Source organism: Schlesneria paludicola DSM 18645 (assembly GCF_000255655.1).
Classification (GTDB): Bacteria; Planctomycetota; Planctomycetia; order Planctomycetales; family Planctomycetaceae; genus Schlesneria; species Schlesneria paludicola.
Genome location: NZ_JH636435.1, coordinates 3,274,676 through 3,332,346, shown reverse-complemented (window position 1 = coordinate 3,332,346; position 57,671 = coordinate 3,274,676). Strand labels below are relative to the sequence as shown.

Genomic DNA, 57,671 nt, shown 5'->3' with positions numbered 1-57,671 from the left:
CAGAGGCATGGTGACCATCGCGAGGATCGTGATGGTGAAGATTGTGGTGGCAGCCGCTGTCAGGAAGAAGAAGGCTTTCGACAACCGCATGATATTCCGTATCCAATGGTTTTTTCGTGGCCAGAAGAACCGCGTTGGTTGTGAAATCCGGCGGCATTGTTTCTCACGATTGCGTTGTTCATCCACAGAATATCAACGTCGCCTGACACGATACATCCACTGCAACAATGTCGCGACGGCAAAGAAGCAAGCAGGCGCTGGCGAATCGGTTGGCTCGGCAGACGACGTTGTGAAGGATGTTTTTGTCCAATCTGTCGAGTGAAGTTGTCGATCAGTGGCGGAATCGCGCGCCAGGAAGTGAAATCACGGGGGCAGGCACCTTGCGGAGCCAGTCCCCGTGATTTCAAGAGGCCGCTAATGTCGACCCTGGTCGAGAAGGTGCGTCCGTGAAATGCCGAGGGCCCGTGCTTCGAGGTCGAGCATTCGCTCTTTCAGGTTTGTGCCTGATGGCGAACTGAAACCGCCGAGTTTTCCGCCGGCGGCGATCACGCGATGGCAGGGAATGACGATCGGGAACTGGTTTGTCGACATGACCGTGCCGACGGCTCGGGCGGCACCGGGGTGGCCAATGCGCTTTGCTAGTTCTCCATACGACGCGACTTCGCCGTAACGCAATCGACGTGTTGCCGCCACGATCTGCTGTCGAAATTTGGTCGTCGCGGGCAACTGGAGGGCGACGTGTGAGAAGTCGATGATTTCACCGTCGCAGTAAGCTTCGAGTTGTCCACGAAGTTTTGGCGCCCAATCGATTTGCTCGATGGACGAAGCCATCTGTGTGGCACGCTGGACGACCGATTTCTCGTTTGGGTGTCCGATGAATACGGAGGTCAATTGCTCGTCGATTCCCAGCAGTCCGAACCAGCCCAGTTCGGTCTGGAAGGTGGCGATTGCCATCTGTCTCGGCTCGAAATCCGGTGCTGCTGCGGCGGCTGGCCGTGGCTTTTGGGCCGAGGTGGGGCGGGCCCGTTTCGCAGCGTAGGGCATGATCTGGTTCCTTCCTCGAGTGGAATTGCTGGCGGAACGCGCGTGAGGTCGGGTATTCGTCACGACGTCAGGCGCGTCCTGTTCCCATGGTTTCAATGCGATTCCAAGCCTTTCCGAAAGTCGCAAGCGATTATTGCATCAGGAGATGAAATCAGGCCGATGAGGGCTTGGTCTCTTTGACCCCTGTTCCACCGACCTATACAATGCGTGCCGGTGTAGGGAAATGGTCGTAAATTCTCCCTCGTCGGACAACTCTCACGAAATGTTCGTTTGAACAACTGCTGGTGGCGTCACACGTCATTCGACGTGGATGTCTCGTCCTGGAACATTGAGTGGGTTTGTCGGTGACAGAATCCGAAGTACACGTCGTGTCGAATCGTTCAAGCTGTGACATCGTGTGGCGGTGGATCGCATTTCGAATGAATTTTGCGGATGTGTCTGCACGTTTGGCTTTTTGAGGAAGACGCTGATGACTGCCTACACCAGTCTTGCGGACGATTTTTACGTCAACATGAATCTGAATACCGAAATGGCACTGCCAGCCGGTCGCGATACGACGCTGAGCTTCTTCGAGCGAGTTCGCAAAAAATACTCGACCATGCGGAATTTCTACACACGTGAGAATGGCGATCACGTCCTGGAGGAAGACAAAGACCAGGGGCATCAACGCTGGGTGACACTTGAACCACGACGGATCTGCAGCGGCTTCATCAACCCGCCAGATATCGACGATGCCTTTGAGCAGCATAAGCTGGTGCTGGAACTGGTCCCTTACATGTTGTCGGTCAGTTCGCTCGACTGCGAAGCCCTCGACTACATGATGGGGTTTGACTTTAACTATCGCGGCAACCACGACGAGTTGGTGGCCGAGGCTTTGGGCGTCAGTTCAGCGCTGGACGGTCTGATGGACATTCCTGGTCGGCAGGTGCTGAACTACGAGCCGACGATGACGATCGCATTGGAAGAAACCTGTCGCCGGCAGGCACGCCTGATGATCGAAACGCGGACAAATGCTTATCAAGTGCGTCGCGGCGAATATCCCGAAGACCATATCAGCGTCTTCTTCACGGTACGCCAGTACGGTAGTCTTGAGTCGGACAGTTCCTACGAAGGGACTTTGGCGGAACTGAAGGTTCAGTGCGAATTTCTGCTTGAGAAATACGTGGTCGAGCAGGTGCTGCGACCATTGCAACTGGCGATTTCAACGAAGTAGCGGATCGGAATCGTCACGACGGGACCGAGTTCCCGGATGTCGTGTGGTGGCCAGCTTCGTCATTCGTTTTTCTTCAATCGATGTTCCTCATTCTTCTGGAAAGCGCGGTCTATGTCCGTTCAGCTCAGTGAGTTCGCGAAATCGTTGTCGGTGGAAACGGCGTTTAACGTGCTGGCAGTGGCCAAGGCACTCAAAGCAAAAGGGAAGGATGTTGTTGAGCTCGAGATTGGGGACAGCCCTTTCGACAGCACCGCATCGGCGAAGTCGTCTGGCGTTGAAGCAATTCAGCAGAACAAATCGCATTACTGTCCTTCGCCCGGTCTGCCCGAGTTTCGCGAAGCGGCGGCGGCGTTCGTGAAGCACGAATTCAAGATTCCGGCCGAAGCGGCGAATATCGTGGTCGCGCCCGGCGCGAAAGTGTTCGAACAATATTTTTGCGAAGCGTTCTTGAATCCCGGCGATGGCGTGCTGGTCTTCAGTCCCTTTTTTCCGACATATCTGCCGAACATTCTGCGACGCAATGCGCGTCCTGTATTGGCGCCGCTGAAACAGTCGAATGGCTTCCGTCCGGAAATGTCGGCGATCGAGAGCTTCTTGAAGAACGATCCGTCCCCCAAGGCGATCTTTTTTAACTCGCCGCACAATCCGACGGGTGGCGTGATGACACGTCAGGATTTGCGCGACGTGGCGGATCTGTTGAAGGGAACGAACGTCGCGGTCTTCAGCGATGAACCGTACTGTCATATGGTTTGGAAGGGTAAGCATGAATCGCTGCTGGCCGAACCGGGGATGCTGGAGCGGTCCGTGGCGGCTTATACCTTCAGCAAAAGCTACAGCATGAGCGGTTGGCGGCTGGGCTTCTCGGTTGCTTCGGTGGAAGTCTCTGACGCGATTGGAAAGATGATCAACACGACTCTTTCGTGTACGCCGCCGATCGTGCAGTTGGCCGGAAAGGCTGCACTAGAGCGGGATACGACAGAACGCGACGCCGTCATGCAGAAATTTCGGAAGAAAGTGGAGCTGCTCACGAACGGTTTGAATCGGCTCGACGGGTTCCGATCACTCGATCCTGCGGCCACGTTCTATGTCTTTCCGAACGTGGCTCCTGTTTGCAACCAGCTTGGCATCACCAGTCATGGTCTTGCCCTGTATCTCTTGGAAGGTGCGGACGAGAAGTTCGGTGTGGCCTGCCTGGGTGGGGAGTGCTTCGGGGATGCCGGGGGCGGCTTCCTGCGATTCAGCTGTGCCGAACCGGACGAGCGACTGCAGCAGGCACTCGACTTCCTGCCGGTTGCGATTTCGCGCAACGACAAGATTGCGGCGTATCTTGAGAAGAATCCGAAGTATCGCCTGTCTCAGCCTTACACGATTGGTTGAGCTGCAATCGAATTGACGAACGAGCGACACTCAACTCTTTATCGCTGTGCCGCCCGATTCGCCCCCGCACTCGGATCTTGCCATCGGATTCAAGACAATGCCGCGAGGGTGAGGGAGGCTCAGTAATCGAGGGAGGCAACAACGGCGAAGTTCAGGCCGCGTGAACATTCGCGCGGCCTGAATGGGTGTCGTCTTCGACTGAAAACCTTGATGTTGCCGATGCCCGATCCGAATTGGGATAGGTTCAGGGGACGTGGTGAGAAGTGCGATTTGATAACCGGGAAGACGTCGCATGTCGCTGCCAGTGGTTCCAGGATTCGAAATCACTGAATTGATTGGCCGCGGGGGAATGGGTCGCGTCTATCGAGGCCTCGACCGTCGTTTGGGCCGGGTCGTCGCGATCAAAGTTTTGATCGACCCCGAAGATCCGGAACTCGTGTCTCGGTTCGAATCGGAAGTGAAAGCGGTGGCGAGTCTGTCGCATCCGAACATTGCCCGGTTGTTCGAGTTTGCGAAAACGGAATTGGACCAGCCGTTCTGTGTCATGGAGTTTGTGAGCGGTGGGACGTTGGCGGATCGGCTGTCTGGCCGACCGGTGACGGGGAAGACCGCCGCAGAAATTCTGCTGACGCTCGCTCGCGCCGTTCATGTCGCACATCAGGGGGGGATTGTTCACCGCGACTTGAAGCCGGCCAATATTCTGATTGACGACGCTCCGATCGAACCGCAATCCCCGGTTTCGACAAAGGCGAATCACCTCGGTCATTCCATTTCAGTAGGGATGCGTACGACACAAATTGGCCGTGTGACCGATTTGAGTTCACAAGTTCCCATTGTGAATGCAGCAGCCCTACGAATTACGGATTTCGGCCTGGCGCGACGCATTGCGGCCGATAGTCGTCTGACGCGTACGGGACAAATCATGGGAACGCCTGCGTATATGGCCCCCGAACAGGCCTCGGGCATGGTGACGCGACCGGGGCCGGGTGTCGACATCTATTCACTTGGAGCAATTCTGTATGAGCTTCTGACCGGCCGCCCACCGTTCCTGGGGGCGGACAGTGTCGAAACGATCATGTTATTGCTTTCGGAAGATCCTCCTTCGCCGCGAACTTTGCAGCCGACGGTTCCCCACGATCTCGAGACGATTTGTTTGAAATGTCTTGAGAAGCGATCGTCACGGCGATACTTGTCTGCCGACGAGTTGGCCAACGATTTGGCTCGCTTCCTCGATGGACGTCCGATCCTTGCCAAGCCGGCGTCGACATGGCAACGACTCAAAAAATGGGCTGCTCGAAATCCCTGGAAAACAGCGGCAATCGCCGTGTTTGCGGCATCAGGAATTGCAGCCATGATCGGTTTGGTCCTCCTCGAATCGGCCTATCGTCAGGTTGCGCAAGGGAACCAGGAATTGTCGCAGGCGAATCAACGCTTAAGTGACGCCAATCGCGCGATCACCGATGCTCGTGATTTGACCAAGGAGTCGCTCGATCGGATCGTGAACCGCGTTCGCGACAATCTGTACGAGGTTCCGCAGGCGACGAAAGTCATGCTTGAAACCAGTCACGATTCGGTCGAGTTGAATCGTCGCCTGATCCAGATGCAACCAGACGATTTGGAGGTCGCGCATCGTTATGTCGATAGTCTCTATCAGCATCTGTTGCTGGAGTGGCTCCACGGAGATCGTGAACGCGTGGCTGCAATCTTCCAAGAGCTTCAATCGGCGCTCAAAACAGCGCTTGCGCGGTATCCCGATGATTTGAAGCTGAACATCACTCGCTTGAAATTGATGTTGGATCAGCGAAACCCGACCCGGCGTGATGTCTTCGCGCTCGATCAGAACGAGCCCGGCGATGGCGATGCGGATGTCACTCGCGCCGTGCAGACGTTGCTGGACCAGCATCCGGGCGAACCTGAGGTTCTGAAGCTGGCCAGTCTTTTCACGCAAGAGTCGATGAACGCCGCGATGCAGTCGAATGACCTGTCCGCGTATGTTGCCGCCGGACGAGAACGCGTTGAATTGGCCCGCCGTTACTGGCAATCAGAATCCAATCCGGGCCGCAAAGCCGATGCACGATTGTGGCTGGTTCAGGCGCAACGCGTCCTGGCGCAAGGGCTGGCCATGGTGAACGACATTCCAGCGGCGGAAACGATCTTGCAGGACGCACTTTCGCAGCTTGGTACAACCGAGACAGACGGTAATCGTCGGGCACTGCGATTTGAGCAGGCGCAGCTCGCGTTCGATGCGGCGCGGATTCGCGAAAAGCAGAACGATCCATCGACGGGGCTTGAGGGCTATGCCACGTCGCTGGGGTTGTTTGAAGGGCTGGTCCGTGACTTTCCGGACGATCTGACCTATCGATTGCCGCTGGCCGTGGGATTGATTCGGTCCGCGTCCCTGGCCCACTCGCTCGGACAGGTTGATGTTGCTGTCGAACGGCTGAAACGTGCCGATCTGCACGTGCAGGCCATGCTGCAGCTCAATCCTGAGCATGTGGAAGCCCTCACGATGCGGGACGCGATTCCCAGATTTCTCATGCAGATTGAAGCGACTCGGCCGAAGTCGGATTAGAATCAATCTCGTTGCCCTTTGAGATCATGGCGACTGGCTGCGTACAGATGCAAAGCCGCCATCAGGTCGTGAATGCAATGTGCCTGTTTGCCGGATTTCCGTTTTGACACGGCAAAAACTGTGAAAAGAACCTGTGAAGACCTTGCAAGTGGACTCTGCAGATGACGGAAGAGATCATCGAAGTCATTGAGACGCGGTGGAGCTTAATTCAGCACGCGCATTCCTCGGGGCAGCCCGAATCGGCGAGCGACGCCCGGCGGTTGCTCGTCTTGCGGTACTCGCCTGCGATTCGCAGGTATGTGGGTGGGATCGTGCGGAATGATGATTTGGCCGACGAGCTCTCTCAAGAACTCCTGTTGCGGCTGATGCGCGGTGACTTCGGAGGGGCCAATCCTTCCTTCGGGCGATTTCGCGACTTTTTAAAAATGGCGATTCGGAACCTGGCGCGAACCGCATGGCAGAAATCGCAACGAAGAAAAACGGTTGATGTCGAACTCGACCTGATCGGCTCGGATGCAGGAGATTCAGCGGATCGTGAATGGACAGATCAATGGCGGAAATCGGTACTCGATCATGCCTGGAATCGCTTTCTGATGGATCAAGGGGGGAAGTCAACTGCTGGATATCAGGCCCTGAAATTGAAAATGGAATTCCCCGATGCTGACTCTGACGAACTGGCCGAGCGACTGAGCCATCAGACGGGGACCGCGATTCGAGCCGACAATTTTCGTCAGATCCTCAAACGAGCTCGCACGCGGTTTGCAGCCCATCTGTTCGACGAAGTTCGTGCGGGATTGGAATCCGAGTCGATTGCGAGCCTTGAGGAGGAACTCTCCGCTCTGGGGTTGCTCGACTTTGTGCGTCACGATTTGCCTGCGTCTCAGGGGGAGTGACAGGTTGGCCTGCGTGATTGATCGACGCGAACCTGTCAGGGAACGAAAAGGGGTCGCGTACGTTCGTATGCGACCCATGTCAGTCCACGACAGACATCACTTTAAGTTACTGACGGTAAGTCAATGGCTGCCACCAGCCTTGACCGTTGCTCATCCAGTATTGGCCGTGGATGTCCATGCCGAAATAGTTCCCACTGGCACGGTCCTGGAAAATTTGGCCAGGTGTCGCATTCGTGGGCAGTTGATAGCTTGAGCCATCAGAACCACTGACATATGTCGCCTGTGCCGATAAGTTCTCACCGCGTTGGCGGGCCCACTTGTCTTGGACAGCATTGCGGTAGTCGTTCGTATCACGCTGAAGCTGCGCCGAGTATTGCAGGTAGGCGTTCATGTTCGCCTGATCGCGCTGATGAATCATTTGTTGTGATTGGATCGCTCGCGCCGTCCCTTCAGGTGTGAATCCGCCTGTTTCAGCATAGCGGAAGCAGTAGCTGGGGAAGTCGAGGCGTCCGCCTTGCTGCTGGTACTGAAGATACATCTGGCGAACGTAAGGATTGTTCATGTTCGATTGGACAATGTTGTTTGTCGTTGCCTGCATCTGACCATTCAAGCGGGCGTTGAACGCGGCGTTCATCGCATTCAAGTCTTGGCCAAATGTGTCTCCGGCAGTCATGGCGGTGCAAACGGCAGCGAGGGTCGAGACGATTTCTTTCAGCATGTTGGCGTTCCTTGGTCTTGAATCAGGTGTGGTTTGGCGAACTCGTTTTTTTGTGTCATGTTCGCCGGATGCCACCCATACTTCCGCATGACATGGCTGTGACACGGTTTGTCGGAAGTTTTTGAGATTTTGGTCTTCTTCGTCGTCGTTTAATCATCGTTCGGCGTTTTTTTGTTTGTGTAAGTTGTTTTTTTGTAATGAGTTGTGGTGTTGCTTTGTGGCGTGTTTCATGCGTATTTCCTTGTCGCGACGCAGGAACGTTTTCTCGTTTTTCTTTGTCACCAAGCTCCCGATTGGTGACGCCTCTGTCGATTTTCACCTCTGTCGAGTCGGAAAGTGGTCTGGGACGACATGCGCATTTTCGATGTGCCGGAAGCGTTGCCAAGTGGGAGCGTGGTAACGAGGAGTGCCGACGAATCTCGGGGCACGCCCAAATGAGTCGCGCGAAGAAAGCTGTCGTGGAAGCAAGAAACGTGAGCTTGTGATCCAGGTGAACGGTGACCAAATTGAGTGCTATGTTCGACTCTACGGGCTCACCTCATTGGGTTTCTTCCAAACCTCGCTGAATTGACGATAAGTACTGTTGAGTCAATCTCGACGGAACGAGGTAGGCCGCTTTCGATCGATTCACCGGACGACAGTTTGAGTCAAGCTTCCGGTGATCCGTGTCAGGCGAGTTCTGTCACTTTTCGCGGAATGACTGAGATGAACAGATACGTTGTCCTTCTGATGGCGCAGTGGGATCGAGCTCGTACACGACATTCGGCACGATCGCCGCGGCGGCACCCGGGACATGGACTGTTCCCCTACGCATCGGGCGCGATCGCGTTGGAAATTGAGCGGATTGAACCGCGTATTTTGATGTCGGCGGACGGTGTCCTCGCGAAACTGATCGCGACGCCGACGTATGAAGTCGTACCGAGTGCGGGGCCCGCCCAAGCGTACGCCTCGACCGGGCCTACCGGATATTCGCCCAGCCAGATTCAAGCAGCGTATGGCTTCAACAAGCTTTCGCTTTCGAGTGGGGCGAACGGAGCAGGGCAGACGATCGCGATTGTGGATGCTTACCATTCGCCGACGATGCTGGCCGACTTGCAAGCGTTCGACCGTGCATTCGGCCTTGCCGATCCCCCCAGTTTGACGATCGTGTCTCAGACAGGCAGCACGACCGGTTTGCCACAGACCGATCCGACCAAAGGGTGGGAACTCGAAGCGGCGTTGGACGTCGAATGGGCACATGCACTGGCTCCCGCCGCAAAGATTGTGCTGGTTGAGGCCAACAGCGCCAGCTATGCCGACCTGTTGGCGGCCGTGCATACAGCGGCCGGTATGCCCGGAGTGTCCGTGGTTTCGATGAGTTGGGGCGGCGGGGAATTCTCGTCCGAAGCCTCGTACGATTCGGTCTTCACCACACCGGCGGGACATCAGGGGGTGACCTTTGTTGCGTCGACGGGAGATAACGGTGCACCGGGTGGCTTTCCGGCTTACTCGCGGAATGTCATTGCGGTGGGCGGAACGACGCTGACGTTGGGATCATCGGCAGCCTACATTTCTGAATCTGGCTGGTCTGGTAGTGGTGGCGGGGTCAGCCAATACGAATCCCAGCCGACCTATCAGAACGGGATTGTGACTCAAACGACAACCAAACGATCCGCTCCCGATGTTTCATTCGATGCCGATCCGAATACGGGTGTCGCGGTCTATTCGTCCTTTTCAAATGGGTCAAGCAGTCCCTGGGCGCAAGTGGGCGGAACCAGTTTTTCGGCGCCGTCGTGGGGAGCGATCGTGGCGATCGTGGATCAGGCTCGCTCACAAAGCGGCTTGAGTTCGCTCGACGGCGCGACGCAGACGCTGCCCATGCTGTACAACCTCAGTAAGACAACGCCGTCCGCGTTCCATGATGTTACGAGTGGCAGCAACGGTTACACGGCCGGGGCCGGGTATGACTTGGTCACCGGACTGGGAAGTCCGGTTGTGAATGTCCTGGTCAACGCGTTGAGTGGCACGACCACTTCCACATCGAAACTCGTTTTCCAAAGTTCGCCTGTGACGGGTACGGCCGGTCAGGTGCTGTCACCGACCCTGAAGGTGCAGATTCAGAACGCGGACGGTCAAGTCGTGACGACCGACAATTCGATTGTCACGTTGTCAATCTCCAGTGGGCCGGGAAGTTTTACCAGCAGCAGCACGGTCAGCGTCCGCGCCGTAAATGGAGTGGCGACGTTCAATAATCTCGTGCTGAACACAGCCGGAACGTATAAGCTGAGTGCCAGCGACGGTAACATGGCCGCCGCCGTCTCGGGCAGCTTGACGGTCTCACCTGCGAGCGCCTCGAAAGTGGTCTTTTTGACGGGACCTGCCAATACGGTCACAGGCCAGACATTGGCACCGGTGACCGTTGCTGTCGAGGATTCGTTTGGAAACGTGGTGACGGCCGATCATTCAACGATCACAATTTCCGTCGCGAGCGGACCCGGGGCATTGGCCAATACGAGCACGGTCAGTGTGCAGGCGGTAAATGGGGTCGCGACGTTCAACAAGCTGATCCTCGCGACGACAGGAACCTACACGTTGCGGGCAAGCGACGGTGCGTTGATCTCGGCGGTTTCCAGCACATTCACGATCGGGGCGACCTTGGCGTCGCCTCAGAATGTGATCGTGGTGGCGTTGTCCACGACAGCGGCCAAACTGTCGTGGAATGCGGTGTCGGGAACCCAGGGGTATCGCATTTTCCAGGTGATCGGAACTCAGTCTTACTTGTTGGGGACGGTCAGTTCGTCCACGACAGCCGTTCAGGTGACCGGGATCACCGCCGGAAGCCGGGTCTCATTCAAGGTTGAAGCTTATAACAGTTCAACGGTCGCTGACTCGGCCGTCGTCAGTGTCACGATGCCATCGGTGACGCTGAACGCACCCACTGTCACCGTGCGTGCGACCTCAGCCAGCACTGCACTGCTAACGTGGACGGCCGTCGCGGGGACGCAAGGGTATCGGGTGTACTACTTGAGCGGAGGCGTCCGGACCTTGCTGGGCGCCGTTTCGGCGAACGTCACCAGTCTGAACATCACTGGGATGAGTGGGGGAACGGGCTATCAATTCCAGATCGAAGCTTACAGCGGCACCACCGTCAGCGATTCGGCTTGGGTTGCTGTGACGATGCCGTCGAACAAGGCGCGCGCGTCTGACGTTCTGCGTGAGGTTGTGCCAACGCCAAACAATTTCTTCGCGTCGCTGCGTCGCTCCAGCCCGGTTTAGTGGCATAGGCACTCTCAGTGCGGACAGGTTCGTGACCTCGTCGGCGGGCCCGTTGGCCGGCTGGCCACCAGTTCCTCGACGTGCCGATTCTGCAGAAATTCGATGCCGGGTGGTCTCCTGACCTGACTTTCAGGAGGGCGGCGTGTTGCGGTAAACCCTCGCCGATCACCGTTGCGTATCTTGTCGGTCTGATGCGAACGACGTATTCTTCCGTTGTCGACCGGCGGTGCGTTGCAGACATGCAGCGGTGTCGCGCCCTCGGCAGATCGATTTGATGGAAGGAAACACGATGATGGAATGGCGGCGGTTCGGGTTCCTGGTTTTCTCTGCAGTGATCTGGGGCAATCTGTTGGCCGGGTCTGCCCGGGCGGCCAGCGAGGACGAATACTTCGAGCTGATGAAGATCTTCGTCGATACCTTCGAACAGATCGATCGTAACTATGTGACGCAAGTTGATCGCCGGGAACTGGTCGAAGCGGCCATGCGCGGCATGATCAATAAGCTTGATCCGTATTCCTCGTACATCGACAACAAAGAAATCCGCAGTTTCAACGAGCATGTTGAGCAGGAGTTTGGCGGCATCGGAATCCAGGTTACGGTGGAAGACCGAACGCACCAGCTCATGGTGATGACGCCGCTACCCGGGACGCCCGCTTATCGTGCGGGTGTGCGTGCCGGTGATCGCATTCTCGAGATTGATGGCAAACCCACCTCGGAGTTTGTCGAAGGCCGCGAAATGGAATCGGCTGTGAATCTGATGCGCGGCAAGCCTGGGGCTCCAGTCACCATCAAGATTCAGCACATCGGTTCCGAAACACCCGAAACGATCGAAATCACTCGCGCCGTCATTAAGACTCCTACGGTTCAAGGTGACCACTACGATTCCAACGGTCAGTGGTCGTTCTGGGCCGACGAGAAAGAAAAGATTGCTTACCTTCGATTGACGAGTTTCGGTCGGAACAGTGCCGAAGAGATGCATGACGCACTGAAGAAGTTACAGAAGGACGGAATGCGGGCGCTGATTCTTGATATGCGATTTAACCCTGGTGGGCTTCTGACCGCCGCTACGACGATCGCCGACTACTTTATTTCGAGCGGCGTGATCGTCAGCACAAAAGGCCGTAACACCGAGGAACACGTGGTGAAGGCACTGAAGGCCGGAACTTTTGGCGGCTTCCCGATGGTCGTGCTGGTGAACCGCTACAGCGCCTCGGCCAGTGAAATTGTGAGTGCGTGCCTGCAGGATCACAAACGCGCCATTATCGTCGGCGAACGAACCTGGGGCAAAGGCAGCGTCCAAAACGTGATCGACCTGGAAGACGGCAAGAGTGCCCTGAAATTGACGACGGCGACGTACCATCGTCCAAGCGGCAAGAACATTCACCGGTTTCCGAAAGCGACGGAAGCCGATGAATGGGGCGTGATGCCGGACGAAGGCTTTAATTTGCGAATGACTGACATGGAAATGAAAGAGCTCTTCACGTCCCGGGCAGATCGCGAAGTGATTCGTACGGATGGATCGGCACCCAAGTCGGATTTCGTGGATCGACAAATGGACGCGGGGCTCGACATTCTCAAGAAGCAATTGGCTGAAGGAAAGACGATTGTCGAACAACCCGTCGAAAAGGACTCTGCCAAGGCAGGCGACGCCAAACCGGGTGAAGGTGACAAGAAGGTCGATGACAAGAAGTCGGACGGAACGTCGCTGGTGCGTCCCGCTTCGCGTACGCCTTATGTTGATGCCATTCTCGAGTACTGGCGTACGCAGTTCGGACGCAAAGTGATCGCATTGTAAGGGGACCCGGGCCGAATGGATTTCATCACCGCTTGAAGTGGTCGCAGGGATGACTTCGTCAGGCCGGTGGACGCCTGGAATCGGCCTCATTCCTGTGGTTTCTCGTTGATTGCCGCTCATCAACGGTCAAGTCGAGTCTTGAAAAGGTTTGCTGTCATGCCTCGAGTGCTGCCGATCCTGTCGCTGCTGCTGTTGTCGAGTGTCATGTTGTGTCTGGGAACGGAACTGGCCGCTCAAACGGTTGGTCCCAACGCGGATCAGCTCGCCAAATCGAGATTGCGCGCGACCAATTTTCTGAAGACAACTCAAGCGACCGATGGGAGCTGGACTTCGCCCGAAGCTCCTGGGATTTCAGGGCTCGTCACGTTCTCGCTTCTGCAGGGGGGTGTGCCTGCCAGTGATCCGGTCATTGAAAAGGCATTGAAACACCTGCAGACGTTCGTGCAGGGGGATGGGGGGATCTACTTCCCGAAAAGTCATCACAGCAACTATGAAACGTCGATCTGCCTGCTGGCCTTCAACGCCGCGAATCAGTCCGGCCGATACGACAATTTGATCAAGCAGGCCGACAAGTTCTTGCGAAAACTGCAGTGGGACGACAGCGAAAAGTGTGACAAGTCTGATCCGAAGTTCGGCGGCGCTGGATACGGTCGGACGGGCGATCGACCTGATTTGTCGAATACCACGTTCTTTCTCGACGCCCTGCAGGCGGCCGGTGCGAAGAAGGACGACGCGGCGGTGCAGAATGCGCTCGTGTTTCTGTCACGCTGTCAGAATCTGGAATCCGAATACAACACCACGGCATTCGCATCGAAGGTGAACGACGGTGGCTTCTACTACACACCGGCCGCAGGGGGAAACTCGCAAGCGGGCAATACCGACAACGGTGGGCTGCGATCGTACGCCAGTATGACTTATGCCGGATTGAAAAGCATGGTGTTCGCCGGACTGACGCCCGATGACAAACGTGTGAAGGCCGCGCTCGAGTGGATTACGAAGCACTACTCTGTGGAAGAGAATCCCGGTATGGGGCAGCAGGGCGTGTACTACTATTTTCAGGTGTTCGCGAAATCACTCGCAGCCCTGGATCTCGACTATGCACAGGATGCGGATGGCAAAGGACATGACTGGCGCAAAGAACTTGCCGAGCATTTGTTCAGCCTTCAGCAAGAGAACGGTGCCTGGTTGAACAAGAATGAGCGGTGGTACGAAGGCGACCCGAATCTCGCGACAGCATATACGCTGATGGCGCTGAAATACTGCGACCCCAAACTCGTCACTAAGGGGAAGTAGTCGCGTCCCCTTGCGAAAATCCGTCGTGGTGTTCCAGGCGATCCGAGAAAACTGAGTTCTCGGATCGCTTTTTAATTTCCGGACTGAGCGATCTCATCAATTGTGCTCGAAAGTGGTATGTCCAGATTCCTTCGTCGCAGGGGCCATCGTCCCATAATTGCCTTTTGATGTGAATCGGGTCACAATTCCTGGGTGATCGAACGCTCGAGTGGCTTTAGTGGAAGAGACGACCTTTGAATCCGCCATCCGCAACCCATACCGACGTCGGCGTACCACAGATCCCCGCCGCGACTTCTTCTACCGATGCGAGTTCCGCATTCGGGCGCTGGATGGCACTGATTGCTGCACTACTCGGCTGGATGTTTGACGGTGCCGAGATGGGGGTGTTCTCGATGGTCGGGCGTGCCGCCATGCAAGACCTGTTGGGGATCTCGGGAGTTCCCACACCGGCGCAAGAACAACAAGTCGGCATGATGTTCGGCGTCGTCATAGCGGTATTCCTGGTGGGGGCGGCCACGGGGGGCGTTCTGTTCGGGTGGCTCGGTGATCGGATCGGGCGAGTGCGTGCGATGAGCCTTAGCGTGCTGACGTATGCGCTTTTCACGGGGTTCTGCGGGTTTGCTCAGTCTCCACTTCAGCTTGGTGCATTGCGATTTGTGGCTTCGCTCGGAATGGGTGGCGAGTGGTCGTTGGGGGTCGCACTGGTGATGGAAGTCTGGCCCAATCGTTCACGGGCGCTCATGGCCGGTTTGATCGGTGCGGCCGCAAACGCAGGATATCTGCTGGTGGGAATCATTGGGATTTGTCTGACGGCCATGTTGACCACGTTTCGGACCTCGTTCCTGGAGATGGGGCTATCCGAGTCTCTGGTCAATATGCTGCTCGCCAATAAGGGCTGGCGGTTGATGATGATGTTGGGAACACTTCCTGCCGTCCTGACCTTTTTCTTTCGGATGTTTGTGCCCGAATCAGAAAAATGGGAGCAGGAACGTGGTCGCGGCGGCACCTCGATGTGGTTAACGACCGACCTCGTGGGCGTTCTCGTCGGAGCGATCGGACCGGGGCTGATTGTGTGGGTGTGGGCCGATTCGCGAGTGGACAATACTTGGCGCATCGTCGGAACGATCTTCGGCATGTTTGTGGCTGCGGTCGGATATATCTATCCCGTCCTGCGTTTTCTGCAGCGAACTTACGCAGGTTCATCGGCAGCCAATAACCAGACGGGGCGGACGATCCGGCGCATGTTGTTGGCGGCCTGTTTGAGCGGTGTGGCCCTGATCGGGACCTGGGGGTCAACACAGTGGGCGATGACCTGGGCCAATCAGTTGTCGGAGCAGGACAAGAAGGTCGCAGCCGCAACCGAGCCCGTCGCCGCAGACGCATCCGTCGAGCCGCACTGGTTCACGTCAGGAATGGCGACCAACCCGCGCGAGTACACTCAGATTGCCACTTCTGTCGGTGCGATTGTGGGAACGATTCTCGCAGCGATGATGGGGGACTGGTTTGGCCGAAGAATCGCTTACTGCGTGTTGTGTCTGCTCTCATTTCTGTCGGTGCTGTGGTTCTATCAGTTCCACGCGCATTTCGGTGTCGAGTTCTTGTTTGCTTCGTTCGTGCTCGGGGCATGCACGGCGTCATTCTATGGCTGGCTGCCGCTCTATTTACCGGAACTGTTTACGACGAATGTGCGCGCCACGGGGCAAGGTTTCAGTTTTAATTTCGGCCGAATCCTGGCGGCAATCGCCGGTCTTCAAGTGGGGGCTCTTCTAAAACTGGTTGCGGAGTACAAGACGTACGCAGGGTTGCAAGGAGGATATCCGGTGGCCTGTAGCATCATTTGTGGCGTGTATCTGGTCGGGATGGCATTGATCTGGCTGGCACCGGAAACGAAGGGCAAACCCTTGCCGGAATAACCTGACGTGAACGCGGGGTTGAACCGCACGGGCGGGGCCGCTTCAATTGTGATGCGGGCAGCATTGTGTGGTACCGAGGTTTGCGATGGACGATGACATTCAGCGTGGCGAGCAATCTGACTTCGATTTACCGCAGGCCACAAACGACGCCAGTCCCGAAATTTTGCCCGATCCAGAGCCCGATACGCGACTGTACGTGCCGGACAACGAGGACTGGAACGTTCTGATTAAACGCGATTCTGAGCGAATTTATTGCTATGCCAAAGAGCCTGGGCAGGATTGGTTCCATCTGATCCTTGGCGGCGAAATCTACCTGACACGTCAGCACGAACGCTATTGTTTGCGCTGCGCGTTGCGTCTGAATTTCGTGACGCAAGACCGCCTGTTCTGGCAGCATCGGGTGCCCAAGAAGAAGCCGACGAATCTTTGAAAGAAGGTGTTGCGAAGCGGCAACTTCGGTACGAGGGAAGGCTTGCATGGTTCGATCGTTCAAGCTTCTCCTTGTTACCAAGCTCTGCTTGGTAACACTCCGTGTTTGCAGACGGCACACGGAGGAGGCCTTCCTCTCGCTTTTCACCTCGGCAGAAATCGCGTTGCGAGAGGCGTTCCCAAGCGGGAGCTTGGTAACGAGGATATCTTTGAACGAGGAAATGTCTGGGGTGAGGGACAACGTTCCCCAACCATCCGCGCAAGAGCGAAATCTACCGACGTTGAGAACGTGAACCCTGTTTTTCACTCAAATTGGTGGATATAATAAAGACAGATAGTCTTTTTTGTGTGTCGAAGCCAACTGAGATTGATTCATGACGATTCAAGCCGTCGACGCCGGGCCAATCGCTTCCGAGCGTTCCAATTCGCTTTGGACCATTCGAACAGGAATTCGCTTGTTCATTGTTTTGGTCGTCATCTCACCGCTGCTGATGCGGATGTGGTTCGTCAGCAAAGTGCCGTACATTGATGAACCATTCGATGTCGAAGCCTTTGCAAAGATCGAGGTTCCGTCGGAGGACAATGCGTTCGTCCACTACCGCAAAGCCGAGCGATTGTTCGAGGCCGCGCGCCTCGCGGATATCGCGAACAATGAGCCCGATCTCACGGCACAGATGGTCCAAGTTCTCGAGAACAGTTGGGAGACGGTTGCGGAGAGCACGCGTCTGGGGAAGTGGTTCGAAGCACGGCGTCCAGCCCTGGAGGAATGGCGCCGTGGGACAGAATTGCCCAACGCACAGTATCACTTGATTCGCGATTCCCATTGGGAAACGCTGCTTCCCGTTACGACGGCACTGCGAAACTTTGGGCAGATGGCCGAATGTGAAGCGGTACGGCTCGAAGCGCTTGGTGATTTCTCTGATGCTCTAAAATGGCACGTGGCCGTGATGCGCTGCAGCTTTCATTCGGGCAAGTATGGATTCGCGGTCGAGCGGCTCGTTGGGATTTCGCTTAACTCGGTGGCATGTCAAGGATTCAATCGTTGGTCCGAGCACCGCGGAGTGACGGCGGAACTACTACGACAGGCGATCCATGAAATCCAACGTGCAGAACAAATGTCGGCACCGATATCGCAAACACTGAAGATCGAATACTCGCTGATGAGAAAGTCCTGCGGCGAATCGAATTGGATTCGCGCCATCGACCTCGCCACTGGAACGTCCGCCGAGGAGCCGATCGTCAGCGGGCTGAAAGCATACTATTGGTTGATCGGTGAGCCGTACTACACGCAGATGGTCATGCGGCACCTTCTTGGGAATCAATTGACCGAAGTCGACAAGCCGATTTCAGAGCGTCACGCCTATTCTGGAAAGGGTGTTGCGTTACTCTTCAACCCCGATCCAGAGGGATTGCCGCGCCACCAACTAGGTCCTGCGGCGATTGAGCAAGCGGTCCAACGCTCGAAATTGGCCACGGCCGTCGCGGCGGGGCCGCTCAAAGATTTGGAAATCGCCGTTCAGCGGCAGTTGGCGCGGACTGCGTCGCTCATTGCGGCTTTGGCCGCACAGGCTTACCAACGCGATCATCAGGAATATCCTCAGCAGCTTGATGAGGTGGTTCCGAAGTATTTGGATGCCGTTCCCGTTGACCCGACCGATCAACTGGGAAAGGCGGTTCGGTATCATCGTGAATCGCCCGAATCTGCTTTAATCTGGTGCGTCGGCCCGGATGGAAAAGACGAGACCGTCGATCCTCAGCTGGCGCGCAAACTTGGATTTGGGATCGATTTGAAATCGCATTGACGTCTCAAATGAGGCGACGAGAACCCCAGACGAACTTGGTAGGCCATGTCGCAACTGTTATTCGCTCCACCTGCATCCGAGTTTTCGTCCCGGCGTCAGTTTCTTCGCCGGGCAGGGAATGGATTCGGCTCATTGGCTCTGGCAGGGCTCTTGGCTCAAGAAGGGCGCTTGGTCCATGCCTCGCCCGAGACCGCGCTGAACCCGTTGGCATCGCACGCGGGACATTTTGCAGGGCAGGCGAAGTCGGTGATCTGGCTATTCATGAATGGCGGGCCTTCACAGGTCGATACGTGGGATTATAAACCGGAGCTGGAAAAGCGAGACGGCAAGGAGTTGACGGGGTTCGATCAAACGACGGGTTTCTTTGCGGGGCTCGGCGGGCCGCTGATGAAGTCGCCGTTCAAGTTCGCGCGGCACGGCGAATGTGGGGCCTGGGTCAGCGACATCTTTCCGAAGATGGCCGAACATGTCGATCGGATGGCATTCGTCTATTCCTGCTGGACCGATTCCAATAATCATTCCCCCGCGCTGTTTCGTTTGAATACCGGCATGTCGCGACAGGGGTTTCCGTGTGTCGGCGCGTGGGTCACCTATGGCCTAGGCAGCGAAAGCCAAAATCTGCCCGGGTTTGTCGTGATGTACGACACGCTGGGACGCGGCGTTCCTAAAGGTCACGCGCAAAACTGGGGTGCGGGATTCTTGCCGAGTATCTATCAAGGGACGGCCCTGAAACCCCAGGGTGACCCCATCGAGAATCTGCGCCGCGTCAACGACCAGTCCGATACCCAGCAACGCGCGCAACTGGATCTTCTGGCGTCGCTCAATCGCGAGCACCGGGATCGGCATCCGACTGAGACGGAACTTGCCGCGAGAATCGAATCGTTTGAACTGGCGTATCGCATGCAGATGGCCGCGCCTGAGGCATTGGACTTGGCAGCGGAGTCCGAATCCACGCAGAAATTGTATGGCCTCGACAATCCCAAGTGTGCTCATTTTGCCAAGCAATGCCTGACAGCCCGACGACTGGTTGAACGTGGTGTGCGCTTTGTTCAGATCTATTCGGGCGGTATGGAAAACGAACGCAGTTGGGACGGGCATGCCAATATTGCCGGAAATCACACCGGTTTCGCGGCCGAAACGGACCAGCCGGTGGCGGCTCTTTTGACTGATCTTGCTGGCCGAGGTTTGTTGGACCAGACGCTGGTTGTCTGGGGCGGCGAGTTCGGCCGCTTACCGCTGGTCCAAAAAGGAGGAACAGGCCGCGACCACAATCCGCATGCGTTTACCACCTGGTTTGCGGGTGGAGGCATCAAGGGAGGAACCCTGTACGGTGAGACCGACGAGATTGGTTACAAGGCTCTCGTCGATCGTGTCAGCGTCAATGACTTGCACGCCACGATCCTGCATCAGTTGGGGCTGCACCACGAGCGACTGACCTATCGCTACAACGGCCGCGATTTCCGATTGACTGACGTCAGCGGCCGCGTCGTGAACGAGATCCTGAAGACGTCATAATCGATTCGTCCCACTTTGCATTTTCTTCTCTCTGTGTCTCCGTGCCTCTGTGTCTCGCCTACCTCCCGCTGCACCCACCGGTACGTTTCGCGTACTTGGGGAACACATTGGTGGGGCGGGAGACACGGAGACACAGAGGCACTGAGAAGAGGTTACCAGGCGAGTTTACCGGGGAGGTATTTCTCGATCAGGGACGTGTAGTAGTCTGATAACTGCGACCAGTCGGGTCGGTTTGGGCTTTTCGAATACAGGTCGTATTGATTGAACTTCATGACCCAGGGCAACATTTCGCGGTCGTGGTCATCGACCAGATCCTGATATTCGTTCTCGCGGTGCCAAGGGTAGCATGAGTGGTACCGGATCATGTATTGCGCCGGTTCCGGCAATGAACAACCCGCCTGTGTGATGACATGAAACAGGTACTCGTCGTGTCCCCACGACAGGTGAATATTCTTCAAGCCGCAGCCGCGTTCGTAGACCCCAAGAGGCGTGTTGAAACGCGGGTTCCGCGAATCAGGGTTGTCCTGCAGGAATTCGGGGTAAACGATGCGATTGCTGAAAGCGCAGCCCACTGGAAAGGTGTCGCCGACAACCGCCCATTGCGGTTCCCCAAACAGGCACAGGACCTTGCCAAGATCGTGGATGAATCCGGTCAGGACGAACCAGTCGTCATGTCCATCGGCGCGAATGGCTTCGGCCGTTTGCAGCAGATGTTCGCGTTGCGAGAGACTGATATCGGGATCGGAATCGTCCACCAGCGTGTTCAGATACTCGACCGCCTCGAGCACCGTCATTTCGCGTTTCTGCAGCGGCAGGTAGGTGCGTTTCTTCTCTTGAACGAAGTCATATGTCTGGTAGCGATGGTTGAGTTGATAGAACTCGCGGACGCCGTCCCGGGTACTAGAGTCGTACTTGCGATAGTCTTCTTTCGCTTTTTCACCCGGGACGGGGTAACGGGCTTCGACGAAATCGTCCCAGTCATCCAGTCGGCTGAGCGGGTTTCCCGACGGCGCGTGATGATCCATGGCGAGCTCCTGAAGATCAATCGAGCGATGTGCTGCCGATAGTATCCCCGTGAACTGTCGCGGGATCAATTCCGATTTGCGATCAATCTCGGCTCGCCTGGTGAAGTCATTCTTTCTCTGACCCAAGCTCCCGCCCTCGTTTTGACTGGTGAGTGATTGTTGCCAAACGTCCCTGGTGTCAACCCCGTTTCCCTCGTTCGGCGAAGATTGCCGAATTGCTTTTGACACGAATTCGGGTTCGAACTACAACCCGCGTCGGTCGATGCTGGCCCATGGATGGGGCCTGTATCGAGTGCGATCGATCGACGAAACGCCACCCACGGAAGGACGGCGGAGTGAATTCAGCACCGCATGTTTTGGTGATTGATGGAACCTCGGATACCGAGGCTGTGCTGAAGGCGGTTTTGGAACCGCGCGGCGCCCAGGTTGAGCGGGCTCGCAGTGCTCTCGTTCACCGACGAGCCGACGATCTGGCGTCTCCCCATGTCGTGGTCATCGATCTCGACGAAGCGTCTGGCGATGCCACGGCCTCGCGATTTGGCGAGTCGCATCGGATTCTGATCGGTTCGGTCAAAACTTCGGTCGACAAAGGGGATCGGTTTCTGTCGAAGCCGTTTCAGTACCCTGAACTCCTACAGACGATCGAAGACCTGCTCGCCCTGCCACCTGCGGGTTAAGCGATTGGCCGTTTGAATCAGGAATCTGCCTCGAACGCACGTCGCGCGAAGTCAGGTTTTCTTTCGATCTCTGAATTCCCGACTCGGATGTTGCCCGTTCGGTGGGCGCGTTCGATATGATTGACGTCTGGACGTGCGCCGCCGGGCTGCGCGTGCGTTGTGCTTGACGTTTGTTGTTCGGGATGTGGATGTCGTGAAGAAGGCCTCGTTGCTCGTCGTCCAGGGGGTTGAACAGGGGGCTCGTTTCGAGTTGCTTGATCGCCCCCTCTCATTGGGCCGTGACGCACGGAACGAGATCCGAATTCTCGACAGCGAAGTCTCGCGATTACATGCGACGGTCCAGCGTGTCAAAGACGATTTTGTCCTGACCGATCGCAACAGTTCCAACGGGACTTTCGTGAACGGGGTGGTCATTCGGTCTCATGTGCTGGTGGACGGAGACCAGATCCAGTTAGGAAATTCACTGCTCCTGTTTAGCGATTCCTCGCGTGAGAGTTGGAAAGACACGGCTGCCGATCGCGTGCAGTTGCTGCGTCGCCATGATCCGGCGGATCGATCGAGTATCGTGACCCATCTGGGACACGATTTAGGCGTCAGCGAACCACGGTCGCAAGTCGCGGCGGGCGACTCGCCGCATATTCTGTCGGTTCTGTACCGAATTACCGAAGAAGTCACCCGTCCGTCGTCTTCTCTCGAACAGACACTGCAACGGACGCTGGATCTGACGGTTGCTGCCGTCTCGGCCGATCGAGGCTGTGTGCTGTTGACCGATCCGCAAACGGGCGAGATACATCCGCACATCACCAGTCAGCGTGTACCGGGCCCGCCCGGAGCACGAATGCCGATCTCGCGGACGATCGTGGATTATGTGTTGAAGTCGAGCCAGGGGGTTCGTTCAACCGATGCGCAGAATGACAGTCGATTCAATTCCACGGACAGTATCTATGAGGCGGGAATTCGCGAAGCGATGTGCGTCCCCATGCAGGGGCGTCACCAGTTGATGGGCGTGATTTATATTGACATCACAACGCCTGGCGATTTTCTGACGCTGTCCAGCGAGAAAGCAGCGGGCTTCCGCGAGGATCAGTTGCGGTTGCTGATCGCCATCGGTCGTCAGGCCGCGCTGGCCGTGGAAAATCATCGCTATCAGCATGCCTTCGTCAAAGCCGAACGACTGGCTGCGATGGGGCAAACCATTGCGACGCTCAGTCACCACATCAAGAACATTCTGCAGGGCGTTCGCGGCGGAAGTTATTTGATTGATATGGGACTGAATGATCACAACGAAGATCTGGTTCGCAAAGGCTGGCACGTTGTCGAAAAGAACCAGAACAAGATCTACAACCTGGTCATGGACATGCTGACGTTCAGTAAGGAGCGTAAGCCGGCGTATCAACAGGCTCAGCTCAATGAGACAGTCCACGACGTGGTCGAATTGATGCAGGCACGGGCGGCTGAGTGTTCGGTTGAGTTGCGGTATCAGCCGGCCGAGAACTTGCCACTCAGTACCTTTGATCCGGAAGGGATTCACCGTGCGATCCTGAATATCGTGACGAATGCCATCGATGCCGTGGAAGGATCGGATCACGCGACAGTTAAAGTCGAAACGGGTCTGGATCAGGCGGCGGACATGTTCTGGGTGGCGGTCTCGGACAACGGGCCGGGAATCGTCGAAGACCAGTTGCAGCGGATTTTCAACGTCTTCGAATCGACGAAGGGCGCACGCGGGACGGGATTGGGATTGGCCGTCAGCCAAAAGATTATTCGCGAACACGGGGGCGAGATCACCGTGAACAGTCGCCTGGGTGAGGGCTCACGCTTCAAGCTCGCCTGGCCAAGGCTGGATGACGAACCGCATTCCGGCTCACGCACACACGCGTGAGTTTGGTTGATGCCGGATCGGTTGCTGGTCGTGTGCTATTCAATGGGGGCCACGATTGTGTCTGTGTCGCGCTTTGGTCTGTCTTCCCTCGTTCCCAAACTCCGTTTGGGGACGCTTCGTATCGCCTGATTTTGCCTTCAGAAGGGTCTCAGGCCGCATTTCCTCTCTGCAGAAACTGAGATTACAAGAGGCGTCCCCAAGCGGGACGGCCCGTTGATTTAATCGCCGAGCGTGAGTGGTGACGACGAGGATTAAGGAGTTAGGGCGAAAAGTATTTCCGTAACTCCTTAATCCTCATCGTCCGTCCTCAACTTTTCGATTAAATCAACAGGCCGGGGAGCTTGGGAACGAGGCGGACGAACCAGGCGGAGCTTGGGAACGAGAACGAGGGATTCAACCCATATCACGAAAAAAGCCCCGAGAGCGGGTGCTTCTCGGGGCTTTTGAATCACTTCGACCGTCTCGGATCAGGCGGTTGCCGACTTACCGAACTTTGGAGCCGAACTGGTCTTCGCGGTGCGGTTTGGCTGAGCCTTCAGCTTCGCTTCGCGTGTCACCAGCCACAGCAGGACGGGGTTCGCGATATAGACCGTACTGTAACAGCCGGTGATGACCCCGATGATCATCGAGAATGCGAAACCGTGAATCCCTTCGCCACCGGCAATATACAGAACCAGCACCACCAGGAACGTCGTGAACGCAGTCAAAAGCGTACGGGACAACGTTTGGTTAACGCTCTGGTTGATCATGTCGTAGGTGATGTTGGGGCTCTTGCCTTTGATTTCGCGGATACGGTCGAAGATCACGATCGTATCGTTCAGCGAGTACCCGACGATCGTCAGCAAGCAGGCGATCTGATTCATGTTGATCTTGAAATCTTCGAGCATCAGGATCGGTCCCAGCGGCGTTTTGCTGAGATAGGCACCCAATGCAATGGCTCCGATTGTGATTAACACATCGTGTGCGAGTGCTGCCACCGCCGCCAGACCGAAGTAGACTTTCTCAAATCGGTACCACATGTAGATGATGATCATCAACAAGCTCGCCAAGATAGCCCACAGGGCGCTCATCTGGGTTTCAGCTGCGACCGAAGTATCGAACGAATTCACCTCTTCGAGGACGGGTTCCGATTTCAGACGGTCTTGAACCAGCTTCAAGCTGGCTGCAAAGTCTTCGGGGGTGATTTCCGGTGTCGCTTGAACGGTGAACGCTGTGAACTTTGCAGGCGACTTGTACTTGGGATCAAGTTTGATTGCAGGGTCTTTAGTGGCTTCGGTCGTGCCCGCGACATGCAGTAGTGACTGTGCGGATGTGTATTTTTTGGCTCCGTTTTCGCCGCCCGGCAGCGATTCAATTGTTTCGCTCAAGTACGATCCAAACGTTTCCGCAGACATCCCGCCGCTGAGTTTCACTTCAGCCTGCTGACCCAGAGAAAAGCGTGAGGCTTCTCCTTCGATCTGGCCTGATGTCGACGTCTTGATTTCATCGACAGCCACGCGAACGACGGCATACTTGCTGTCGTCGAACGCTTGATTGATTCCTTCGATGACCTTGGCTCGATCGATTTCTGACGTTCGAACGCGGAATCGCTTTCCGGCCGATTGCTCTTCACCGGCCAAGGTGAGTCGTTCCAGGCTGACGCCGTTCGGGAATGCTTTTTCAAGCTGTCCGCGAATGTCGTCTGTCTTTTGCTTTTCGACGAATTCGAAGGTGGCCATCGTTCCCCCGCTCATATCGATATCCCAGTTCGCGTTTCCGCGTACGAACAGGGCACCCAATCCGAGCAGGATCACTGCCGCCGAACCTGCAAATGCGACGTGACGGGTGGCCAGGAAGTCGATCTTGGTCTGTCCAATGAACTGCATCATCGTCAGCGTCTTGGCCCATCGCTTGCGTTCGATGATGTCGAAGGCCAGATGGCCGAAGTACAGCACCGAGAACAAACTCATCGACAAACCGATGAACAGCGAAACCGCGAAGCCGCGGATCAGGTCGGTTCCGATCAAATACAGAATCAGAGCGGTGATCAGTGATGTGACGTTGCCGTCAAAAATTGCGGCGAATGCTTTTTCGAATCCATTCTGGATCGCCATGCGAAGGCTGGTTCCCCGTGCGAGTTCTTCGCGCATACGCTCGTAAATCAGCACGTTCGAGTCGACGGCCATACCAATTGTCAGCACCAGACCCGCGAGACCGGGCAGGGTGAAAGTGGCCGAGATGAACGCCATCGCACCGACCACGAGCAGCAGGTTCAGCACGAGACTGAGAGCCGCAATCAAACCGGCCAAGCGATAGTAGGCCAGCACAAACACGAACACGACCAAGGCCGAGGCGATGATCGCATTGATCCCTTTTTCCTGAACGTCAATCCCCAGCAAAGGGCTGATGGTGAATTCGCTGATGGGGTTTGGTTTCAGCGGGACTTCGAGCGCACCGGCGTTCAGCACGCCGACCAGTTCGTTGACTTCAGCCATGTCAAATCGGCCGGTGATCTGGCCCGAGTCAGTGATGCGTGAATTGATCGACGGAGCTGAATGGACTTTGCCGTCCAGCAAAATGGCCAGGCGACGTTTGAACCCGTCGGTGGGGTCTGGCAGATTTCGTTGAGTCAGGCTGCCGAACAATGCTGCACCGCGGGGATTGAAGCGGAAGCTGACGGCCGGATTACCACTCTCGTCAGCCGTGGGAGACGCATTGGTCAGGTATTTGCCTGTCACGGTGTAATCAGGCTGGTCATGCTTGATCAGGAACTGGACGACTTTGACTTGCTCGCCGGTCTTTTCATCGGTCCGGGTGATCTCACGAGATCCGATCCGGCCGTCTTGTTCAGCCTTCCCATCCACGACGTCGCGCCACGACGCGATAATACTGTTTTCTTCGCCACGGACTTCCGCGACGTTGGGGGGCAGCTTCTTGGCGAGTTCGATGGTTGGTCCGTGGTCGCGTTCATTCGCGACAATCCCGAATTCCAGACTGCCCAGCTTGGTAATAAGGCGTTTTTTCTGTTCGACCAGGTCTGGGTCAGCGCCGGGGATGATGATTTCAATGCGATCGTTTCCAACGCGGCGAACCGTGACTTCTTCCGCACCCGAGGGGTTGATTCGCTTCTTAATCGCATTCACCATCTTTTCGATGGTTTCCAGCGGAATGACCTTTCCGACTTCTTTCTTCTGCTGCTGTTCGGCGGCTTGATTGTCGATCTGGAACAGCAGGTTGGTTCCCCCTGCGAGGTCGATCCCCAGCGGAATGGCATCTTTCCAGGAGCGACTGACGCGCTTGGTTACTTTCTCGCCGTTGACCTCTGTTTCCACAGGCACGGTTTGCATCATGACGAAGATAAACGGTGCCAGCGAGGCGAAGATCGAGAAGAGGACGACGCCGATGCGTGTCGACAGATCTTCCAGACGCAAAGCCCGGGCAATGACGCCACCGAGTAGAAATGGAACGATGAAGACCACCGCCATGACGGTGAAGACCAGCAATTCGCGGCCCGACGTTCCGGCTTGCATCAACAGCAGGGATTGCCCGATTCCATACATTCGTGAATTCCAGTCCCGAAAATGTGTCTGCGTCTGAAAGAGGGCGAGCCGGGTGAAAATCCGCGGGCCCGTGAAGAGTGGGATTCAGGGTCACGAACGGCCGTCAATAAGTCGGCCGCCGCACCCCCCACTGCGGCTATGTCGTCTTGGTGGGCTCTGCCGTCGTGTCGGCCGATAACACTTCCGCGATTGCGGTCCGACGAAAGCGAATTCGCGTTCCGTCGTCCACTTTCAGGGTGACTTCCTTCCCGTCCTGACTGATCAGGGCCACGCTTCCCAGTATTCCACCAATGGTTACCACGCGGTCGTCCTTTTTAAGATTCTTCATCATCGCGTCGCGTTTGGCCTTGTCGCGCCGTTGCGGCGAGTCCATCACCATATACAACACGAGGATGATGGCGAGCGGCGGTAGAATGACCCAGAAGAAACTGTCGTTCTTCGGGGCCGCCCCGTCGGCTTGCAGCAACAGAAGGCTAAAGCAGTTCAACGTCGTGCCTGTCTAAAGGGAATCGCGAAGTCAGATCTTTTTGTCGACAAAACTCATACCGAAAACGTGTTACGACAAGCGTAGCTGCCGGAAGAAATCGAGTGATCAGGTCACGCGGCAGTGCAAATGCCAAGGCCTTTTCCGAGGTCCTGTAGGGCCAAGTCCCCTGATTTCAACAGACTGTCGTACCCGTCGGCCGGCGGAAATTGGAAAAATATTCGGCGGAAGACGGTTCGGCATCTTAAACGGATCGATTCCAGCGGGCAAGTTGATCCGTCCGGAACTCCGCGGAACGCCCTTCACGAATTGCGGAGCGCAAGTCGCGCATCAGGCGTTGATAGAACGCCAGGTTGTGCCAGGACAGCAGAATTGGGCCCAACATTTCTTTAGACATGAACAAATGGCGGATGTAGGCCCGGCTGAACTGTCGGCAGACAGGGCATTCACATTCCGGGTCGACAGGGGTAGGATCGGTCCGGTGCTTCAGGTTTTTCAGCTTGAGCAGTCCCTCGGACGTAAACGCTGTTGCGTTGCGGCCATTGCGTGTCGGCATCACACAGTCAAACAGATCAATTCCTCGCAACACGCCTTCCAGCAGATCGACGGGCCGGCCCACGCCCATCAAATAGCGTGGCCGATCCGTTGGCAGCAATGGTACCGTGAAATCGAGGGTTCGGTACATCTCGGTCGGCTCTTCCCCCACGCTCAGGCCTCCCACGGCATAACCGGGGAAATCAAGCGGTCGCAACCCGGCTGCTGATCGTTCACGCATTTTTTGATCGGTGGCGCCTTGGACGATGCCGAACAGGGCCTGGTCTGCCCGCTGGTGTGAATCGCGGCAACGTGATGCCCAGACTGTGGTTCTGTCGACCGCTTCCCGGATTTTTTCGATCGGCGCATCGTGTGGCGGACATTCATCCAGGCACATGATGCAATCGGCGCCCAGTTGTTCTTGAATTCGCATGCATTGGGCGGGAGACAGTTCCAGCAGGCTGCCGTCAATGTGCGAGCGAAAGACGACTTTGTCTTCATACAGCTTTCGCATCGGTGCGAGGCTGAAGACCTGAAATCCGCCGCTGTCTGTGAGGATTGGGCCCTTCCACTGCATGAATTCGTGCAGTCCCCCCATCTCGGCCACAACCTCGGCGCCGGGGCGGAGTGCCAGGTGATAGGTGTTCGCCAGCACCATTTGCGCGCCGGTTTGCTGCAACTGATCGGGGGTCAAGCCTTTGACGGTGGCCAATGTTCCCACTGGCATGAATGCGGGCGTCTCGACCGTTCCGTGCGGCGTGTCCCAGCGACCCACGCGAGCCCCGGTTGCGGGGTCCACTGCGTCGAGATGAAATTGAAAGTGACTCACGTGTATTGACTCTCCCACGATAATTCGAACGGTCGGCGCGGAGCATAGTCGGCACGGTTTCCGTCGCAAAGGATGCGGGGCTGTTTCATGTTAAAGAAGAATGGCGTGGCGGAATCAACGCGGGGATGTCGACGGCAATTCTCGTGGAAACGACCAGCCGACTCATTTGATCTCCTGATAACAACTGAATGACTCACAGAGGGGTTGCCCGTCGCTTGCGTAACGGGTACTGAAATCTTACTTTTCCTGTTCGCCCGTCTCTTTGGCGAATTGGTGTTCCGCTGGTGTCTCCACTCTCTCAAGGATGCTTCTATGGCCAAGGCGAAGGCGGCCAAGTCTGTCATGCATGATGACGATGTCGTACACGGCGATCGTCAGATGCTCGATAATACACTGGGGCAGATCGAGAAGGCCTTCGGTAAGGGCTCGATCATGAAGCTCTCCGATAACTCCTCAATGACGGTTTCGGGCATCGGCACCGGCTCGTTGTCGCTTGACCTGGCACTCGGCGGGATGGGTTTTCCCCGCGGCCGGATCATTGAAGTCTATGGACCAGAATCCAGCGGAAAGACCACACTGGCGCTGCATGCCGTGGCCAATGCACAAAAAGAAGGGGGCGTTGCGGCATTTATTGACGCCGAACACGCGCTCGATCCCGCCTGGGCCAAGCGCCTGGGGGTCAACCTGGAAGAATTGCTGGTCAGCCAGCCTTCATCCGGTGAAGAGGCGTTGCAAATTGCCGAAATGCTGATCAAGTCGAATGCCGTCGACATCATCGTGGTCGACTCGGTGGCCGCCCTAGTGCCGAAAGCAGAACTTGAAGGGGATATTGGCGATTCTCACGTTGGATTGCAGGCCCGCATGATGAGCCAGGCGATGCGAAAGCTGACCGGCTGTATCTCGAAGGCCAAAACGACGGTGATCTTTATCAATCAGATCCGCGAAAAGATCGGTGTGATGTTCGGGTCTCCCGAGACGACACCCGGCGGGCGTGCTCTGAAATTCTATAGCTCGTGCCGTGTCGACGTCCGCAAGCTGGCGGTTCTCAAAGAGGGTGAGAACATGATCGGCATTCGGATGAAGGTGAAGATCGTCAAGAACAAGGTCGCACCCCCGTTCCGCGTGGCTGAATTCGATATGTTGGGGTCGCGGGGAATCAGCCTGGAAGGCGACGTGCTCGACATGGCCGCGGCGTACAATGTCGTTGATCGAAGTGGCAGTTGGTACATCTACGGCGGCACGAAACTCGGGCAGGGACGTGACAAATCACGAACGTATCTCGAAGAACATCCTGAAGTGGTCAAGGAGCTGCGAGAAAAAGTAATGGCCGCGTTCTTTGCCAACGGCCAGAAGATGGCCGGTGCCGGTGACGATTGACGTCGATACCCTGTTCATGGCAATAATCATGTGATCCAATCGACCGTGGCGGTTTTCAAGTCGGCTTCGATCTTTTGCAGGAAGAAGCGAACATTTCCGTCACGGCCCCAGGTTGGGTTGGGGGCTAGAGCCGGCCATCATGAATTTCCGATCGTTCGATTTTCGACGACGACGCCCAAACAGTGCGCTCGCGTTGTTGGTCGGAGCGGCGGGGTTTGGGATGGCCGTGTTCGGGGTTCTGTGCGACATCCACGCGCAAGATCCCGCAGTCGTGTTCGAAGATACAATCGTCAAGATCGTCGAGCGGGTTGAGCCGTCGGTCGTCAGTATTGGCCGGCACACGCCACCACCGCGCAGCAGGTCCGGGCCGACGCATCGCGCGTTTGGTCGTGCCGATATGGTCGAGGAACAGGATGAGATTCCCAATGAATTTGGTGCGGGCTTTTTGGTCAGTCCCGTCAAAAGCACTGAGCGGTACGTCCTGACGAATTTGCATGTCGTACGTGGCGGTCCTGTCAGCCCCTATTATGTTGCCGATGATGGGACCGAGCTGCGAGTCCGGTTTTCGGACCGACGTGGGTGTCTGGCCACCATCTATGCGGCCGATCCACGCAGCGATCTGGCCGTCTTGCGATTGGAGTGGGGCCGAAACGGGGTTAAGCCGGATGAGTTTCCCAGTGTGAATTGGGAAAATGCGCCTCCACCCCGTAAGGGACAATTCGTGCTGTTGCTTGGGAATCCCTACGGAATCGCCCGAGATGGTTCGGCGAGTGTCAGTTGGGGGCTGGTGAGCAATCTGACGCGTCAGCCGATTCCGCTGTCGCGCAAGCAAGCGACCACCAGCGAAGAATACGTCAATAGCTCGACGCTTTATCGGCTTGGCGTGGTCATGCAATTGGATGCCCGTCTTAACCTGGGAACCAGCGGCGGTCCGGTTCTAAATTCGAAGGGCGAATTGATCGGCATCAGCACTTCACTGGCGGCGATTGAAGGTTACGAACAGTCAACGGGGTTTGCGATTCCCGTTGACGGGCTGACGCGGCGGATTGTTCGAACCCTGCTTGACGGGCATGAGGTCGAATACGGAATTATTGGCATCTCGCCGGGCGAATTGTCTCCAGTGGATTTTCTGCATTTGAACACCGGGTTGCCCCAGCGATCGGCGGCGGCCGTGGTCAAAGTTCAACCCGGTTCACCTGCGGATGTGGCGAAAATTGACGATGCGGATGTGGTCGTGAAAGTGGAAGGCGTGCCCGTTCTGTCGACTTCCGATTTGGTCCGCATGGTCGGTCTGCATCCTCCCGATAGCGAGATTGATTTGACGCTCTGGCGGCGAGGTCGGCAGCGACTGGAGTCGGTCAAAGTCAAGTTGGCGAAATGGCCCGTTCGTGACGAAGAAGGAATCGTCGAAACGGTTCCAAGATACGCCCCCTGGCGCGGTTTATCGGTCGACTATTCGACGGCGCGACAACGCGGGGAAACACTCGTCTATCAGCGGGTATTGGTCATGAAGGTGGCCGAGGGATCGCCGGCGCAGGCGGCCCGTCTGCAGCCGGGCACGTTCATTACACACGTGAACAATAACCCCGTCAGAACTCCTGCCGAGTTTTATGAGGCGGTCAAGAAGACCCAGGGGATTGTCACATTGAAGCTGTCCGAAGACGCCCCCGGAACGTTATCGGCTCGCTCGGTTCAGATTCGCGACTAGTGGCACAGTGACGTGTTTCCCCGGGACGAGCGACGAGGCACGGTTTTCTTACGTCGCATTCTGTTGAACCGAACGCGATCGGTGGCGGTATCACGCGAGCAATGTGGCTTCCGCGACCAAGCCGGGGCCGAATCCGATCGCGACGCAGGGACCGCTCGCCTGTTTGGAACGCAGGCGATCCAGGACGAACAAGACGGTCGGTGACGACATATTTCCGTGTGTTTGCATGATTTCACGCGAAACCGACAATTGTTCTCGCGGGATCGACATGGTGTCGGCGAATGCATTCAGAATCTTCGGCCCGCCTGGATGCGCGGCCCACGTCGAAATCTCTTCGGGACGCAGGTCGTATTGTTTCAGCCAGGAGGTGAGCCAGGGACGCAGGTGGGCTTCCAGCAAACCGGGAACCCGCGTCGAAAGGGTCATTCGAAATCCGTGGTCGCCCACGCGCCAGGTCATCGCGTCTTCCGAGTCGGGTAAGAGAGTCGATCCGCTGGCGAGAATGCGAGAGATCGGTCGCTGTTGCGATTCCAGCACGGAACCAGTAACCGCTGGTATTTCGGCCCGGATGACGCAGGCTGCCGCACCGTCCGCGAACAGGGAATTGGCAACAATTTGTTCCGGATTCCAGCCGTACTGATAGTGCAGGGTGCAGAGCTCGACGCAACAGACCAGGACGACTGCCGTCGGATCAGCCGCGACGAAGGCACGCGCGACGCGCAAGGCGTTCAATGCCGCATGGCACCCCATGAAACCAATCTGAGTGCGCGCCACGTCGGATCGCAGGGGAAGCTGTTTGATTAACGTGAAATCGAAGCCTGGGGCGACGAAACCACTGCAAGTGACCGTAATCAGGTGCGTGATGGCCTGAGGGGACGTTTCGCTTTGTTCTAAAGCCCGTTTCGATGCGGTCAGGGCCAGTGGCCCCGCCTTTTCCGCATAGATGTTTAGTCTGGCTTCGGTGGTTGGACCGTTAGGGGATTCAGGCGTGCAGGGCGGAAAGAACTCTTGTCGATCCGTTAAAATGCCGTCAGCGCTTTCCAGAACCACGCTGCCGCGGGTATTGACGCCCGACATGCGGTAGAGCACGCTCAGCATGTGAGCCTGCTCAGGAGTGGCGGAGCAATACTGTGCGGCGACTTCGCCGGCCTCTTCTTGCTCGCACTGGTGGTCGGGGACAGCGGTTCCAATTCCAGCGATAGCGACATGCATGCGTGAATCTGCCTTCCATGGAATGATTTCACGGCTTATACACGCGATCACCAAACGAGCCAACAGGTGTTACCGATTTGGGGCGGTCGAGTTTCAAGGGGTGGAATGACCTGAAGTGTCGCTCGAAATCGGATCATCTGCTATCTTTTGGGCGGATTTCCGTGTCCGACGATGCGGGCTTAATATTTCTGACATTACTGTAATTATATCGACCCTGCCGATCTCTGGTGTCGGCAGAGATGTCTTGGTCTGTGACCATCAACGGAATCGCTATGAAAACTGACGAGCTGCGTGAAAAATACCTGACGTTTTTCGAATCCAAAGGATGTGTGCGTCGGCCATCGGACGTCTTGGTACCCAAAGACGATCCAACGGTCCTGTTTACGCCAGCCGGGATGAATCAGTTCAAGAACCAGTTTCTCGGAATCGGGCCGATCGAATTCACGCGCGCGACGACGTCGCAGAAGTGTTTGCGGACGGGCGATATCAGCAATGTGGGCGTGACCGCGTACCACCACACCTTCTTCGAGATGCTCGGCAACTTTTCGTTTGGTGACTATTTCAAGCGCGAAGCGATTCACTGGGCCTGGGAATTCTTGACCGACAAGTCGTGGCTGGGTCTCGATCCGACTCGACTGACCGTCACGGTCTATCTGGATGATCAGGAAGCCTATGACATCTGGAATCACGAAATCAAATTGCCTTCGAATCGGATTTCGCGTGAAGACGAAGGCGAGAACTTCTGGCCCGCCTCGTCACCCTCGCAAGGCCCTGATGGCGTCTGTGGTCCCTGTAGTGAGATCTATTACTTACCGCCGGGTGGTACCAAGTCCGTCGAAATCTGGAATCTGGTGTTCACGCAGTTCAATCGCGTGGGGGCTCCTCCGAACAATCTGCAGCCGCTACCGAAGAAAAATATCGACACCGGGATGGGACTTGAGCGGTGTGCTTCGACGCTTCAGGGTGTCCTCAGCAACTTCGAGATTGATATTTTGAAGCCGATTTGCCAGGCCGCGGGGGAAATCGTCGGCGTGAAATATGAGTACGGGGCTCCCGCCGGCCGCGCTCTCCGAAGGATTGCCGACCACGTGCGGGCTTGCTCGTTCGCCTTGCACGAAGGGTGTGGTCCTGGTCCGGAAAAAGAGAACTACATCGTCCGATTGCTGCTGCGTCGCGCTTTGATGGAAGGGTATCTGCTTGGCAAACAGGAGCCATTCTTGTCGCAATTGGTTCCGGTGATCGGCGAGATGATGAAGAACCCGTACCCCGAGTTCCGTCAGACAATTGAAGCCGTTCAGAACGGCATCCTTGAGGAAGAAAAACAATTCCTGCGAGTGATTGAGTCAGGGATCGGTCGTTTCCGCAAACTGGTTGATCAGGCCAAACGCGACGGTTCGCCGACGATTTCGGGTGATGCAGCGTTCGACCTGCATCAGACTGATGGCTTCTTGATTGAACTCACGGAATCGCTGGCCTCAAACGACGGCCTGACGGTGGATATGGAGCGGTTCAAAGAGTGCAAGGAACAGCACAAGCAGACCAGTGGTCGCGGCGCCTTTGCGAACTCAGTCATGTCGGCAGGACCGCTCGACACGCTGCGTCAGAGCGGCGGGACCCAGTTTCTGGGTTATGATGCCAGCGATGCCACGGCCGATGTCGTCGGGATCATCGCCGATGGGAAGCTGGTGAACGCATTCGAGCAGCACGATGTTCAAATTGCAGTCGTGCTGAATCGCTCGCCATTCTACGGTGAAGCGGGTGGGCAAGTCGGCGATACCGGAACGATCACAGGTCATGGTCTCGAGTTCGTGGTGCAGGACACGCAGCGCGATGGCGAATTGCTGGTCCACATTGGCGTGCTCAAAACCGGAAAACTGGCCGTGGGAGCTGAAGTTCAAGCGAAGATCGATCTCTCGCGGCGTGCTGGAATCCGTCGTGCCCACTCCGCGACGCACATCCTGCATCATGCCCTGCGGAAGTACCTGGGCGAGAATGCGACGCAGCGTGGTTCAAAGGTTCAAGAAGATGAGCTGCGTTTCGACTTCGCCCATTCAAGCGGCCTGACGCACTCCGAAGTCGTTAAGATTGAGGATGAAATCAATACCAGGATTGCCGAAGGGGCATCGATCTCGACACGCCTGATGCCAATCGCAGAAGCGCGAACGCTAGGGGCGATGGCACTGTTTGGTGAGAAGTATCCTGACAATGTGCGCGTGGTCAGCATGGGCGAGTTCAGCCGCGAACTGTGCGGGGGAATTCATCTGGCGAATACGGGACAAGTTGGTCTTTGCCGAGTCGTACGCGATGAACTGGTTGCGGCTGGCGTTCGGCGCGTGACTTGTTTGACCGGTCCCAAAGCGTTGGAGCGAATTCGCGAGACCGAGGCGCTTGTCAAGGAAGCGGCCGCACTGGTCAAAGGCCAACCCGACGAACTGCCGCGCAAGATCGAAGCGTTGCAGGCGGAACTGCGTGAGGCCAAGAAGCAGTTGGCAAAGCATTCGATGGCTTCGCTGACCGAAGCCGCCGAGCAACTGGTTGCGAAGGCGGAAACGATCAATGGTGTTAAGTTGGTCGTCCATAACGCGACCGGTTACCCGCGTGAATCGCTCAAAGAATTTGCCGACCGTATTCGCGAGAAAGCTCCGTCAGTCGCGGTACTGCTTGCGTTGGTTGCCGATGATAAAGTCGCTTTCATTTCGTCGGTCAGCAAAGATGTGCTTGTCTCGAAAGGGTTGAATGCCTCGGACTGCGTGAAGACGGCAGCAAAGGTCTGCGGTGGCGGCGGAGGCGGTCGTCCTGATATGGCCGAAGCAGGCGGCAAAGATCCCTCGAAGATTGATGCAGCTCTGGAAGCCGGCGCGGCGTACTGCCGCCAAAAGCTCGGTGCATGAGTCTGATGTCGCACGAGTGAGAACGCTTGCCCGGGGTGTGGAATAGATTATCAGCAAGCGTTCTGTCACGAGGTCGTTGTGGGAGGGGCATTAATAATGCGAATCTGGATCGATGGAGACGCGTGCCCCGTCGCCGTCAAGGAAATCGTCTTTCGTGCGGCGAATCGGACAAAGATTCCGTTGACGGTCGTCGCCAATCAACCGATGCGCATTCCTCGGTCAGAGTTCATCACGATTCTAACCGTCCCCTCGGGGCTGAACGTTGCGGATCAAAAGATTGTTGAGCTGCTTGATCGCGAAGATCTGGTGGTTACTGCCGATATTCCGCTGGCCGCCCTGGTCGTGGAAAAAGGGGCGTGTGCGATCGATCCACGCGGCGAACTTTACACGCTCGAGAATATTGGCGAACGTCTGGCGATGCGAAATCTCATGGACGAACTGCGGGGAAGTGGTGCGATCTCGGGCGGACCGCCGCCGTTTCGAACCAACGACAGTCAATCGTTCGCAAACCAGCTCGATCGCTTGTTGGCAAAACGCCGTCGTAAGACGTGATTGAACTCCATCGCCCGTTAGCGAATCTGTCGTGGCTGTTGTTCGGATTTCAGCGACCATTCGCGAATCGTTCCGTCCAGACAGGCGGCAAACAACGTGTCGTCCGTGATGATGACATCGTTGACAACGCTGGTGCTCTCCACGACGCGGGCCGGTGAATGCGTCTTGTTTGCGAGATCCCAGATCCGAATCTTCTTGTCGAATCCACCCGCGGCCAGGATGTTCCCATCGAATGACAGTGCCATGGAGCGTGCGAATAAGAAGTTAATATGACCCATCCAGACCTGTTGACCCGTTACGGTATCGTAGACAAAAACATTGCCGTGTTCGTCGCCAAGTGAAAGTCGCTGTCCGTCACTTGACCAGGCCGCGCTGCGGCAGCAGCTCGAGATGGCCGGTAGCGAGAAAATCACTTCACCCGACCGGGAATCGCAGATCAACGGATTTCCGTCATTCGCGGCAATCACGAGCTTCGTTCCGTCAGGCGAAAGCTGATTGGTGGCCGAGGATTTTTCCAAATGGAATTCCCAACGGTTCGGTGGTGATTGCGTCAGGTCCCAGCCAATGATCGTGCCGTTGTGTGAAATCATTAGGGCGATCGAGCCATCTCGAGAAATCCGTGCATCTGCGGTCGACAGAACTTTCAGAATGAATTCCTCTGAATGCACGACTTGATCATTTCGCAGGAAGTAAACTCCGTGGTGCAGGCTGTTCTCGTGCGTCCACTGCGTCAGCATCATCGTGGTTGAATTGATTTCTGAGGTTGCCGTCGAGAACAGGTTTTGAGGCGAGATCCGTTTTTTCGACACGGCATTCGACACCCTGATTTCGTCGATGCCTTCTGGGTAGGTATGAGCAATTAGCGTGCGTCGATCTCGATCGAAGTCGAGATTCATAATGGGGTCGAGAGGGAAGGTCGGTGCCTCGGCTCCTTTCGGAGTCCCATGCATTTGCAATAGGGAGGACGATTCACGGATTGCCATCAGCAACAACCCAACGACAAGTGCGATCAGGCTAACTTCTCGCAGTGCCCCAATGAACAGCAGCCCATTTCGATGGCCGCGAGTCGTGCGAGATGGGTGATACAATCGACGGCGGTGCATGACAGATTCCCAGATCCTCAAGAAACAATGAGACTCAATCCATTTCCGGAACACCGTCTACCTCAAGACGAGGCATTCCGGTTGACTCATGTTGTCCGGCACAAAAAACGAGCATGTCGCGACGCAAGCGGGTCGTTCTGCGCAAGATTCCGCAACAGCATGTTTGGGTCGTCAAAGGAAGAGCATCAATTGCCACATTTCAACGCCGAACTGCCGGCCCCCGCACAAGCAGTTTCGGCAGAGGGGAGGGAAGCAGAGGCCGTGCCATTCCTGCCGGGAAAACCGAAGACGTTCCGATTGTCTTATGCATCAAGTAGTTTCGCTGACAATCCGATCAAATCGTCGAACAACCTCAAGAACACCCGTTCGGCATTCCGTAGGGGTAGAGGTGTCGTGATGCCATGAGATTGGGCGTCAGTGACTGTCATCTGTCGTTGAGGGGAAAGGGTATTTTGCGCAAGCTCAAGGCGGCCGTTCGTCGGTTGATTTTCGAGTCGACGCAACATGAGACAATAATCGCACATCTCTTTAATTCGCATCGTTGATGATCCATTTAGAACACCTGGCGCGGCGACCTTTGTCGCCTTGGATGACGAGGAACGCGATTTCACCAGCATTCGGTCGGTCGGTGTGATAAAACTCGACCTGGAAATGCAGCGCGAGATTCCAGGACTCTCGCGGTAAAGACGCTTGTTGTTAAAAGGTCGTACGAATTCATGCGGACTCGAGAGCTTGCCATTTGCGGACTGAAGGCCGTTCGTTCGCGGTTTGAGTCGGATTCCGATTCCGTCGTCCGGCTTTTCTTCAATCGCGCAATGGCTCCGGCAGTCGGTGATCTTTGTCGATGGATGGCTCAGGAACGATTGGTCTATCGCTGTGTCGAATCGGAGGAACTCGAGCGAATCTCGGGCACACTGCATCATGGGGGCGTCGTTGTCATCGTTGAGCCGCCGGTTTATCGCTCACCCGATTGGCAGGAAATTCGCGATTGGGCCGATCAACGCCAATCTCTCCTGGTACTGGATCGCGTCAGCAATGTCCACAATCTGGGGGCGATCATTCGTTCGGCGGCCTACTTCGGTGTCTCGAAGCTGATTCTGCCGGATCATCCACAGGCGGCACTGCCAACCGAGGCCACCTATCGGGTGGCGGAAGGGGGGCTTGATCATGTGGAAGTGTACGTGGTCCAGAATCTCGTTTCTTTCATCCGTGCACTTCGACCACACTTTCATGTCATGGGGGCGGCAACGCGGGGCGGACACCCGGCCGTGGATTCGCAACAGCGATTGCCCTGCGCTCTTGTCATGGGAAATGAAGAAGAGGGATTGGCGCCAGATGTCGCGGCCGCCTGCACCACGCTCGTATCAATCCCCGGAAGTGATCGCGTCGAATCTCTGAATGTCTCGACGGCCGCAGCCGTCCTGATCTGGGAGATGACCCGTCCAAAGTGGATGGCGCCACAAAGGCCAATGAATCCCGGGCCCACGAGGCGCTGACAGCGGACCGGCTGAAATGACCTGAATCCGATTGCACAGCATCCAATTGGACAGCGGCGATTTGTGGCACTTCAGATCAAGATGGCCAGGGCATGAGCTTCGATTCACGCGAAATGATACCTGGGTCACTCGACATCAGGAATTTCCATAGGGGACTCTTCTGTGCAAATCTGCCTGATCTCCCCTGGCGAATCGGCTTCGCCCGCGTGCATTTCCGAAGGGAACTTGCCGCAGTATCGATTGTCGGAACATGATAAGCCGCTGTGAGATGAGTACGGCCTTCCGTATTCGTTGATCTGTTCGCGATGACGCTGTCGGTCGCTCTGAACAATCCACTGAACGGTAAAATATTCGGGTTTTGCCGAATCGAAGGCATACTCCGAATGGAGCAGAGTCCTGCCCTCGTCTCGGCCGATTCTAATGCCACCAGAGCCGATTACTTTTTAGTGAGACGGCCGTTTTCGCCGATGTTGGCGGGGGGATGTGGTGCTCGAGGCAAACAAAGGGCTCACCGAGTCCGGGACGTGTCAAGTTGCGAAGGTACGCGGCGCGCGAATTTGCGCGTTTTGGCTCAAGCTGGTGGACGTTAACGGCCGATTCCAAGTGAAAACGGAACCGCTGTCGTTGCGCACCCGCATGACACCCCATCGTGACGAGTGGCTTTGACATGCCGTTCTGACAGGGATAAAGGGACAGATCGATGAGACACGCAGCCTGGATCGTCTTCGCGAGTATGCTGGCACTCGCAGCGGACGCACGAGTCGAAGCCTCGTATTGCGGGGCCGCCAGTTACAAATGCTGTCCTACTGCAGCCTGTGCTCCATGCGGAGACTATTGCGCCGCGAAAAGCTGCTGCGGTACCTGCTACAAAACCGTTCGTGAAACCGTTTACGAACAGCGCACGATCAATTGCTGCCGAACGGTCTACGATCAGTGCACCGAACAGATTCCGGTGACCTGCACCCGTAACATTCACGAAACTCACTATCGCGACGAGTGCTACACGGTTTGTAAGCCGGTGTACCAGACGTGCTATCGCGATGTCTGCTGCACGATTCGTAAGCCTTGCATTCAGACCTGCTACCGCGATGTCTGCTGCACGATTCGCAAACCCAACTTCCAGACGTGCTACCGCGATGTCTGCTGCACGATTCGTAAGCCATGCTTCCAGACGTGCTACCGCACCGTCTGCTGCAACATCTGCAAGCCAGTTTGTGAAACGAAGTATCGTGAAGTCTGCTGTACTCGCTACCGAACGGAAACCCAGACTTGCTACCGCGACGTCTGCTACACCGTTTGCAAACCTGTTTGTGAAACCAAGCAAGTTCCTTACTGCACCGGAGATTGGGTGACGGAAACGAAGCAAGTTCCAGGCCCCGTCGTCCAGAAATGCATCTGCGATCCGGGGACGTGGGAATGGGATCCATGCACCTGCCGCTGCTGCTACAAGCCTGGTTGCTGCCGCACTGAATGCGAACAGACCTGCCGCACGGTCTGCTGCAAACGATGGGTGCCCCGCACGGAAATGCGAACGATCACTTGCACCCGCATGGAGCAGGAAGTTCGTCACTGCCAACAGCCATACACGGTCTGTCGCAAGATTCCCGAATCGTACACGAAGCAAGTTCCTTACACCTGCGTTCGCTACGAACAGCACACGGTCACGAAGCAAGTTCCCTATACGACTTGCTCGTGGACCTGTGAGACGGTGACCAAGAAGGTTCCTTATACGACCTGCTCGTGGACCTGCGAAACGGTGACCAAGAAGGTTCCTTATACGACCTGCTCATGGACCTGCGAAACAGTCACCAAGAAGGTTCCTTACACGACTTGCACGATGACCCAGCAAGTTTGTACCCGTCGCGTTCCTTACACCACCTGCCGCCAGGTCTGTGAGACCAAGATGGTGACCAAGAGCTACTGTACCCCACGCCAGATCGTCGAAACCAAAGTGATCTGCGTACCTCGCACGGTCTGCCGCCAAGTTCCGATTCAAACGGCTTGCGTGTCGGATCCCTGCCAGGGTGGTGCTGTCAATGTTCCAGGGACCTGTGGAAAATGAACTAAACTGATGCGACTAGCATCTTGAGATCAATCGAAAAGCAGAGGTCGCCACCATCGGCGGCCTCTGCTTTTGCCTTTGGGAGTTCTCGATCGCGCTTTGTCTTGCGTGTGCTGACGAGCGGAATTGATGGTCCTGCACGTCAGGCTTGCCGACGTACGGGACCATGGACATAGAGGTCGCCCTCGATCAGTTCGATCTCAGGTGATTCGAGTGACGCTTCGGTCGGAACCATCGCGAGCCCGCGTCCGCCGATCGGTGTGGGCGAATCCGCTCCTCCAATCAGCTTTGGGGCGATGAAGGCATGGGCTTCGTTGATGTAACCCAAGTCAAACAGGCCACCCAGCAACTGGCCGCCACCTTCGACCAGCACATTCGTGAGCCGACGGCGTCCCAATTCATCTGCGACGTCGACCAGTGACGCATGGCCGGCGGCATCCACGCCGACGATGCAGGTCTCGACGCCCAAGGATTGCAGAGCGGCAATTCGCTCGTGAGGGGCGTCGGCGGTTGCGATGACAAGCACCGGAATCTCCCGTGCTGTTTGGACGAGTTTCGAGGTAAGCGGAAGCCGGACTCGACTATCAATCACAATTCGCAGAGCGACACGGGGGCCAGAAGGGCGTGCCGTCAGTTGCGGATCATCTGCGAGCGCCGTTCCGATCCCAATCATGATCGCATCCATACGACCGCGTAATTGATGCACGATGGCGCGAGATGCCGCGTTTGTGATCCACTGAGAATGGCCCGTTCCTGTGGCGATTTTTCCGTCCAGCGTCATCGCCCACTTGGCATGAAACCACGGTCTCTGTTGGGTGATCAGTTGAACGAATGGCGCGACCATCCGCCGTGCGTCGGCCTCAAGCAGTCCCACTTCGACGTCAATTCCCGCCGCTCGCAGTTCACGGATCCCACCGCCATCGACATGCGGTGCGGGGTCGGGCATGGCGACGATCACCCGCTTGATGCCGGCGGCGATGACCGCGCGCGAGCAGGGCGGCGTTTTCCCGAAGTGGCAACACGGTTCGAGTGTTACGAACAAGGTTGCGCCGCGTGCCGCCTCACCTGCTGCTTTCAGGGCATGAACCTCAGCATGGGGCCCGCCATGCTTCTGGTGCCAGCCTTCACCGAGAATCTGTCCGAAATCATTGACGACGATCGCACCGACAACGGGATTCGGTTCAACCGCACCCCGTCCGCGTTCGGCCAACATCAATGCGCGGCGCATTGTCTCTTGAGCGAAGGGAAGGGGATCGGTCATGGGTGATCAACCTGTTGAAACCGTGGGGACTGGCTCCGGTCCGTTCGAATTCTGCTTTCAAATTCAAACGGCCGAGATGCCTGTCACTCTTGTTTCAACGAACAGTTATTGTCCTGGCAGCCAGAGCTTGCTGCCGCCTGCCGCCGCGGGTGCGGCCGACTCGGGATTCCATCCTTGGCCGGGTGTCGCAAGGCTGCTCGCGAGCGAGAACTCCACCGAATTCCACGGTGATGGAACGCCAAATCCCTGCAACATCTGTTCGATGTGTGGACGGATCTGTGGCACCTTGGGGCTGTAATAGGTGACGAACCGGTTCAGCAGCGCCTTCAGTTGAGGATCGGAAGGATCTTCGAGTCGCATTCCCAACTCTGCCATATCCCAGGTCCAGGCATGCTGGAAGGCGGTTTTGCCTTCGGGCACAGGCAGCTTTCGGCCCTGATCAATCCAAGAGAACGCTTCTTCGCGGCGTTCCTTTGATGCACTGATTTCGCTCAGCGTTCGCAAGATTCGTGCGCGATCGAACTGTTCGGCACATGACGGCCGAGCCAGCGCCTCGGTCAGAACCTGGTACAGCGATTCGCTGTGCTGAATCAGCATGGAACGATTGACGACCGTGTTCAGTTGCTGATCGTTCAGTTTCTGAACCGGCAATCGATGCAATTGCATGATCGAAAGGGCGCCGACGTTGGTTTCCTCTGTCACTTCCAATTCTGGAAGCGGTGTCACTTTGAGCGACGTCAGAAGCTGATTGATGTCCAACCCGTAGGAACGGCGTTGCAGACCGGCGTCGAGTGCATAGACGGCTCCATATAACGGGATCTGCAGCGACGCGTCACTCACCGCTTGAGCCGGTGTCTTGCCACCCAGAGCTCGCAAGGGAAGTTGCGGCCATTTTTCGTGTGCAGCCTGAGACCAGTATTGATTCAAGAGTTCTCGCCGTCGGACCTGCGGGACTTCGTCCGCCAAGTACCACCGACATTCGAGAACCATCGCTTCCGCGGGAATGGCACTGGCCATCTCAGGTTGAGGCACGTCCGATTTCCATTCGAACAAGTCGGCGGCAACCGCCGTCCAGGTCGCTTTCACGTCGTCGATCGCCTGGCCACGGAACCCGGAAATCATGGCGACGGCAGGTTTGTTGTTCTTGGGATCAGAATCAAAAATGGTGATCTGTGCTTGAATTACAGGAACCGTGTCGCGGGTGAGATCGCGGCCGTCGGTCTGCTTCTTCTCGGTGTTGAGGGCCAGATAGATTGCGACCGGAGTCACGATGTCGGATTCCGGTGCATTCTTGACTCGCTGGAACTGAGGCACGTTATCCAGCACGGTCAGCAGCCGAGACACCGAATGGACCGTCGCGGTGTAATGACATTGTTCGACGACATCGGGAGATGTCTTGGCATCAAGGATCTGGGCGAGCGTCTCACATTCGATCGCGGTACCCTGATCGGTGTAATGTCGGGCGGCGCGGTGCAGTGCTTCTGCGGCGATTTTCTCGTTGCCGTCCCACGCTCGGCACAAGCCCACGGCATGCCACAATTCAGCACGATCGGGCGTCGCGTCGGCCAGTGCTGCGAACACATCGGCCGCCGTGCTCCAGCAGCCGATCGCTGCGTATTTCTGTCCCTTGCGAACTTCCTTCTGCAGTTCATCCGATCCTGTAATCGTCGGCAGCAGGTGCGATCCACGCAGGGGGTACAGTATGTCGTCGCTGCCGTCGAGTTCCAGAAGCTGCACGAACAATTGCTGACGCTTGTCTTCGGGAGCGAGCCGCAAAGCCAAGGCCAAGTGCTCGCGTGCGGCCATCATGTGGCCTTCAGACGCATGCATCGCCGCGTACGATGAGGCGAGGTCGCCGACCAGTGCGGGCAGCTTTTTGGCACTTTTCTGAAAGGCGCGGTGAATCGCCCGTTTGGCGACTTCGAACCCGTCCTCGCGAATCAGTGCCGCAGCATAGAGCACGATGGCAAGTTCATTGTCGGGATGGAATTCCAGCAGTTGCTTCAGGATGTCGCGAGCGAAGGCTGGCTCATTTAGATCGAGCAACACCATCGCCTGTGTCGTGCCCACCCAGGCATTCTGAGGGTGCTTCTTGGCGACCTGTTCCAGTTGCTGAATCGCGACGCGTGGCTGATTTCCCTCAATCAACCGCACAATTCGATCCATGTCGTCCGAAATGACCTGACAACAGAATTTGAATTTCTTCCCGCTACCGCACGGACACGGGGCATAGCTATCCACGGACATGAGGGACGTCCCTTCCTCGAAGTATGAACGAATTATTATGACAAACGACGTTCACATGACGCTCAGGCCGAGCCCCAGCGCAGCGACGCGTTTGTTTTGGCTTTGAAGTCAATCAATTCGCGATCATGTTTGCCCGTGATTGGATGAATCCGATCGCGGAAGCACACCAGTCTAGCAGAATTTGGCTCTTTTTGACAGGCTCAACATTGCCCGTCGAGGTGGCCAAAATTCAGACTGAAGATGTTTCTGGCATTCGCCTTAAGTTTCTCGGGGCGAAGTGCTTGGAGAGGCAGTAATCCCCGGCGAGAGGGCTAGGCTGGACGCGTTACGCATCTCATGGGATTCCCTGGGGAATTCCGTACCGCCGTCATCGGAATCGCGGAATCGAGTCCTCGGTCCAGCTCGACGAATGCAGAATCGCGCGACCGGTTTTGCTTGGTTCTTTATCCGAGTCGGAAAACTCGGGTTCGGCGAATTCCTCTTCCTCAGCCGTTTCCTGGGGGAAACCTGCTGGAGGAACGAATTCGTCCACATCGTCGACAACTTGCACCGCTTGTCTGCCGGCGCGTGCGGCCTGAACTGTTGCCATCCCCGCAGGAGCGTTCACTTTCACGACTTGAGTGGCGTCGAATCGCTGGTCCTCGGTCGGCTGAAATCGAATCTGGACCAGCAGGCTATCGTGCTGCACCGGGCGTTCGATCGGTAGTGTGAATTGGAAGCCCGAGCTGGATAGACCCCGTGTCCATTTTGGACGACATTCGTCCGCGGAAAAGCTCCATTGTCCAATGACTTGTTTGGGTTCAGCAAGCTTGGGATCGCGGAGCGTGATCTGTACTTCGCCCGCGAGCTGCAGCGGCTGATTATTGCGATTCAATGGCGCGAACTGAACCACCACAGCGTCGTCGCCGGGGGCGTTGTCTTTATTGAGTCCACCACTGGCGAGCGGGTAAATGTGCACGCGATGCAGTTCCGCCAGCATGCGAGCGGACGCGTCACGACGAACGTCCGTTTGGCCCAGCTCCGATTTCAGGCGGGCCGCTTCGATTTTGGCCTGCTTGAGCTCCGACTGCGTTTCGGCCATCTCACGCTGCGTTTCCGCGAGTTGAATGGCCTGCTCGCGAATCCGAGCCTGCAATAGATCGGTGTTCATGCTACGGCTGGCACAGCCGCAGGCGACAGCCAACGTCAACAGGAACAGGTTGCGGTTCATTTCGCCATCCATGGCTTGATGCAACGTGCTGATTCATCCATGAGCCAGCAGCCGGGGCACATTATCCGCAAGTCGAAAAACAGGCAATCGCAAGTTCCGGCAAGGAGTGCCAGCAGGGCAGCACCGCTCCCAAACGCCCTTAAGGTCTTCAGGGCTTATTTGTGTGTAACATTAAATATGGGAATGGTTTGTGTTGCATTTTGTGTGCCACCGGTGATGCCACCGCAAGTGCCCCCCGGCACCAAAGTTGAGAAAAAATCTCAGCAAGCATCACCCGAATTCGTCGTCGTAGCGAGCAGGGGCTTCGTAAATCTTATTGGCTCACGGGGTGTGACATGAGCAATGTTGGTCGTACCGCAGCACGCGCCCGGCCGAGGTTACTGCCCAAAACGGCGATTGATCGTCCGCAGCATCGCCTGTTCGAGCGAAGGGTCACGCCCCTGGTTGATCCAGCCTGACGGTGTGGCCTGGCCGACGACGGGGTTCAGGTCGCGCTGCAGTGCGCTGTTGTCCAGAAACGTCGCACCGCCTTCGAAGTTCGCAGCGCGTGGGACGTCTTCCAGCTCCTTGATGGCCTCCACACCGACCATGTATCCACCCGGGGCAGGAGTGAAATGGATATACGCTTTGCGTCGAATCGACTGCAAAGTGCTCTGCCATCGATTGGCCGAGCCGACAGAATCAGGGTGCCACGGTTCGAGCATACTGGCGCCGGTTTTGTACCGCGTTTCGATGACACCACCGAGCTTGTTTTCACGCTCAATCTCAAACAGATAATCGTGAACGACATCGACGGTTCGTTCCCAGGCCTCTTCCGGGTTGTTCGCCCGCACAAAGACTGGGTTAGAAACTTGAGGGCCGTAGGCATCCATCGACACACAACCAGTGAAGGTCATGGTCCAGATCAAGCACAGAAGTGTGGTGCTGGTTTGTCTTGTCATAATGCCCGACGACAAGTCGAGAAGCGTCGATGCGCGCGGAGATCACCTCGACGAGATGTCCACCCGAAATGTGACACAGACTGAAAAACGCCTCAAGACCAGTTTTTTGCGGTAACGTGCAGCGACTGGTCGCGAATTGGGGTCCGGCGCACTTTCATCGCGGAAGAACGGGGCGCAGTGCGCGAGGCGTTCGCATTATAGCGACCCGTTGTCGATGAATATGGGGCTATTTTCCACTCTGGCCCGTGAACGGTTAATGCCGCCGACATCAACTCAGTGTTTTGGTTCCATTGGAAGAGCCTGATCGGTCGTATTCGGTTGTTCGCCTTGGGGGACGGCCATTTCTCCAGGCAACCGAGGCCGTAGAATTGTCCAAGTTCGCATTGCAACCGCGACAACACCAGAGATCACCAGCAATCCCGTGCGGACGACGAATTGATCGGTGGAGACCGAAGGCCCTTGCAGCCACCAGATGATCGGCGTCATGACGAGCGCGCACCACGCGCTGAACTCGACCCACCCCCGAATTTCCGTGGGAGTCATCTCGACTTCGAGGGGATGCGTCGATTGCGTATCGGACATTTTCGAATTCCTTCGAGCAGATTGATGGGCTGAGTGGCGTGTCGAACGTTCGGAAGGGAAGTGTGTCGCCACTCTCTTTCATTCGGGGGCTTCAAACTCTCCAGCGAGGTTCCCAGCATCCAGTGGAAATCATGGGGACTGGCTCGGCCCGATTCGTAAACGCCACGTCGCCCTAATCGTCAAGGTGCCTGTCCTCGCTGATTTCAACTCTCAGATGTTGACTGTGGGGCTATTTACTGTCTCATGGATGGTTATGCCAAATGGGGTTGTGTAAAATTGCAATGTATTGGCGTCAAGGTCGTGCGATTCATGGGCGCTGTATCCAATTGTACGATACTGTTTTGAATTCGTTTCCGCACGAGATTCCTTGCGATGAATATTGGCCATCAATGGAGGAGTCGGCGCGGGCGGATATTTTGGGGCGTGTTCTTTGCGGGGTGGATCGGTGCAAACGTGTTTGCACTTTGGGCTCTAGACGAATGGGAGCTCGCTGACGCGAAAAAACAGGGCGTATCAAGATCCGTTCTGAGGTACTACCGGGTAGGAGCGCGGTTAGTCCCCTCGGATCAGCAACATGCTGTCGGACAGCTTCTCTATCGCGTCCACGAACCGAAGCACGTCACAACTCCGCAGCCGTTGCTTCTCTTTCTTCATGGAGCTGGTAGTCGTGGAGATGACAATCTCAGGCAACTGCGAAGCCTGCCGGAACAACTCAGCACACCCGAATGGCAGGCTCGTTGTCCAGGTTTCATCGTTGTTCCTCAATGCCCCGAATTCAGTCATTGGACGCAAGAATTGCCATCCTTGATGCGTCTCGTGGAAATGTGGCGAACCGATTCTCGCGTTGACAAACGGAGGATTTATGTGACGGGGTATTCCATGGGTGGATATGGAACATGGGGCCTGATCGCCGCCAGGCCAGAATGGTTTGCGGCGGCCGTGCCGATCTGCGGTGGCGGCGACCCAGACTCCGCAGCGAAGATCGGCGATGTGCCCATCTGGGCCGTCCACGGCGATGCCGACGATGTGGTTCCAGTGACGCAGTCGCGCATCATGATCGAAGCACTTCACGCCGTCGGAGCATCTCCAAAGTACAGCGAATTAAAAGGTGTTGCCCACGACAGTTGGACAGAAGAGTATCAACGCCAAGAAGGTGTTTTGACATGGATGTTCGAGCAAAATAACGATCGCTGTGCCGAGTGTCGATGAGCATTTCAACGGATCACTGCTCCGCTCCCGATCAAGCCAGCTCGCGGTGGATCGGCAAAAGGATCAGGGAGGGGCGAATTGACGACCAAACGAGACAAGGCATGCGTCGTGGTTGCGGCAGCTCTGATGCAGTGTTCCAGCCGCCATCCGACTCCGTAAAACGCACAGTCCTCAAGTTCCGTAACCATTCGCGATACGGGGACAGCCGCTGGCTCCGAGCAGATTAAAAAGCGTCATGACATTGTGAACGCCAAGTGCATGTCCCCCTTGCTTCAATGGGCTGGCAAGCACGCCGTCAGCATCGTGACGACGCCAGCCTTGCGTTTTCAATCACTGAACAACTGCTGCCTGATCTGGCTGGCGATGACTCGCAGCGTGGTGTGTATCGCTTGGCGTTGCGCGCGGTGCGGAGCAAGGACTCGTGGCGAGTGTCGAAGGACGGCCGAAGCGTGTAAGGATTGTACACGAACGACAAGTCACGCCTTACGCCATTCATGCCGTAGCTTCAAAGTCACCTGCGGTTGACTTTGACCTCAATGTCACCAGATTCCTCGATCTGGATGTGGACTTCGATTCTCGCATCACAAGAATCACATTCGACAATCTGTCGTTGGTCACGATCGGCAGTTGGATCGATCGGAAAGGCGATAACCTCGCCGCACGAATCACAGGTGCAATAGCCTTCGTCCATGTTTTCTCGCTCTCCAGTTACGAAACCGGACAGGCAAGAAAATATCCAGACAGCTACCAAGTCAGCAACGTACATTTGCGCATGTTTTAGCGATTCGAAATGAGTGGCAAATTGTTTATCTATTGAAAAAAACACGCGATCAATTGCTGATCGCGAATGCCAAGGTGCAATCCACTTACTTCAATAGGCTGCTGACTCTGGAAGAAGTTGTACGTCAATCCGCAAGTACTCGTGGTCGCCAATCAGCGCGCGGAATCTCAAATTCTAAGTGATCGCTTCGCCTCTTCTCTTCCGTCGGACGCAAAGTATCGAGGTTTAAGTTGGGATCACCTGATTGATCAATCCGCTTGCTAATCGCAGAGAAGGATTGTTCTGCTGTCGCGACAAGGCGAGGTGTCCCTGGAAAGGATGCGACCCAAGAATCGTCAGTCTGTCGGTCCACGTCAGTCGATTGCTCATTGAATACCTCAAGCATGGAAAACGAGTGGGTGGGGGCATAGCAACGAGACAGCGGTGGGAAAGAACCTGGTCAGTCACGTGGGCAAGGTTTACTTCTTGCTCACCCATCGTATCGCCAACGAAGTGGTTCAGCGCTTCGAAGGAGTTGCTGAGGTCTATATTTCGTTGTGCAGACAAAACGGACAGCATCAATCAGCCGACAATCTCCGCCTCGCAGTTGATTCTACAGAAGTGCATTGGGATGGCAGGTGTGGAGCCAGCGGTGAATGCGATCATCGAACAGGAGTTGGCAGGAATCCACGAGTTCAGCCGTCGCTTGGCCAAGGCGAGTTCTCGGTGTGGTAGCAATCTCTAGGGAGCTTGGGGGCGCTGTCTTCTTGCGTCTCTTGATGCTAGCGATCTTTTGAGTCGGGTTGTCGCGATTGGGTTCTCTTGGTTCGCGTAAAATCGTTTCGATTGGCGGGCAGATCAGGCGGTTTTGGCTTGCGAGTGACTTGAAGCTCGCTTCTTGCGTTGCTCGCACTGGCTGGGGTGTTTTAGGTCGTCTCGTTTCGCGACACTTCTGGTTTCGGCAGTCGTCCTTTGGTCATCAATATTTGATGACTCTCAAGTATGTGTTAGTTGTTTTTTTGGTTGGGCGAAGGGGTTCGGTCAGGACAGTGCGCTAACTTTGCTTTTTCTTCAGTATCATCACCACGCAGATCAGTATGATTAGCCCAATTCCATTGGCAACGAGTATCCACAAAGTGCGATGACTCGCCCTGGGTGCTTGATTGGGTGATTGTGAGTTTGATGCTGATTGCGGGGTCGACAGCGGTTCGTTCAGGATGGCATTGGGTAGGCCGAAGTGTGCAGGGGTGAATTGTGCATCTGTGACGATTCTCCAGCGAACATTTGTGATTGAAACTTGCTCGGGTTGCTCGCTCGATTTCCCGGGTTTCTGTAAGTCTTCGTGCTGTTGATTGTGCCGAGTTTCCGTTGGGAAGTAGTAACCCTGTGGTTGGTGCTGACGAAATGAATTCTGACCGATGCTTTTGAGTGATTGGGCGTCACTTCCGTCGTCGTTAAGGATTGTCATCATCACTTGAAAGTCTTTTACGGCCCAGTCCATGGCGGGAAGAAGTGTCATTTGTGCTGATTCAGGACGGTGCTTTACAGCTGGGTTGTCAAACCAGCCGTTGATTGCGAAATCGATCTGTACTTCTTCGATACTATTGTTCTGGCTCGAAGAAATACTTTTGACACGGAAGTCGGGCGATTTCAATAAGTCGTCGACCGAGCGTTGTTCCACGTAATATGCAGCGCCAACGATTCTCGTGATCTTTAGGAATTGGATCCCGCGGGCGCCAATGTTGTTGCTGGTTCCCTTTTTCACGCCGTGGACGGTATAGGGGCTGACTTGGCTCGATTTGCCGACTGAAAAGTAGTTCGCAGGCGTGAAGGTGAGTGCAACCGCCGTCTCGTCTTTTGTGAGCTCTTTTCCTGGTGCGTACTCTCGTATGAACTGCGATTTGTCTGAGAGGGTCGAGAAGATGACATTTGCGGTGTAGTCGGGGGTGGTTACTACGGCGTCGCATTGGACGTTTACAGTTGCTTCTCGTAATCGCAGGTTCGCAGCGGGGTACTCGGTGCGAAATCTGGTTTCAAGTTCGGAAGGCTCCGTTTGCGCTGCGAGTGCGATGAGATGAGGTCCGTTGAGCGCGAGTGCAAGCAAGGCTGCACAAGATCTAAAAATCTTGCGCGAGAGTGGCAGGATTATTGGCGAGCAGCTTTGCATTGGCGGCTTTCGTGAACACATAAAAAAACTGGTCCCACCCTTGATTGGGTGAAGCGATCCGATGGGAGGATAGTGTCCTGCAGAGGAGTCTCAGCAGGGCGCTATCGGGTGCTTAAGGTACGTGGGCTCATGCACTTAAGCGTGCAGGGGCGCAGGTGCCCCTTTGATCTACTTGATGGCGCATGTAAATTGTCCAGCGTAGCAGGTGCAGCCACTATTGCAGGTGGTGGGCTCACCTTTGCATGCTCCTGCTCGACCAGTGCAGGCGGTGCATTCGCCGACATTGTCGCAGCGGGCGAAGACCTTTGTTGTGGCGCTCAGTAGATTGAGGCCCAGAACTACAACGCCAACAAACCACATCATCTTCTTCATCAAATGCACCTAATTCCTACAGACAATCAAACACCATTGCGCCCAACGGATGTGACGCACGCATGAATTCGCGTATGTGAGCTGCGGAGGGGTGGGCGACGCTGGCCGCTTCTCCTGATGTGTTTGGGTGTATTGGTTCAGTTGTTTTTCTGGCGCGTAATCACCTTGTTGCAAGTGGAGTACGAAGTGTTTCGTCAGAGTGTTTTAGTATGATGTTCAGAAAGTTCGTGTTCAATTCATTTCGTGTTCAATCGTGATTATTACGTGTTTGTTATGTTTTGTGTGTGGTGAAAAATGATTCCAATGGTGTGGTGTTGCGTGTATCAAAACAAGTTTTGGATGCGTGTTGGGGTGGTGCAGTTGGGGCGATTTGCGAGTTTGGCCGTAGAAGGCGGGTTTGCGCTGCGCAAAATCGAAGGCTTGAGGGCTGGTTTCGCAAGATGTTTGGGGGGAGGGGGGGCATTGCTGGGCGAAGGTTTGTGCCGTTCTGTGGGCCGATTGATTCTTTGCTGATAGTAGACGTACTCGCGTGGGGTTGAGCGTTTCTTGTCTACGGTTTTCTGCCGAGCCGGTATTCCTGGCCAATGTGGTCTCGATTCGCAAATGGTGGATTGTGGCCTCTTGCAACGGGCGGTAGAATGACGAAATGTCTTTTTCTGTGCCTTGGTGGAGCGGGTCGTCGTGAAGTGGTTACTTCATCGTCGGTGGTTGATCATCGGGGCTCTCGTCCTGGGTTGGGGGGGATCGCAGTACATCTGGAGTGCCTTCGTAGCGGCAAATGCCCAGTATTTGATTGTGACGGCGGACGACGCTGGCTTATGCCCTGCCGTGAATGACGCGACGATCAAAGCACTTGAGTTTGGCTTGGTTTCCTCGGCGACCATCATGGTGGTTTGCCCTGGGTTCGATGAGTTTGCCGAGTATGCCGTCGCGCATCCCGAGCATGACTATGGCGTGCATCTTGTTCTGACTTCAGAGAATCCGGATTTCCGGTGGGGACCGATTCTCGGTGCGGCGGTGCCGAGTCTGGTTCGCATGGACGGTTCGTTCTGGCGGAGATCACAAGAGGTCGCCCAACATGCCGTTGCCGAAGAGGTCGGGCGTGAACTGGAGGCGCAGGTTCGTCGGGCGCTGGATCGAGGGATTCGTGTTTCGCATTTAGATCATCACATGTGGGTGATGCTTCAAAGGCCAGACCTGTTGGACGTGTTTGTGAAGCTTGGGCTGGAGTTTCAGATTCCACTTCGGATTCATCGCGATTTTGTCGCCGAAGAATGCGGTGCGGCTCTTCAAAAAGCAGAGGAATATAAGCGGCTGATCCAACCACTTGTCGATCGCGGTGATCGATTGGTCGACTTCATTGAATCGAATAACTACAACGTCTCGCCAAAAAACAAAGAGCGGTATTACGTCAATGCATTGCGAAAGCTCCCGACAGGCGTGTCCGAGTTTGTGATCCATTGTGCCGTGAACCATCCAGGGGGATTTCTACCGAGCGCGCTGGATCGCCGCGAAGCGGATTTCCGCGTGTTTACGTCAGAGGGAATGCGCAACGAGATCAAGCGGTTGGATGTGCAAATCATCAGTTGGAAAGAGCTTGCTGAGTTGAGGAAGAAGGGAAAGATCTGATCAGTGGAGAACGGCGAACGGGCCTTGCTGGTGGATTGTTAAGTTGTGCAGGACCCCGCTCGTTTGATTGCGGGCGGCGCGTTTCAGGTTGAGTGGCTGAAGGCACGCTCCCCGTGTCGATGCGTTCCTCATTGAGTCGCGGTTAAACGTATAGGGTGGGCGAGGACGTTAAGTGAAGAGGCCTTTCTGTTTCGCGCTGATTTACGTTGAGATCTCTTGTTTACAGAGAGAATCGAATCATGAAAAAATTCAACGCACCGTTTCGTGGGCCGTCAGCGTTTACGGTCAAGGCACGTTTGCTGCTTGGCTTCACGCTGATTGAGTTGCTGGTGAGCATTGCGGTGATTGCGGTTCTGATTGCGTTGCTCCTTCCCGCGGTTCAGGCGGCGCGCGAGTCTGCCAGGCGAACGCAGTGTTTGAATAACTTGCGTCAGATGGGATTGGCGTTCCACAACTATCACGATACGAACCTGCAGTTGCCTCCCGTGTATATCGCTGTTCATTTCGCCAGAGTTCCTCATCCAATTGGCGTTGCGGGAAGCTACGATGACATTAACGTGCATACGTACGGGGAATATCTGCTTCCCTACATCGATCAGGGGCCGCTGTATCAGCGAATCGATTTCACGTCACCCTACTTCTCGCCGATCGATCTGACGCCGATCGGGTTGCCCAGTTATGCCGCCGACAATAAAAGCGTTGTCGCGGTGCCCTTGTCAGTATTTCAGTGTCCATCCACGCCGCGCACGATGACGTCATTTGAATGGACGTGGAATGAGATGGGGATACCGATTCCATGCCGACATGGTGCATCAGACTATGGTCCGAGCAACGGCGTTCAGCGCATGAGGCAATTGACGGTTCTTTCGCAGCAGCCGTCGACGAAGGTTCTTGATGGGGTGCTCTCAAACAATATCCCTTCGATTCGGCTTGGCGATGTGACCGATGGGGCATCCTCAACCGCACTGATGTGGGAGATTGCGGGTCGGCCCCAGGTCTGGAAGCGAGGAAAGTTGCAAACGGGCGCGCAAACGGGCGGGGGAGGGTGGTCTGACATTTTGAATGCAGAGAGTTGGTTTGCCGGATCAGGGCCCGAGGGATGTGCGATTAACTGCTCAAATGAAGCGGAGACAGGCGCCTACAGCTTTCATCCTGGGGGAATCAACCTCTTGCTTTGCGACGGATCGGCTCGATTCATGAGTGAGAATACCTCCCTGGGAATCTTCGTGAATCTGGTTACCTACAACAGCGGTACAGTCGTCGGGGAATATTGACCTCGCGAGATTCTGAAATGCGCGACTGCGAGATTCGATCGATGTTTACGGCCTGTCGAACGGTGACTGGGGAGGGGTAATCATGGAGTCTCGTCAAACCAATCCGTCGGCTGGTCGCGAAGTTGGGGCCGGAACCGTGAGGGCTCATCGCTCGGCGTCGCCTCTTGGGCGAGCTTCCGAGGGCGGCGGGGCGTCGTCGGAGCAGTGGTATTTTCGCATCGATGGGCGGGAGTATGGTCCAACGTCCCGCGACCAATTGGAAAAGTTTCTTGCGCCGCCACGATTGTGTAAGTCACTTGAGGTGATGTGCAGTATTCGCGAAGGGTATTGGTCGCTGATTGCGAATGATGTCACTGTCGAAATGGTTCTCGAGCGATTCGGGATCGAGGTCGAGTCGGATCGCCCAGCCGAGCCTTCCAAGCCAGTTCAAGTCGGCCAGGCTTCGGTGATCCCCGTCTCGAAAGCAACGGTGGGGCCTTCCAAGCCCGTCTATCGTGCGCCGAATCCAATCGTAGAGTGGTTTCGTGATACGTGGGAGTGGGTGGGTGAACGGCTCGCGAAATATATGCTTGTCATACTGGTTGTGTTGGGGATTGTTGCGCTGAATTTAGGAATGACGTACTTCTTCGCTGATCCCGTGGCACGCGAGCTCGAAATTGTGGCGCGGTATGAATCGCTTTGGAATTCGGCGCTCAAACTGGGAGGCGACGAGGCGTCGAGTGAGGAGTGGCGGGCGTTTGCAGATCAGGCGGAGGCGGAATTGGATCCATTGATTAAAGAGGTGGCCCGAGCGGCAAGTGTTCAGAATCAGGTCCGCCAGAAGTTGCTTTTCTTAGGGCGCGATCATCTGAAGCCGCTGTTCGCGGCGAAGGGGCCCCCGACGAAAAACTCCTCCAGTGCGCAAGCGGTCTCGCGGTATTTTAAGTTGCTCCGTGATCAGCTTCCCAAGACCGGGAGATAGTGGTTTTTTTGAAATCGCGGACCGGTTTCACATCGTCTCAAAAATCCAGAGCATCGCGAACGTGATTGTTGCTTCAATTCGCAGTCGCGTCGTTTGGGGCGTGATGTGGCAAACGCATCTGCTGTTCCCGCCCCAGCTGTTCCTGTGTTTGTTGTTAGGAAGTGCGGCGTCGTGCGGTGAATCGGATCCCCCTGTTGGGGTCTACCGAGGGTAGAAATGCGAACAGCCTCTGAAGGGGTTGAATCCTTCAGAGGCTGTTCTATTAAATCGGCTCGGCAATTCACCGTCCGTGGGAGGGTCGCTTGAGCGAACGCGGGTGGTCTCATTCGACGTCAGGCTCGCCCGACAGAACAAGTTATCGGCGGATTGTCCCGAACTGATGAATTGTACGTGAACGCATTCTGGTGCTGCGAAACGCGACGCCGCTACGGTAGGTATCATCCGCAGTGTTAAGCTGATTTGCCCCGCTTGACACTCTTCGTTGCCGCGGCTTTCTTCACGCTGGTCTTTTTCACGGCGACGGCTTTCTTCACCGCCTTTTTGGAGGCCTTTTTCTTGGTTGCGCTTGCGGCAGTTGGCTCGGACGCCGTGGATTTTGCGGGTTTGCGGCCCTGGAAAATGCGATCCCATCCCGAAGAAAATTTGAGTGACGTGCCTGTATGGACCGTGTAACCCGTCATGCGTCCGCAATCCTTCTGCAATCAATTAAGTCTGAATCACCGTTTGTCGGCGAAATGGTGCCTCGCCGACTGAAGACAATAGCGGCAATTGATTGGTCCGTCACGTCTCAGCAGGTGATCCCGCACAAGCATGCCAAGGTTGATGCGCTGACATGCAAGGCGTACCGAATGTCAGCGCATCATGGGGAGGCGCGGCCGATCCTGAGGTAGAGCAGGGTTATTCCGACTTCGAAACAAGAGTTCGACCTTATCTTTGAGGCCATTGGGTGATGAGCGGATGAATATCCCAGCCCGGCAGAGTCCATTGAATCCATTTTGGTGGGGCTGGGGGCGGGCGCGTCGGCGCGGGAGGGCATCCAATTGGCCTGCCCCCGATCCTCTATAGGCAGGTCTGTTCGACAATCCAAATCAGATCGGGTTGTGAGGCACCTCCGTCATGGATTGGACAATGCCGTGGATCAAAACGACGAATCCAACAAAACGGCTATTTCCAGGGCGAGCGTTCGGAGGCATTGGCGGCGCCGACGAAAAACAGCTGGCACACCATAAGCGATTCTGCATGTATTAAAGTATAGAGTCGGAGGAGCCTCCGGATTCCCGGGCCGTCTAAAGCCGCAAGTCGGGTGGCAAAGTGCAGGGTATGGAACAAGGCAACTCACCTGTGTGGCCGCATGTGCACTTCCGACTGGCGGCATTATCGTTGTATTCGTCAAACAGACCCCTTCAGAGGCTCTGTGAAGGCACGTTTCGAGCAGAAATGAAATAAGTCAAAATTCTGCAGGGCCTGTCCCTTGATCTGCGAGATGCTTCCTGAGTATTATCTCCCTCCCGCGTCGCCGCCAGCAAACGCTGAACGCGACGTAAAGCTCTTTAACAACTCGGTTTAAGCGATAAGAACTTGGTGATCTCACCAGTTGTCTTGGCGGCAATTTTCATGAATTGCGAATAGCTAAGGCAAGGAAATCTGCGTGAGATTCTGAAACCAAGTGGTCAAGTTATTAAGGGTGTGTGGAGGATTTCTCGGTGCCAAGAGGCGATGAAGGGCGTGGAAGACTGCGATAAGCCTGGGGAAGCTGTCAAACGAGCGTTGATCCCGGGATTCCTGAATTATTGCATGCTGAATTCATAGGTATGCAAGGCAAACCCAGGGAACTGAAACATCTAAGTACCTGGTGGAAAATAAAGAAA

41 protein-coding genes (1 of these 41 cut by a window edge) are annotated in these 57,671 nt (G+C 56.0%); 24 read left to right on the top strand and 17 right to left on the bottom strand.

Translation table 11 applies throughout. The annotated features are described in order from the left end of the window. Together OSO_RS0132420 and OSO_RS46025 are read right to left on the bottom strand one after the other, a co-directional pair. A protein-coding gene (locus OSO_RS0132420; RefSeq protein ID WP_010587048.1) for a hypothetical protein crosses the window boundary here: on the bottom strand, positions 1–90 show its start. Its footprint begins 186 nt before the window's first position; the window shows 90 of its 276 coding nt (coding positions 1–90); the start codon lies at positions 88–90; its stop codon lies beyond the left edge, outside the window. Between the two features lie 324 nt (positions 91–414). Next, positions 415–1,044, bottom strand: coding sequence for a methylated-DNA--[protein]-cysteine S-methyltransferase (locus tag OSO_RS46025; RefSeq protein WP_010587046.1), 630 nt, complete (start codon positions 1,042–1,044; stop codon positions 415–417). 469 nt (positions 1,045–1,513) lie between these two features. On the opposite strand from OSO_RS46025, the gene OSO_RS0132400 reads away from it, so the two are divergent. From OSO_RS0132400 to OSO_RS0132380, 4 genes are all read left to right on the top strand, one after another. After that, on the top strand, positions 1,514–2,257 hold the full coding sequence (locus OSO_RS0132400; protein WP_029247718.1) for a hypothetical protein: 744 nt from the start codon (positions 1,514–1,516) through the stop codon (positions 2,255–2,257). 111 nt (positions 2,258–2,368) lie between these two features. Then, the gene (locus tag OSO_RS0132395) at positions 2,369–3,634 is read left to right on the top strand and encodes a pyridoxal phosphate-dependent aminotransferase (RefSeq protein WP_010587044.1); all 1,266 of its coding nucleotides are present in this window, start codon (positions 2,369–2,371) and stop codon (positions 3,632–3,634) included. 292 nt (positions 3,635–3,926) lie between these two features. Further along, complete coding sequence (locus tag OSO_RS48890) at positions 3,927–6,206, top strand: serine/threonine-protein kinase (RefSeq protein WP_010587042.1); 2,280 nt, start codon at positions 3,927–3,929, stop codon at positions 6,204–6,206. Positions 6,207–6,367: 161 nt separating this feature from the next. Further along, entirely contained in the window at positions 6,368–7,099 is a 732-nt protein-coding gene (locus OSO_RS0132380; RefSeq protein ID WP_010587041.1) for an RNA polymerase sigma factor, read from the top strand. Between the two features lie 106 nt (positions 7,100–7,205). Here the strand turns inward: OSO_RS0132380 and OSO_RS0132375 are convergent, their stop codons facing one another. Then, on the bottom strand, positions 7,206–7,817 hold the full coding sequence (locus OSO_RS0132375; protein WP_010587040.1) for a hypothetical protein: 612 nt from the start codon (positions 7,815–7,817) through the stop codon (positions 7,206–7,208). Between the two features lie 705 nt (positions 7,818–8,522). On the opposite strand from OSO_RS0132375, the gene OSO_RS48885 reads away from it, so the two are divergent. From OSO_RS48885 to OSO_RS0132340, 7 genes are all read left to right on the top strand, one after another. Next, positions 8,523–11,072, top strand: coding sequence for a fibronectin type III domain-containing protein (locus OSO_RS48885; RefSeq protein ID WP_010587039.1), 2,550 nt, complete (start codon positions 8,523–8,525; stop codon positions 11,070–11,072). Between the two features lie 289 nt (positions 11,073–11,361). Beyond that, positions 11,362–12,867, top strand: coding sequence for a S41 family peptidase (locus OSO_RS46010; RefSeq protein ID WP_237729356.1), 1,506 nt, complete (start codon positions 11,362–11,364; stop codon positions 12,865–12,867). A gap of 156 nt (positions 12,868–13,023) precedes the next feature. Then, positions 13,024–14,160, top strand: a complete 1,137-nt coding sequence (locus OSO_RS0132360) for a prenyltransferase/squalene oxidase repeat-containing protein (protein WP_050986225.1) — start codon at positions 13,024–13,026, stop codon at positions 14,158–14,160. Positions 14,161–14,393: 233 nt separating this feature from the next. Further along, on the top strand, positions 14,394–16,073 hold the full coding sequence (locus tag OSO_RS0132355; protein ID WP_010587036.1) for an MFS transporter: 1,680 nt from the start codon (positions 14,394–14,396) through the stop codon (positions 16,071–16,073). A gap of 85 nt (positions 16,074–16,158) precedes the next feature. Next, a complete protein-coding gene (locus OSO_RS46005) occupies positions 16,159–16,503 on the top strand; it encodes a hypothetical protein (RefSeq protein ID WP_010587035.1) in 345 nt (114 codons plus the stop codon). 373 nt (positions 16,504–16,876) lie between these two features. Then, positions 16,877–18,304 (top strand): hypothetical protein, encoded by a 1,428-nt coding sequence (locus OSO_RS0132345; protein ID WP_010587033.1) that lies wholly within the window; start codon positions 16,877–16,879, stop codon positions 18,302–18,304. Positions 18,305–18,349: 45 nt separating this feature from the next. Beyond that, entirely contained in the window at positions 18,350–19,819 is a 1,470-nt protein-coding gene (locus OSO_RS0132340) for a DUF1501 domain-containing protein (RefSeq protein ID WP_010587032.1), read from the top strand. A gap of 152 nt (positions 19,820–19,971) precedes the next feature. On the opposite strand, the gene OSO_RS0132335 is transcribed toward OSO_RS0132340, so the two are convergent. Beyond that, the gene (locus tag OSO_RS0132335) at positions 19,972–20,844 is read right to left on the bottom strand and encodes an inositol oxygenase family protein (protein WP_029247717.1); all 873 of its coding nucleotides are present in this window, start codon (positions 20,842–20,844) and stop codon (positions 19,972–19,974) included. 335 nt (positions 20,845–21,179) lie between these two features. Here OSO_RS0132335 and OSO_RS0132330 point away from each other — a divergent pair, with 335 nt between their 5' ends. Both OSO_RS0132330 and OSO_RS0132325 read left to right on the top strand, forming a co-directional pair. Next, positions 21,180–21,521: a DNA-binding transcriptional response regulator gene (locus OSO_RS0132330; protein WP_157605589.1), complete on the top strand. Its 342-nt coding sequence runs from the start codon at positions 21,180–21,182 to the stop codon at positions 21,519–21,521. Between the two features lie 193 nt (positions 21,522–21,714). Beyond that, positions 21,715–23,403, top strand: coding sequence for an ATP-binding protein (locus OSO_RS0132325; RefSeq protein WP_040593493.1), 1,689 nt, complete (start codon positions 21,715–21,717; stop codon positions 23,401–23,403). A 467-nt stretch (positions 23,404–23,870) separates the two neighbouring features. On the opposite strand, the gene OSO_RS0132320 is transcribed toward OSO_RS0132325, so the two are convergent. The 3 genes from OSO_RS0132320 to tgt form a co-directional block, all read right to left on the bottom strand. Then, a complete protein-coding gene (locus OSO_RS0132320; protein ID WP_010587028.1) occupies positions 23,871–26,942 on the bottom strand; it encodes a protein translocase subunit SecDF in 3,072 nt (1,023 codons plus the stop codon). A gap of 136 nt (positions 26,943–27,078) precedes the next feature. Further along, positions 27,079–27,429 (bottom strand): preprotein translocase subunit YajC, encoded by a 351-nt coding sequence (gene yajC / locus OSO_RS0132315; protein WP_083843019.1) that lies wholly within the window; start codon positions 27,427–27,429, stop codon positions 27,079–27,081. 241 nt (positions 27,430–27,670) lie between these two features. Beyond that, positions 27,671–28,789, bottom strand: a complete 1,119-nt coding sequence (gene tgt, locus OSO_RS0132310; protein WP_010587026.1) for a tRNA guanosine(34) transglycosylase Tgt — start codon at positions 28,787–28,789, stop codon at positions 27,671–27,673. A 312-nt stretch (positions 28,790–29,101) separates the two neighbouring features. Between tgt and recA the strand changes: the two genes are divergently transcribed. Both recA and OSO_RS0132300 read left to right on the top strand, forming a co-directional pair. Beyond that, the gene (gene recA / locus OSO_RS0132305) at positions 29,102–30,166 is read left to right on the top strand and encodes a recombinase RecA (protein ID WP_010587025.1); all 1,065 of its coding nucleotides are present in this window, start codon (positions 29,102–29,104) and stop codon (positions 30,164–30,166) included. 139 nt (positions 30,167–30,305) lie between these two features. Continuing rightward, entirely contained in the window at positions 30,306–31,874 is a 1,569-nt protein-coding gene (locus OSO_RS0132300; protein WP_010587024.1) for a trypsin-like peptidase domain-containing protein, read from the top strand. A gap of 90 nt (positions 31,875–31,964) precedes the next feature. Here the strand turns inward: OSO_RS0132300 and OSO_RS0132295 are convergent, their stop codons facing one another. Next, positions 31,965–33,086, bottom strand: a complete 1,122-nt coding sequence (locus OSO_RS0132295; protein WP_010587023.1) for a type III polyketide synthase — start codon at positions 33,084–33,086, stop codon at positions 31,965–31,967. A gap of 272 nt (positions 33,087–33,358) precedes the next feature. Here OSO_RS0132295 and alaS point away from each other — a divergent pair, with 272 nt between their 5' ends. Next, positions 33,359–35,977, top strand: a complete 2,619-nt coding sequence (alaS, locus tag OSO_RS0132290; protein ID WP_010587022.1) for an alanine--tRNA ligase — start codon at positions 33,359–33,361, stop codon at positions 35,975–35,977. 96 nt (positions 35,978–36,073) lie between these two features. Next, positions 36,074–36,529, top strand: a complete 456-nt coding sequence (locus OSO_RS0132285) for a YaiI/YqxD family protein (protein WP_010587021.1) — start codon at positions 36,074–36,076, stop codon at positions 36,527–36,529. 17 nt (positions 36,530–36,546) lie between these two features. Here OSO_RS0132285 and OSO_RS0132280 read toward each other — a convergent pair whose 3' ends face one another. Continuing rightward, a complete protein-coding gene (locus tag OSO_RS0132280) occupies positions 36,547–37,632 on the bottom strand; it encodes a WD40 repeat domain-containing protein (protein WP_010587020.1) in 1,086 nt (361 codons plus the stop codon). Between the two features lie 716 nt (positions 37,633–38,348). On the opposite strand from OSO_RS0132280, the gene OSO_RS0132270 reads away from it, so the two are divergent. Both OSO_RS0132270 and OSO_RS0132260 read left to right on the top strand, forming a co-directional pair. After that, positions 38,349–39,128, top strand: a complete 780-nt coding sequence (locus OSO_RS0132270; protein WP_010587017.1) for a TrmH family RNA methyltransferase — start codon at positions 38,349–38,351, stop codon at positions 39,126–39,128. 700 nt (positions 39,129–39,828) lie between these two features. After that, positions 39,829–41,190, top strand: a complete 1,362-nt coding sequence (locus OSO_RS0132260) for a hypothetical protein (protein WP_157605587.1) — start codon at positions 39,829–39,831, stop codon at positions 41,188–41,190. 142 nt (positions 41,191–41,332) lie between these two features. On the opposite strand, the gene ribD is transcribed toward OSO_RS0132260, so the two are convergent. The 5 genes from ribD to OSO_RS0132225 form a co-directional block, all read right to left on the bottom strand. Then, positions 41,333–42,451 carry a bifunctional diaminohydroxyphosphoribosylaminopyrimidine deaminase/5-amino-6-(5-phosphoribosylamino)uracil reductase RibD gene (ribD, locus tag OSO_RS0132255; RefSeq protein WP_010587015.1) on the bottom strand — a complete coding sequence of 373 codons (1,119 nt, stop codon included), beginning with the start codon at positions 42,449–42,451 and terminating at the stop codon, positions 41,333–41,335. 105 nt (positions 42,452–42,556) lie between these two features. Continuing rightward, a complete protein-coding gene (locus tag OSO_RS45990; RefSeq protein WP_010587014.1) occupies positions 42,557–44,698 on the bottom strand; it encodes an SEC-C domain-containing protein in 2,142 nt (713 codons plus the stop codon). A 367-nt stretch (positions 44,699–45,065) separates the two neighbouring features. Continuing rightward, positions 45,066–45,908: a leucine-rich repeat flightless-interacting protein gene (locus tag OSO_RS0132240; protein WP_157605585.1), complete on the bottom strand. Its 843-nt coding sequence runs from the start codon at positions 45,906–45,908 to the stop codon at positions 45,066–45,068. Positions 45,909–46,285: 377 nt separating this feature from the next. Beyond that, positions 46,286–46,804 carry a hypothetical protein gene (locus OSO_RS0132235; protein ID WP_010587012.1) on the bottom strand — a complete coding sequence of 173 codons (519 nt, stop codon included), beginning with the start codon at positions 46,802–46,804 and terminating at the stop codon, positions 46,286–46,288. A gap of 318 nt (positions 46,805–47,122) precedes the next feature. After that, positions 47,123–47,431: a hypothetical protein gene (locus OSO_RS0132225; protein ID WP_010587011.1), complete on the bottom strand. Its 309-nt coding sequence runs from the start codon at positions 47,429–47,431 to the stop codon at positions 47,123–47,125. A gap of 372 nt (positions 47,432–47,803) precedes the next feature. On the opposite strand from OSO_RS0132225, the gene OSO_RS50205 reads away from it, so the two are divergent. Beyond that, positions 47,804–48,640 (top strand): carboxylesterase family protein, encoded by an 837-nt coding sequence (locus tag OSO_RS50205; RefSeq protein ID WP_083843018.1) that lies wholly within the window; start codon positions 47,804–47,806, stop codon positions 48,638–48,640. 511 nt (positions 48,641–49,151) lie between these two features. Here the strand turns inward: OSO_RS50205 and OSO_RS52750 are convergent. Beyond that, on the bottom strand, positions 49,152–49,331 hold the full coding sequence (locus OSO_RS52750) for a zinc ribbon domain-containing protein (RefSeq protein WP_029247713.1): 180 nt from the start codon (positions 49,329–49,331) through the stop codon (positions 49,152–49,154). A gap of 462 nt (positions 49,332–49,793) precedes the next feature. On the opposite strand from OSO_RS52750, the gene OSO_RS52745 reads away from it, so the two are divergent. Then, a complete protein-coding gene (locus tag OSO_RS52745) occupies positions 49,794–50,135 on the top strand; it encodes a methionine adenosyltransferase (RefSeq protein ID WP_390511482.1) in 342 nt (113 codons plus the stop codon). A 319-nt stretch (positions 50,136–50,454) separates the two neighbouring features. Here the strand turns inward: OSO_RS52745 and OSO_RS0132195 are convergent, their stop codons facing one another. Further along, a complete protein-coding gene (locus tag OSO_RS0132195) occupies positions 50,455–51,504 on the bottom strand; it encodes a hypothetical protein (protein WP_029247711.1) in 1,050 nt (349 codons plus the stop codon). 1,116 nt (positions 51,505–52,620) lie between these two features. On the opposite strand from OSO_RS0132195, the gene OSO_RS0132185 reads away from it, so the two are divergent. The 3 genes from OSO_RS0132185 to OSO_RS0132175 all read left to right on the top strand — a co-directional run bounded on the left by OSO_RS0132185 (position 52,621) and on the right by OSO_RS0132175 (position 55,803). Next, positions 52,621–53,568 carry a polysaccharide deacetylase family protein gene (locus OSO_RS0132185; RefSeq protein WP_010587006.1) on the top strand — a complete coding sequence of 316 codons (948 nt, stop codon included), beginning with the start codon at positions 52,621–52,623 and terminating at the stop codon, positions 53,566–53,568. Between the two features lie 239 nt (positions 53,569–53,807). Then, a complete protein-coding gene (locus OSO_RS0132180; RefSeq protein WP_010587005.1) occupies positions 53,808–54,842 on the top strand; it encodes a DUF1559 domain-containing protein in 1,035 nt (344 codons plus the stop codon). Positions 54,843–54,924: 82 nt separating this feature from the next. Further along, positions 54,925–55,803: a hypothetical protein gene (locus OSO_RS0132175; protein ID WP_010587004.1), complete on the top strand. Its 879-nt coding sequence runs from the start codon at positions 54,925–54,927 to the stop codon at positions 55,801–55,803. Positions 55,804–56,252: 449 nt separating this feature from the next. Here the strand turns inward: OSO_RS0132175 and OSO_RS0132170 are convergent, their stop codons facing one another. Continuing rightward, on the bottom strand, positions 56,253–56,483 hold the full coding sequence (locus OSO_RS0132170) for a hypothetical protein (protein ID WP_010587003.1): 231 nt from the start codon (positions 56,481–56,483) through the stop codon (positions 56,253–56,255). Positions 56,484–57,671: the final 1,188 nt, after the last annotated feature.

Bases quoted from the DNA above. Each gene is read 5' to 3' on its own strand.
- OSO_RS46025 (WP_010587046.1), bottom strand. From the start codon at position 1,044: ATGCCCTACGCTGCGAAACGGGCCCGCCCCACCTCGGCCCAAAAGCCA.
- OSO_RS0132400 (WP_029247718.1), top strand. From the start codon at position 1,514: ATGACTGCCTACACCAGTCTTGCGGACGATTTTTACGTCAACATGAAT.
- OSO_RS0132395 (WP_010587044.1), top strand. From the start codon at position 2,369: ATGTCCGTTCAGCTCAGTGAGTTCGCGAAATCGTTGTCGGTGGAAACG.
- OSO_RS48890 (WP_010587042.1), top strand. From the start codon at position 3,927: ATGTCGCTGCCAGTGGTTCCAGGATTCGAAATCACTGAATTGATTGGC.
- OSO_RS0132380 (WP_010587041.1), top strand. From the start codon at position 6,368: ATGACGGAAGAGATCATCGAAGTCATTGAGACGCGGTGGAGCTTAATT.
- OSO_RS0132375 (WP_010587040.1), bottom strand. From the start codon at position 7,817: ATGCTGAAAGAAATCGTCTCGACCCTCGCTGCCGTTTGCACCGCCATG.
- OSO_RS48885 (WP_010587039.1), top strand. From the start codon at position 8,523: ATGAACAGATACGTTGTCCTTCTGATGGCGCAGTGGGATCGAGCTCGT.
- OSO_RS46010 (WP_237729356.1), top strand. From the start codon at position 11,362: ATGATGGAATGGCGGCGGTTCGGGTTCCTGGTTTTCTCTGCAGTGATC.
- OSO_RS0132360 (WP_050986225.1), top strand. From the start codon at position 13,024: ATGCCTCGAGTGCTGCCGATCCTGTCGCTGCTGCTGTTGTCGAGTGTC.
- OSO_RS46005 (WP_010587035.1), top strand. From the start codon at position 16,159: ATGGACGATGACATTCAGCGTGGCGAGCAATCTGACTTCGATTTACCG.
- OSO_RS0132345 (WP_010587033.1), top strand. From the start codon at position 16,877: ATGACGATTCAAGCCGTCGACGCCGGGCCAATCGCTTCCGAGCGTTCC.
- OSO_RS0132340 (WP_010587032.1), top strand. From the start codon at position 18,350: ATGTCGCAACTGTTATTCGCTCCACCTGCATCCGAGTTTTCGTCCCGG.
- OSO_RS0132335 (WP_029247717.1), bottom strand. From the start codon at position 20,844: ATGGATCATCACGCGCCGTCGGGAAACCCGCTCAGCCGACTGGATGAC.
- OSO_RS0132320 (WP_010587028.1), bottom strand. From the start codon at position 26,942: ATGTATGGAATCGGGCAATCCCTGCTGTTGATGCAAGCCGGAACGTCG.
- recA (WP_010587025.1), top strand. From the start codon at position 29,102: ATGGCCAAGGCGAAGGCGGCCAAGTCTGTCATGCATGATGACGATGTC.
- OSO_RS0132300 (WP_010587024.1), top strand. From the start codon at position 30,306: ATGAATTTCCGATCGTTCGATTTTCGACGACGACGCCCAAACAGTGCG.
- OSO_RS0132295 (WP_010587023.1), bottom strand. From the start codon at position 33,086: ATGCATGTCGCTATCGCTGGAATTGGAACCGCTGTCCCCGACCACCAG.
- alaS (WP_010587022.1), top strand. From the start codon at position 33,359: ATGAAAACTGACGAGCTGCGTGAAAAATACCTGACGTTTTTCGAATCC.
- OSO_RS0132285 (WP_010587021.1), top strand. From the start codon at position 36,074: ATGCGAATCTGGATCGATGGAGACGCGTGCCCCGTCGCCGTCAAGGAA.
- OSO_RS0132280 (WP_010587020.1), bottom strand. From the start codon at position 37,632: ATGCACCGCCGTCGATTGTATCACCCATCTCGCACGACTCGCGGCCAT.
- OSO_RS0132270 (WP_010587017.1), top strand. From the start codon at position 38,349: ATGCGGACTCGAGAGCTTGCCATTTGCGGACTGAAGGCCGTTCGTTCG.
- OSO_RS0132260 (WP_157605587.1), top strand. From the start codon at position 39,829: ATGAGACACGCAGCCTGGATCGTCTTCGCGAGTATGCTGGCACTCGCA.
- ribD (WP_010587015.1), bottom strand. From the start codon at position 42,451: ATGACCGATCCCCTTCCCTTCGCTCAAGAGACAATGCGCCGCGCATTG.
- OSO_RS45990 (WP_010587014.1), bottom strand. From the start codon at position 44,698: ATGTCCGTGGATAGCTATGCCCCGTGTCCGTGCGGTAGCGGGAAGAAA.
- OSO_RS0132240 (WP_157605585.1), bottom strand. From the start codon at position 45,908: ATGAACCGCAACCTGTTCCTGTTGACGTTGGCTGTCGCCTGCGGCTGT.
- OSO_RS0132235 (WP_010587012.1), bottom strand. From the start codon at position 46,804: ATGACCTTCACTGGTTGTGTGTCGATGGATGCCTACGGCCCTCAAGTT.
- OSO_RS0132225 (WP_010587011.1), bottom strand. From the start codon at position 47,431: ATGTCCGATACGCAATCGACGCATCCCCTCGAAGTCGAGATGACTCCC.
- OSO_RS50205 (WP_083843018.1), top strand. From the start codon at position 47,804: ATGAATATTGGCCATCAATGGAGGAGTCGGCGCGGGCGGATATTTTGG.
- OSO_RS52750 (WP_029247713.1), bottom strand. From the start codon at position 49,331: ATGGACGAAGGCTATTGCACCTGTGATTCGTGCGGCGAGGTTATCGCC.
- OSO_RS0132180 (WP_010587005.1), top strand. From the start codon at position 53,808: ATGAAAAAATTCAACGCACCGTTTCGTGGGCCGTCAGCGTTTACGGTC.
- OSO_RS0132175 (WP_010587004.1), top strand. From the start codon at position 54,925: ATGGAGTCTCGTCAAACCAATCCGTCGGCTGGTCGCGAAGTTGGGGCC.
- OSO_RS0132170 (WP_010587003.1), bottom strand. From the start codon at position 56,483: ATGACGGGTTACACGGTCCATACAGGCACGTCACTCAAATTTTCTTCG.